Genomic DNA, 55,910 nt, shown 5'->3' on the forward strand with positions numbered 1-55,910 from the left:
CAGACAACAGCCTGACCAGTCCGGGGTATAAAACAATTGGCACTGGCTTTACAAGCACCCTGTTGAGTTCTCAAAGAACAACCACACACCAACCAGAAACCCCGCATCAGCGGAATCCCCGTTTGGGGCAACCTCTCCAACCTACTCGGTCTTGCTTTCGTCGTCAACCTCGTGTTTTAGGTGATCAACTTGGCTCGACCAGACCCACGCTGACGCTCGCCGTTTCCGGCGGTCGTTGCTGTCGTGAGTTTCGGCGGACCGGCCGGCGCCGCTTCCGCGACCACCCGCCCGGCTCCCTGCCGGCTTTCGAACTCTACCCGGTCGGCTTCGCGTTCGCAACTCCGTCTCCCGGAGCTTCGAGCACCGCCCGAATCTCAGTCTGGCTCGGCGTCACCGCCACCAGCCTGGCGCCCGTTCTCGGCCGGTTTGCCCGGCCTCCCGCGTGCAGAGAGAAAGTTACGCGGACGCGCCGCCGAAGGCAAATCAATGATCGTCGTTGGCCGGGACGCGACCGTTTCCGCGATAAGCCGCGGTCGAAGGGGGTCGCCCGGAGCGGTGCCGTGCCAGAGTGGTCGGCATGGATGATCCGTCCCCGGTCCCGGCCGTCGCCGAGGATGCTCTCCTCGGGCTCCTGCTGCCGTTCTGGCAACTGGTGATCGGGGCCGTCGTGCTCGCCGTACTGGTGCTGTCGGTCAGACGCCTGGCCCGGCGCGGCCCCTCCCGGATGACCACCGCCCTGCTGGTCACGGCGGCGGCGATCGCCGGGATCGCCGCCCTGGGTCTGCTCCTGGGCGGCTGACCGGGTCAGAGCCGGCGGTTGGCCAGGCTGGGCAGCTCGCTGCGGATCGTCCGCAGCCGCTCCAGGTCCAACTCGGTGACCGCCAGCCCGGGACCGTCGGCGACCTGGCTCAGGACCGTCCCCCACGGGTCGACCACCATGCTGCGGCCGAAGCAGGTCCGGCCCGGGTCGTGGTCGCCTGTCTGTCCGGCCGCCGCCACGAAGCACTGGTTCTCGATCGCCCGCGCGCGAAGCAGCACCTCCCAGTGGTCCCGCCCGGTGTGCATCATGAACGCCGCCGGCACGACGAGCAGTTCGGCGCCGCCGTCGACGGCAAGCTGGCGGTACAACTCGGGGAACCGCAGGTCGTAACAGATGGACAGGCCCACCCGAAGACCCTCGACGTCGACCACCACGGGCTTCTCGCCGGGCGCGACGGTTGCCGACTCCCGGTAGGAGACGCGACCGGGGATCTCCACGTCGTACAGATGGATCTTCCGGTACGCGGCGGCGAGCGCGCCCTCGCGGTCGAAGACCAGGGAGGTGTTCCAGGTGTGCGCCGGGTCCGGACCGGCCTCGTGGAACGAGCCCGCGATCACCCACATGCCCAGGCGGCGGGCGGCCTCGGCGAAGAACCGCCCCACCGTGCCGTCGACCGGCTCGGCCGGCGGCATCCCGTCGGCGTGACCGAGGTAGTCGACGTACTCCGGAAGGAGGGCGAGATCCGCGCCGGCCGCCGCGGCCCTGACCAGCAGGGCCTCGGCGGCGGCGAGGTTCGCCGCCCGGTCGTCGCGGGCGTTGAGCTGGCAGACGGCGACACGCATGACCCGAGGGTACGGGCGGAAGCAGGCGTACGACAGGGCTCAGACGCTGGACAGCACGAGCGCGGCGGCGGCGAAGCCGAGCCCGGCCAGCTGCACCGGCCGCAGCCGTTCCCGGTCGATGACGAGCGCGAGCAGGACGGTGCTCGCCGGGTAGAGCGAGGCGATGGCGGACACCACGCTCAGATGTCCCCGTCCCGCGGCGGCGAGGAAGAACGCGTTGGCGGCCGCGTCGAGCAGGCCGGCGGCCACTGTCCAGCCGAACACCCACCGCCCCAGGCGCAGGCGCGTGCCGGTTCGGGCGGCGAGCGCGAGGCCGAACGTCACGGAGCTGAAGCGTATGGCGAGCACCGGCCACATGCCGGCGCTCTCGTCGGCCTGGCCGAGCAGCGCGAAGAAGACTCCGAAGAGCAGCCCCGCGGCGAGTGCCATGGTCAGGACGCGGCCGGAGACGCGGCGCGCGGCACCACGCTCCCCCATGCTGACGAGCCCGATGGCGACCACTGCGAGCCCGGCGCCGCTGAGCGCGACAGCGCCCGGGGAGTGGGCGAGGGCCAGGCCGGCGACGATCGGCACGATCGCCGCGGTGATCGCGGTGACCGGCGCGACGACGGCCATGACGCCGGTGGCCAGTGCGCGGTAGAGCAGGATGACGCCGCCCGCGCCGGCAATCCCGGCGAGCAGACCCCACCCCAGGTCGAGCGGGCTCGGGGTGCCGGGCACGACGAGAACGAGCACCACCAGCAGTGGGAGACTGAGGATCTGTGACACGACGGTGACGGCGATCGGGTCGGCGCGTTGGGACGCCTTGCCGCCGCAGAAGTCGGCGGTGCCGAAGGTGACCGCGGACACGGCGGCGAAGACAACGGGAAGCACCCGGAAGTCGTACCACAATAGTGACCATGAAGGACAGTGTGATGACCGACGCTAGCGGACGGGTGGGCTCGGTGACCTCCGCGGTCGCCGGCCAGGTACGTGAGTTGCGAGCGGCCCGCGGCTGGTCCTTCGAGGAACTGGCCGGCCGGTCCGGCGTCAGCAAGGGCATGCTCGTGCAGATCGAGGGCGCCCGCACCAACCCGAGCATCGGCACGCTCTGCCGGGTCGCCGACGCATTCGGCGTGAGCATCGCCCGGCTGCTGGAGCCGGCCGAACAGAGCACCGCACGGGTCAGCGCGGTGGACGAGGCGCCGGTGCTGTGGCGCGGGCCCAACGGCGGAGTCGCCCGCCTGCTCAGTGGTCTCGGCGAGCCCGGCCTGGTCGAGCTCTGGGAGTGGCGGATCGAGCCCGGCGAGGAGCTGCGCTCCCCCGACCACGCCCACGGCACGCGGGAGATCCTGCACGTCCTCGACGGCACCGCGACCGTCACGGTCGACGGCGTCGACCACGAGGTACGCGCCGGCGAGACGGTCGAGTTCCACGCCGACCGGGAGCACGGCTACCGCACGGACGGAGACGAGCCGGTACGCCTGATGATGGTGGTGGTGACCCCGTCGGGCGAGTGGGATCGGCGGGCCCGTTCACGCGGACCGCGCCCGGGCTGACCCGGGCACGGTCACGACGGCGGTCAGGCCGACTTCTCCTCGCGGTCCCGCCGGCGCCGGCCGGTGAACTCGCGGGGCACGATCGTCGGGTTGACGTTCTCCAGGACGACCTCGCGGGTGATCAGCACCCGGGCGGCGTCGGGGTTGCTCGGCACCTCGTACATCACGGAGAGGAGGACCTCTTCCATGATCGCCCGCAGGCCCCGGGCGCCGGTGCCGCGGAGCATGGCCTGGTCGGCGATGGCCTCCAGCGCGGGCGGCTCGAACTCCAGCTCGACGCCGTCCAGCTCGAACAGGCGCTGGTACTGCCGGACCAGCGCGTTGCGCGGCTCGGTGAGGATGCGTACCAGGGCGCTGCGGTCGAGGCTGCGCACGTTGGTGATCACCGGAAGCCGGCCGATGAACTCGGGGATCAGCCCGAACTTCAGCATGTCCTCCGGCATGACCTGGCTGAAGATGTCGTCGGTCGACCGCTCGGAGACCGACCGCAGCCGGGCGCCGAAGCCGGTGCCGCCGGAGCCGGTGCGGGCCTCGATGATCTGATCCAGCCCGGCGAACGCGCCACCGCAGATGAACAGCACGTTCGTGGTGTCGATCTGGATGAACTCCTGGTGCGGATGTTTGCGCCCGCCCTGCGGCGGCACGTTGGCCACAGTGCCTTCGAGCATCTTCAGCAGCGCCTGCTGCACGCCCTCGCCGGAGACGTCCCGGGTGATCGACGGGTTCTCCGACTTGCGGGCGATCTTGTCGACCTCGTCGATGTAGATGATGCCCGTCTCGGCGCGCTTGATGTCGTAGTCGGCGGCCTGGATGAGCTTCAGCAGGATGTTCTCGACGTCCTCACCGACGTAGCCCGCCTCGGTGAGCGCGGTGGCGTCGGCGATCGCGAACGGGACGTTGAGCATCCGGGCGAGCGTCTGCGCCAGGTGGGTCTTGCCGCAGCCGGTCGGGCCGAGCAGCAGGATGTTGGACTTGGCCAGCTCGACACCGTCGGTGCCGGAACCCGGGGCACCCGCGGCCTCCGCCTGGATCCGCTTGTAGTGGTTGTAGACCGCTACGGCGAGCGCCTTCTTGGCCTGCTCCTGACCGACGACGTAGTTGTCGAGGAACTGGCAGATCTCCATCGGCTTGGGAAGCTCTTCCCACTTCACCTCGCCGGACTCGGCCAGCTCCTCTTCGATGATCTCGTTGCAGAGATCGATGCACTCGTCGCAGATGTAGACACCGGGGCCCGCGATGAGCTTCTTGACCTGCTTCTGCGACTTGCCGCAGAAGGAGCACTTCAGTAGGTCGCCGCCGTCACCGATCCGTGCCACCTACGTTCTCCCTGCACTCATCGGCCGGAACGCCGGCCCTGACCTGCGAGCGCCGGAGCGCCCGTCCGTCCTGTCGTCCCACCATGCTGTCGAGTCCACCCGATCCGACCGGCGGAGCGGTACAGACCCGACGTTACCCGGTGGCCGGGTTTTCTCCGACCCCCAAAACGGGTGTGTCAGAGGTCGACCGGGAACGATACCCCGATCGACCTCCGACCACACCTTGATCAGCCTGCGGCGTGCGACGCCAGCAGACCCTTCTTGCGGCTGGTCAGAATCGTGTCGACCAGCCCGTACTCCTTGGACTCCTCGGCCGTCATGATCTTGTCACGGTCGATGTCCTTGCGGACCTGCTCGATCGGGCGATTGCAGTGGCGGGACAGCATGTCCTCCAGCTGCGTCCGCATCCGGAGGATCTCCCGCGCCTGGATCTCGATGTCCGAGCCCTGGCCGTAACCGCCCTCGGTGGCCGGCTGGTGGATGATGATCCGGGAGTTGGGCAGCGCCATCCGCTTACCCGGGGTGCCCGCGGAGAGCAGCACCGCCGCCGCGCTCGCCGCCTGCCCGAGGCAGACGGTCTGGATGTCCGGGCGGACGTACTGCATGGTGTCGTAGATCGCCGTCATGGCGGTGAAGGAGCCGCCGGGCGAGTTGATGTACATGATGATGTCGCGGTCCGGGTCGGTGCCCTCCAGCGTCAGCAGCTGGGCCATCACGTCGTTCGCCGACGCGTCGTCCACCTGGACGCCGAGGAAGATGATCCGGTCCTCGAAGAGCTTGTTGTACGGGTTGGACTCCTTCATCCCGTACGACGTGCGCTCGACGAACGACGGCAGGACGTAGCGGTTGTGCACGGCCGCGAACTGGGGCGGCAGGCTCAGGTCGGTCATCGTCAGCTCCTCGGTCAGCTCAGGGTCCCGGCGCCATCCGGAACCTGCGCGGCCCCGATGATCACCTTGTCGATGAAGCCGTAGTCCATGGCCTCCTGGGCGGTGAACCAACGGTCACGGTCCGAGTCCGCCTCGATCTGCGCCTGGGACTGGCCGGTGTGGAACGCGACCCGCTCCTGGAACATCCGCTTGGTGTAGAGCATCTGCTCGGCCTGGATCGCGATGTCCGACGCGGTGCCGCCGAGGCCGCCCGACGGCTGGTGCATCATGATCCGCGCGTGCGGCAGGGCGTACCGCTTGCCCTTGGTGCCCGCACAGAGCAGGAGCTGGCCCATGGAGGCCGCCATGCCCATCGCCACGGTCGAGACGTCGTTGTCGATGTACTGCATGGTGTCGTAGATCGCCATGCCGGAGTAGACCGAGCCACCCGGCGAGTTGATCCAGAGGAAGATGTCGCGGTCCGGGTCCTCCGCGGCGAGCAGCAGGAGCTGCGCGCAGATGCGGTTGGCCACCTGGTCGTTCACCTCACTGCCCAGGAAGATGATCCGTTCCTTGAGCAACCGGTTGTAGACCGAGTCGTCGAGGTTGCCAATGGAGTCGCCACCGCGGGCCTCGTTCACCCGGAGCGACTTCTTGGGGATGTGCATGTCGGTCATGGCAGCCCTTCGCTCTCCGTACCGTCCTACCCGACACTAACCGCTCAGCCGGGGGGCGTACTCCCGGTCGGGGCACTGTTCGCTCTCAGCGCAGTCACCCGCACGGCGTACCCCGGAAAGGGTTTCGGCCGCCTCCCGGCGCGCAGCGCGGGACGGCGGCCGACACCCCCGATGATCAGTGCTGGTGGTCGTGCTCGGCCTCGTTCTGGGCCCGCAGGGCGTCGAGGGAGACCTCGTTGCCCGCCGAGTCCTTGATCTTGATCTTCTCCATCACCGCGGCGAGCGCCTTGCCCCGGCGGACGTCGCCGAAGACGGCCGCGGCGGCGCCGGAGCGGACCAGCTGGTCGTAGTACTGCTGCGGGGCCATGCCGGCGCGCTGCGCCCGGTGCACGATCTCGTGACCGAACTCGTCGTCGGAGACCTGCACGTCCTCGGCGTCGGCCAGGGTGTCCAGCAGGAGCTGGATCTTGACGCCGTCGGTCGCCGCCTCGGTCAACTCGGTGTCGATCTGCTCCTCGGTCTTCTCCTCCGCCGCGAGGTATTCCTCCAGGGAGGCGCCGATGCGCTCGAGCTGGTCGACCATCGCGGCCTTGCGGCTCTCGACCTCCTCCTTGACGACGCCCTCGGGCGCCGGCACCTCGGCGGCGGCCACCATCTGCTCCAGGGCCTTGTCACGGGCGGCGTAGATCTGCTCGACCTGCTTGCCCCGGGTGACCCGCTCACGCAGGTCGCCGCGCAGCTCGTCGATCGTGTCGAACTCGCTGGCCATCTGCGCGAAGTCGTCGTTGAGCTCGGGGAGCTCCTTCTCCTTGACCGTGCGGACGGTCACCGCCACATCGGCGTCGCGGCCAGCGTAGTCGCCGCCGACGAGCTGCGTGGTGAAGGTGGTGTCGTCGCCTGCGGCCAGGCCGACAAGCGCCTCGTCCAGACCCGGCAGGAGCTGCTTGCTGCCCACCTCGTGCGAGATGTTGCTCGCCGAGCCGCCCGGAACCTCCTCGCCGTCAACGGTGGCGTTCAGGTCGATCTGCACGAAGTCGCCCTCCTGGGCGGCCCGCTCGACGGTCTTCAGCGTGGCGAAGCGCTCGCGCAGGCTGTTGATCTGCTCGTCGATCTCGCTGTCGGCGATCTCGATCTCGTCGACGGTGACCTCGATGGTGGCCGGGTCCGGCAGGGTGATCTCCGGCCGGACGTCCACCTCGGCGGTGAAGTTGAGCGAGTCGCCGTCGTTGAACTCCGTGATGTCGACCTCGGGACGGCCGAGCGTCTTCAGGTCGTGCTCCCGGACCGCGGCGAGGATGTTCTGCGGGATGGCCTCCTGGATCGCCTCGTTGAGGACGGTCCCCCGGCCCACCCGCTGGTCGATCACGGCGGCCGGGATCTTGCCCCGGCGGAAGCCGGGAACCTGGACCTGCTGGCCGATCTCCCGGTACGCCTTCTTGAGGCTCGGCTCGAGCTCGACGAACGGCACCTCGATGGCGAGCCGCACGCGCGTCGGGCTCAGAGTCTCGACGGTGCTCTTCACAGGCGTACTCCTTGACGGATCTGGGTGTTGGTTCTGGGGCGTGATTGCGCGCATCGAGTGTAGGCGAGCCGGCCGACGGCATCGGCAGTGCCCGGGCACCGCGCGGAAAAAACCGGCGGTTCCCGGGACGATCCGGTCGCGAACGACAGTCGGGGTGGCGGGATTTGAACCCACGGCCCCTCGCTCCCAAAGCGAGTGCGCTACCAAGCTGCGCCACACCCCGGTGGCGACGAAGAGTGTATGCCGTCCGGCCGCCCGCGCGGGTGACCGGGTGGCGTCGGGGTGGCGCCGGGGTGGCGTCGGGCGCCACTTCGGGGAAGTGGCTGGGTCCGGGGCGTAGGAAGGCGCCACCTCGCCGAAGTTGTGTGGATCTTGACGGTCGGCGGCGTGCGCGGGGTACGCGCTGCACGGCGGCGGGGGTGATTCGGTACGCTGTCGGCGCGCCCTGCTGTGGTGGGGCGCTCGCGGGCGTAGCTCAATGGCAGAGCTTCAGTCTTCCAAACTGACGGTGCGGGTTCGATTCCCGTCGCCCGCTCCAACAGCCTCCGGCCCCGGTCAGGGGCTGCATCCCCGATCCTGGGCCGGCCGGAAATCCCAGCAGCGCGCCCTTGTCGCCGGTGAAGACCAGGGCGTCGCGCGGCGCGCCACAAGGGCCATCAGCTTCTCCGGACGGTCCACGACTGCCCGACGGGGAGATCCGCCATCTACCCTTGGAGCCGTTGCGCCCAGTACACCTGCCCGTCCGGCCCCATATGAACCAGGGCCAACAGCAGGTCCGAAATGGCAACCGGGGCGGTGGGCACGTGGACCACCGTCCGTAGCGGCCCCTCCACATGCGGAAAGAGCGCGACGAACGTCAGCGGCGAAGCGTTCCCGTCGGACACAGCCAGTCTGGAGCCGTAGGTCCACCAGGTGTTTCCCTCTTTGACATCGCCTGCGCCCCGTAGCCAGGGATAGCGCTCGGGGATCTTGTTCTCGACTCCGGCGCTCCCGAAGCCGACGGCCTCCTGCAGCGGTGACGACGCGCTGAAGCGTCCCGGCTTGAGGTTGGTGCGCTTGTCAATGAGAAAGATCGCGAAGTATCCGCCATCGAGTGGCTTGGGCGGGGTCTGCCAAGAAACCCGCCCGAGCACCAACTGGTCGCGTCCGTTGGACACCGGGGCGTATACCTTCTCGCCGAGCGCGGCCTGAGCCTCCTCGTCGCTGACGAACTGAAGTGAGGACTTGATGACCAGCGCTTCCGGGCCGTACGGCGGGTGGTTGTGCCACCAGCGCCAGCCGACGAAGGCCACCGCCGCCAGGACGACCGCCAACACCAGCCCGGTCCTTCGCCACGTCATGCCCGAAGTGAACCATGCGATCGCCAGACGACCAGCCGTCCGTGACCTTCTTCCAGCCCGAACGCCGGCATGGGCCATCTGCGGGCCGGTAACCGTGGGGTTCGATTCCCGTCGCCCGCTCCACGGCCTCCGGCCCCGATCGTCGGCGGCTCCCCCGCTCGGGCCATCCGTGGCCGTCAGCTGCTCTGGCCGCCGGCGAGGACCCGCCTCACGAACTCGACGGCCGGGCCCCTCAAGCGCCGAAACCAGCAGCTCGTACGTGGCCTGGTCGAAGGCGACCAGGCGGACGTGCTCGACGTTCGTCGGTGTCGCTCTGAGGGTCGAGATTGCGATCTCCGCTGCCTGGTCCCCCGGAAACCCGTAGACACCAGTAGCGATGGCGGGGAAAGCGACGCGGCGAGCGGCGAGCTCATCGGCAACCTCGAGGCTGCGTCGGTAGCAGGACGCCAGGACGTCGGCCTCACCGTAGCCGCCGCCTTCCCACACCGGGCCGACGGTGTGAATGACATGGCGTACCGGTGGGTCCAGATCGAACGCCGGCGTGGCGACCGCATCGCCCGGATCGCACGGTGCCAGCGCGGCACCCGCCCGGGCCAGCCGCGGTCCGGCTGCACGATGAATCGCCCCGTCCACACCGCCGCCACCCAGCAGCGACTCATTCGCCGCGGTAACGACGGCATCGACGTCCTCTCGGGTGATGTCACCGAGGACAACTTCGATCACAGGCACGGATCGATGATGCCACCAGAGCACCTCCGCGGCAGATGATCTCCGCCGCTCTCATCGACCGAGGAACCCCACGACGGCGTCGCGCAGGTGCCGGTCCGGCTCGCGAGGTTCAGGGTCCGGGTCGGAGAACGGGCGACCGGCGACGAGTTCGGCCAGAACGGATCGCAGCCGCTCCCGTTCGGCTCGCAGGCCCGACCACGCCGGCTCGGGGAGCCGCAGCACGTTGGCGAGCAGGTCACCCGGGTAGTAGTCGCCCTCCGCCAACGGATCGCGCAGCAGGACCTGCAACGCGAGAGGCAGCAGAGCAGGAACGCCGATTTCCTGCCCGAGCATGATGCGCAGGTCTTCGACAGTGAACTCAGCCAACGGTTTGCGTCGTAGCTCCACGCAGCGCCTCACGAGAGACGTGGCCTCCGGGCCGGGGTCCGGCCAGACGTCCCGTTCAAGCTGCTCGATCGACGTCACGGCGGTCAGGCTAGCCCGCACCCTGGGATCACGTTCTAGTTCCCAGGGCCGCTTCCGGGCTTCGGCGCAACGCAGCCGTCCGGAGAATGGGCGAGCAACCGAAGGCTCATCGGCACCCGCTGGCGGAGAGCCAGGCCGAGTACAAACCCCGCGGCCACGAACGAGATGGGAGTGGCTGACTTATGACCAGCCCCTGGCATGTCCTGACCGAGGCAGAGCGAGAGCAGTGGACGTACACGCCGTCGGTCAGCGTGGGACCTCTGCGGTTCGGCATGAGCCACGACGAGGCCGTCGAGGCGCTACCCGGGTTCGCTGCATCGGTCTCCGTCGCACAACACGACTTTCACCAGCCGAAGAAGGCGGAGTTCCGCAACGCGTGCGTCCCTGCCCATGCCACGGCGGTCACGGCTTATTTCGGCAGCTCGGAGGGCCTGTTCTGCGTGGTCGTCGATGCGCGGTACGGCCCACAGGTGACGCTGGACGGAATCAGGCTGGTCGGACGTGTGCCGTCCCGGCTGGAGGAGCAGTTCCTGAGCTACGTGCTGGCGCGCGGCATCGCGTCGCAGTACGCCCCGGAAGGCGATCCGGCCTCCGACGAACTGGGGATCGTCGTGCGCGTCCAGCGGGCGGGCGACGTAGTGCTGTCCCGGCCGGTGTTCGCGGTCGTCCGCGAGCGTGCGAACACCCTGTGGGACTGCGTGCCGTACGACGAGTCGGGCGTCCACTGATCAGCCCGCATGACCAGTAGCGACCGGATCGGTGACGGGCACGGCCGGATCCCGTCGCCTCGCGAGGACGATCACGCCGATCAGAAGGAGCACGAGCCAGAGCGGCACCAGCACGGGAGCGAGCCCGCGCCAGACGGGCCACACCGGCTCGGCGAGCCGATTCGCGGCCAGGTCCGTCCAGGTGAGGGCGGCCCCCGGGAACAGGGCGACGGTCACCAGGGTGCCGACCAGCAGGGGTACGGGCCGACGACTCCGCGCCACCACCCGGAACAGCACCGCACCGGCGACGGCGCCGAGCAGGGTGCCGGTGATCGTGGCGGCTCGGAACCCTGCGGGGGCGGACTGTGTGATGCTCAGCCTCGACCCGTGCGCCGGATGGGTGAGCGTGACCGTCATCCCGTCTCGCTCGGCCCGCCAGCCGTCGCACGAGGCGCCCGGCACCCGACGGATTTCCCGCCATCCGCGCCTCTCGGCGGCCCGCCGCATCAGCTCGGACAGCGCGCAGTCGGCGCCGTCGCCGTACTGGAACTCGATCCGGCTCCCGCCGACGTCGTCGGCGGCCAGCCAGACGCCGTACCGGTAGCCCTGCACTGTCGTCGCGCCGCTCGGCTCGACACCGGGAAGCAGTTCGCCGGGCGCGCTCCGAGTTGCCTCGGCGCTCAGCGGCTCGGTGCCCCGGCCGCCGTACCAGGACCCGAGGGCCAGGCCGGCCGTACCGAACAGCAGCGCGCCGAGCAGCGCCATCGCGACGTACCCCGGCCGACGCCCCACCGGCCCACCCCCTGTCACCGTGCGGCACAGCGTAGGCGTCGCACACCGTCCGCGGTGCCCGCGCGAAGGCGATCTCGGCGCTCAGGCGGAGAAGCGCCGATGTGCCTAGTAGTGGTTCTCGATCGGCCGGCGTGCCTCGTCGAACAGCGCCGGCCCGTCGTACCGCACCGGACGCGGCGCCGAAGTCGAAGGCTTGACCTGCTCGAACTGTTCGGTGGACAACGCGTACACGACCCGGCCGAGGCCGGACGCGTTGATCGCCACGGTGCACATCGGGCAGGGCTGGCAGCTGGTGTACATGGTGGTGGCGACCGCCGCCTCGGGGGCGAGCTGTCGGGCGGCCCAGCGGGCCAGTTTCAGCTCCGGATGGGCGGTGACGTCCCGGTCGGAGACCACCGTGTTGTGGTCCTCGATCAGGACGGTGCCGTCCGCGCCGACGAGCAGCGACGCGAACGGCCGCTCGCCGGACGCGCCGGCCCGGTCGGCGAGTTCCACGGCGCGGCGCAGGAACGCTTCGTCGTCGGGTGTCATCGGCCCTCCACGTGTTCAGTCGGCGGCGATCTGCTCGACGGATCGGGCGGCGACGGCGAGCAGGGCCGGGTCGGCGCTGCGGGCGTACGCATCGCTCACGGTGTCGACGAATTTGATCGCGTGCGCGTCCCCGGTGTCCAGCGCCCGCGCCACGGCCTCGTCGAGTTCCGGCCCGGCGGCCGGCGGGAGGGAACGGGCCTCGGCCGGGGCGTAGGCCGCGGTGACGGCGGCGGTCGCCGCCCAGGCGGCGGCCAGGCTCGGGGGCCACACCGCCGGTGGCAGGGCCGGCAGGGTACGCAGGACGGCGTTCGGCGCGGTGGCGGCGTGCACGAGCATCACGGGACTGGCGTACCCGTGCGTGCCGTGCCGGACCACCGCGGCGTCGACGACAGCGGCGAGCCGGGTGGGCACGTCGTCGGCGGCGTCGCCGGGCACGGCCGCCGCGGCGGCCGGCCACCGGTCCAGGTCGGCCAGCTGCGCCAGGCGGGACCGGATGCCGAACCGCTGATCGGGTACGCGCGGCACGGCGTCGAGCGCGGACCGGGCGTCGGTTCCGGGGTACGGCCCGCCGCCGGGCGGGGCGAGCGGCTGCCAGCGGGCGGCCCAGTAGGCGAGCCCCTGGCCGAGTTCGGCCACGCGCGGTGCGGTCTCGGCGTCGAGCAGCGCGCGCACGGCGTGGCCGACGCGGATGACGCCGTGGGTGGCGCCGGCGGCGATGCCCGGCAGCAGGCGCGGCCACCACCGGGCCAGCACGTCGCGCCACGGCTCGCCGGCCAGCTCGCGGTCGAAGAGGTCGAGCCAGTCGCCGGTACGCACCGGGTCGCCGAGCGGGTCGCGCCACTCGTCGGCGGCGATGCGCCGGATCCCGCGCGGGCGTTCCTCCAGCCGGTCGGCGTACGCGTCGATCCAGCGATGCACGGCCCGCCCGTGGCCGTGGCGCACCAGGGCCTCCGCCGCCATCGGCACGTGGTTGGACAGCCACCCGTCGCGCTCGGGACCGGTGTGGCGTACACGCTCGTACGCCTCGTCGAGTACGGAGTTCAGCACGCCCGCAAGCGTCCGACCTGAAGTCCGGTTGACGTCAAGCGGGCGCGGAACCGACTGGTGTCCGGCGGCGTCGAAGCGGCCATGAGACTTCGTGCCCTGCTCGTCGTCGCCCTGGCCGCGCTCGGCCTGGTCGTGGTCATGTCACCCGCCGAACCCGCGTGGGCCTGCTCGTGCGCCCTGTCCACGACCGAGCGGGACGAGCGGGCGGACAGCATCGTCGTCGGCACCGTCTCGGAGGTGACCGACCGCGGGGTCCGGATCACCGTCGACTCCGTCGAGAAGGGCGGCGCCGGGGTCGGCAACACGCTCGGCCTGAAGGTGTCGCGCAGCGAGGAGAGTTGCGGCTACGGCTTCCGCGTCGGCGCGCGGTACCGAGTGAACTCGTCCGCCGGTGCCACCGGGCTGTGCGCCGGGATCCGCGAGATCTCGGCCCCGGCGCTCGCCGCCACCCCGTCCGCCGCCTCGGCGGAGCGGACGCAGGTCGCGGCACGGCACGTCCCCGGCCCCTGGTGGATCGTCGGCGGCGCGACAGTGGCGGTACTCGCCGCCGGGCTGGTGGTGGCGGCCAGGCGGCGGGCCGGAGGCGGACGCCCCTGACCGTCCCCCGGTCAGGACAGGCGGCGGCGGAGCTGCGCCATGTCCTCCGCGGGCAGCGCGTCGGCCACCAGCAGCCGGGGCAGCAGCTCCGGCTCCAGCATCGTGGCCCGGAACACCAGCGCCACAGTCACGTCGTGGTCGGGCCGGTGCACGATCTCGACCGGGTCCCCGGCGCCGACGCTGCCCGGCGTGATCACCCGCAGGTACGCCCCGGGCCGTACCTCCTGGGTGAACCGCTTGATCCAGCCGCGTTCGCCCAGCCACCCCTGGAACGTGCCACAGGGGATGCGCGGGCAGGAGACCTCCAGCACCAGGTCCGGCCCGATCCGCCACCGCTCGCCGATCCGCGCGCCGTTGACGTCCAGCCCGGTGGTGGTCAGGTTCTCCCCGAAGCTGCCGTCGGCGAGCGGGCGGCCCAGCTCGGCCTCCCAGTGGTCGAGGTCCTCCCGCGCGTACGCGTAGACCGCCTGGTCGGTGCCGCCGTGGTGGGCGACGTCGTAGACCCGGTCACCGGCGAGCCCGACGTCGCCGGTGCCCTTGGGGCCGGGCGCGGTGACGGCGACGCGACCGTCCACGGGCCGCTTGTCGATGCCGGTGGCCCCGATCCCCTTCCACGGGTTCGGTTGCGGTCGGCCCACGTTGACGGAGATCACCTTCATGACGGTGACGGTATGCGGCCGGGCGTCGTACCGGCCAGTCCATTCCCGGGCCGGGTGGGCGGCGCGGCGGCGCGGCCTGCGTACGATGCGGGCCGGACATCCTCGTCGGGTGGTGGAGGTAGCCGCGGATGGCAGGCCAGCAGGACGGTTTCGCCCTCGGCGTGGACCTCGGCACCTCGAACACCGTGGCGGTGCTGCGCTGGCCGGACGGGCGGACCCGGCCGGTGCTCGTCGACGGCCACCCGATCCTGCCGTCCGGCGTCCACGCCGACGCGGACGGTCACCTGCACGTCGGGCGGGACGCGCAGCGCCTGGCCCAGGCCGACCCGGCCGGCTACGAGCCGAACCCGAAGCGCCGGGTCGACGAGGAGACGGTGGAGCTGGGCGGGCGGGCGTACCGGCCGGCGGAGCTGCTGGCCGCGACGCTGCGCGCGGTCGCGGACGCGGCGGTGGCGGCGGTCGGGATGCTGCCCCCGGCGGTGGTCACCCACCCGGCGGCCTGGACTCCGGCCCGCCGTCAGGTGCTGCACGACGCGCTGGAACTCGCCGGCTGGCCGGCCGCGGCCGAGCACACGCTGGCCGGGCCGATCGCGCCCGGCACCCGCCTGCTGCGCGAGCCGGTGGCCGCCGCGCGCTACTTCACGCAGGTGCTGCGCCGGCCGGTGCCGGTGGGCGGCTCGGTGGCGGTGTTCGACTTCGGCGGCGGCACGCTCGACGTGGCGGTGCTGCGCAACGAGGGCGCCGACCCGTGGGGCGACTCCGGTTTCCAGCTGGTCGCCACCGGCGGGATCCCCGACCTCGGCGGTCTCGACCTGGACGCGGCCCTGCTCGGACGGCTCGGCGAGCTGGTCGGCCCGGTCCACCCGCGCGAGTGGGCCCGGCTGACCGCTCCGGCGAGCACCGCCGAGCGGCGGGACCGCCAGCAACTCTGGGACAACGTGCGCGGCGCCAAGGAGATGCTTTCCCGGGCCATGGTGGCGCCGGTCGCCGTACCGGGGGTGGAGGCGGCGGTCCCGCTGTCCCGGGAGGACTTCGAACGCCTGGCCGCGCCGCTGCTGGCCCGGGCGGTGACGGAGACCCGGGAGGTGACCGCCGCCGCCGGGCTGCGCCCCGAGCAACTGTCCGGCCTGTTCCTGGTCGGCGGGTCGACGCGGGTGCCGCTCGTGGCCCGGCTGCTGCACGCCGAGCTGGGCATCGCGCCGACGGTGCTGGAACAGCCGGAGATGCCGGTCGCCGAGGGCGCGCTCACCGACCTGCCGCTGCCCCGGCGGTCCGGCCGTCCCGCCCACCCGGCGTCGGCACCACCCGCGCCGACCCGGCCCGAGCCGGCCGAACCCGCGCCCACCTCGCCCGGTTCGGCTGCGGACGCCACCGCGGCGACGGTCCCCGGCGGTGCGACGAGGCCGAACCCGACCGCGCCGTTCGGCGGAGCGGACGCGGCGCCCGCCGGTCCGCACGGCACGCTGGTCGCCGACGGACCCGTCCCACCGACGTCCCCCACGAGGTACGACGGCACGCCGCTCGCCGGGGGTCCGGTCCCGCACCCGAGGTACGACGGCACTCCGGGCGCCCCCGGTTTCGTGCCGGGGGCAGCGCCCGCCGCGCACCACGCCGGACCCGGCGTACCCGGGATGCCGCCGCCCCCGCCCGGTGGAGGATGGCCGCCGGCGGGGCCCGGTCCCGGCGTACCCGGGGCGCCCTTCTCCCCCGCCCCGGGCGGTGTCCGGCCCGGCGGCGGCCGGCCACGGCGCGGCCGGTGGGTCGCGCTGGGCGCGGGTCTCGTGGTCGTCGCCGTGGCGGCGGCGGTGCTGCTCTGGGTGTTCCGGGACCGGCACCCGGCGCTTGACTTCCACACCGCCGAGCTGGTGAGGACGGTGTCCGTTGGTGACGCGCGGCCGGACCAGATGTTCACCGCGACGCTCGGGGAACGCGCCTACCTGGTCCGTTCGCTGCCCGACGACCACCTGCACGTGACGGCCGTCGAGGCGGCCACCGGGAAGACGGTCTGGGAGAAGCGGACCGACGCGGCCGCGCAGCGGTGGGCGGGGATCCGGCCGCTGCCCGACGGGCTGCTCGTCCTCGGCGACGCCACCGGCAGCGGCACCCCGCGCGTGCTCGCGGTGCTCGACGGCGACTCCGGCAAGCAGCGCTGGCAGACCGATGTCGGCCGCGACGACACCCTGTACCTCGGGCCCGACACGATCGTCCGGCTGGATCGCACCGGCGAACGCCTGGTCGGGCTGCGGCTGGACGACGGCCGCCAGCGGTGGGAGCGGCGCAACCCGCGCACCGAGTACGGCGACGCGCGCACGAAGGTCGTCCCGGTACGCACCGGCGCGGCACTGGACGGCCCCGCCGACGCCGAGGGCGCGCCGCTCGCGCCGTGGGCGGGGAAGGCGGACCGGCTCGTGCAGGTCGGCGCGGACCGCTCGGTCCGGGTCCTGGACATGCGCAGCGGGAAGATCCTCAAGGAGCGGGGCAACATGGCCGGCCTCGACGATCCGATGGCCGCCCGCGACGACCGGCTGTACGTGGCGGAGAACGATCGTGGCCTGCGGCTGCTCGCGTACGACCTGGGCGGTCTCGGCACGCCCAGCGTGCTGTACGAGGCGCCGGAGCAGGGCGGCCGGGTGAAGGATCTCGTCACCTGCGGGGAACGTCGCGTGTGCCTGCTGGAGACTCCCGGCAGCGGCGCCGACGACACCCGGGTGGTGGCGGCGACCGAGAGTGAGGGCACCCGGCAGTGGCCGGCGCCGCGCGCCGAGTCGCTGGTGCCGGTCGGTGAGCACGTGCTGGCCGGGCGGACCTCGCCGGACGCGGTGACGCTGTTCGCGCCGGACGGCACCGCAGTGCGGGAACGGGACGGGTCGGCGGTCCGGCTGGACGCCGGCAACGTGCTGATCTTCTCCAAGGCCCCGAGCAGTTTCGAGGACGACCGGGTCCTCGCCGGCATGGCGGTGGACGGCAAGCCGGTCGAGATGGGGCAGCTGAAGCAGATCCGCAGCGCGTCCTGCTCGTGGAACACCGAGATGCTGGTGTGCGGCGCGGAGAAGGGGTTCCAGCTGTACCGGTTCGCCGGCTGACCGGAAGTGAGCTTGACAGCGATCGATGCCTCGGCTGGTGTGAACGGCAGAGAGATCGACGTTCGTCAGGAGGCCCCGTGTTCGTCCGACGACGGTGGACCGCACTCGCCACCACCAGCATCCTGATCGCCGCGGCGCTGGCCCATCCCGGGCCGGGCGCCGCCGCACCGCCCTCCCCCGCGATCACGCTCGCCCCCACCGAGACCGCTCTGGTCCGCGTGCGGCTCGCCGACCGGGCGCAGCTCGACCGCCTGGTAGCGGGCGGCGCCGACCTGGCCAACCGTCCCCGCTCCCGCGACGGCGCGTGGATCGCCGACCTGGTCCTCACCGGACGGCAGCTCGCCGACCTCACCCGGCAGGGGGCCACCGCCGTGCAGGTGGTGCAGCGCGCCGACGACGGTGCCCGGCACCTGGCCGAGAGCCGCCGCGCCGCGCAGGACCGCACCCGCGCCGGGCTGCGTACGAGCGGCGCCGCCGCCGTCGACACGCTCCAGTTCCTCCAGGCGTACTGGTGGACCACCGGCGGCCGGACGTTCCTCCAGGCCCAGGTCGCCACCACCGCCACCGACGACCCGGACGTCGAGATCACTGTCACCTGGCGGACGGCCGACGGCGCCACCGGCTCGTTCCCGCTGTACCGCTTCGAGGACTCGGGCGAGTACCAGTACCACTACGCGCTGCCGCAGCCGGTGCCGAGCCGCCCGGTGCAGCTCACCGCCACCTCCACGCTGGGCGGCACGAGCCGGCCGGTGACACCGTCGCTGTGGCCGGACGCGACCCCGCCGCCGCAGCCGGCCGGCTACCAGAAGGACTTCATCGACGCGTACCTGACGCCCGTGGACATCAAGGCGCGCATCGCCCGGCTCGGCCGCCAGTACCGCGACCTGGTCGACGTCATCGACCTGCCGAACAAGACCCAGGGATACCGCCGCAACGCCGCCGCCTACCTGGGCGACCCGGCGGCCGCCGCCGTCGTGGTCGAGTCGGTCCGCTTCGGCGACCAGGGCATGAACGGAGTGCGGGTACGCACCGTCGACCCTGGCCGGCCGAACCGGCCGCTGAGCATGCGCTACCGGGACCGGGTGCTCACCATCTCGCTGGCCACCGACGGCGCCGGCAAGGTCACGAGCACCACCGACGACGTCGCCGCCCTGATCAACGCCCCGCGGGGCGCCCGCTTCCGGGCCACTGTGGAGGACGGCTCGGCCGGCCTGCCGATGCCGGTGACCGGGCCGGTACGCCTCGACGACGGCTTGCAGGGCACCGAGGTGCCGGCCCGGCCGTGGACGGTGCAGGCGCTGCGGATCGGCAAGCACCGCGACGGCTCCCGGATCGGCGTGCTGGCGTACTCGCAGGAGCACGCCCGCGAGTGGGCGACCCCGCTCGTGACGCTGGAGTTCGCCGAGCGGCTGCTGGCGAACGCGCGTACCGACGCGGCGACCCGCAAGCTGCTGGAGCAGGTGGACGTGTTCGTCGTCCCGACCGTCAACCCGGACGGCGCGAACTACTCGTTCCACGACTACAACTTCCAGCGCAAGAACCTGGTAAACCACTGCACCGGCGAGGCTCGGGACCCGAAGTACCGCACCATGTGGGGCGTCGACGTCAACCGCAACTACACGGTCGGCTCCCTGTTCGACGGGTACGTGGGCGCGAGCACCAACTGCCTCGCCGGCAACTACGCGGGCACCGCCGAGCTGTCCGAACCGGAGAGCCGCAACGTGATCGACCTGGCCAAGGCCCACCCGAACATCAGGTTCGCGATGAACGTGCACTCCTACGGTGGCTACTTCATGTGGCCGCCCGGGGCGTACAAGGCCGACGGGCGGGTGACGCTGCCGCGCCCGTCGATCGACGAGTCGACCCTCTTCCTGGGCAGCGCGCGGCGCATCGTCGGCGCCATCGCGGCCGAGCGCGGCACCGTCACCTGGCCGTCGCAGACCGGCCCGGTCGCCGACGTGCTCTACTCGGCGGCCGGCAACTCCGCCGACCAGCTCTACTACGAGCTGGGCATCTTCGCCTGGGACTTCGAGGTCGGGAACGACAGGTGGAACGAGGCCACCGGCCAGTGGGAGGGCGTCGGCTTCCAGCCGCCGTTCGACGAGGCGCACGCCGAGGCGCAGGAGTACGCGGGCGGCCTGATCGAACTGGTCCGGGTGGCCCGCGACTACGCCGCCCGCAACCCGGTCCGGCGCTGACCGCAGGCGGTCCCCGGCCGGCCGATCCGGCCGGCCGGGGACCGCGTCAGCCCCGCACAGTTCAGTCTGCGGTGCCGAGGTCGCGGAAGACGGCGAGCGCACCCGGGTCGTCGATGGTCGCCGGCACCGGCTCGTCGCGCCCCTCCACCAGGCCCCGCATGGTGCGCCGCAGGATCTTCCCGGAGCGGGTCTTCGGCAGCGCCGGCACCACACTCACCCGGCGGAACGCGGCCACCGGGCCGATCCGCTGCCGGACCAGCGCGACCAGCTCGGCGGCGAGCGCGTCCGGGTCCACGTCGGCGCCGGCCTTGAGCACCACGTACCCGCTGGGCACCTGCCCCTTGAGCGCGTCGGCCACGCCGATCACCGCGCACTCGGCCACCGCCGGGTGCGTCGCCAGGACCTCCTCCATCGCGCCGGTGGACAGGCGGTGCCCGGCCACGTTTATGACGTCATCGGTGCGGCCCATCACGTACAGGTAGCCGTCCTCGTCGAACCGGCCGCCGTCGCCGGTCAGGTAGGTGCCGGGGAACGTGGACAGGTAGGAGCGGACGAACCGCTCGTCGTCGCCCCAGAGCGTGGGCAGGCAGCCGGGCGGCAGCGGCAGCCGGATCACTATCGAGCCGTCAGTGCCCGGCGGCACGTCGCGGCCCGCGCCGTCGACCACGCGCACGTCGTAGCCGGGCACCGGCACCGACGGCGACCCGGGCTTGATCGGCAGCGGCTCCAGGCCGCGCGGGTTGGCCGCCACCGGCCAGCCGGTCTCCGTCTGCCACCAGTTGTCGACGACGGGTACGCCGAGCCGCTCCCCCGCCCAGGCCCAGGTGTCCGGGTCCAGCCGCTCACCGGCGAGGAAGAGGGTACGCAGCGCACTCAGGTCGTACCGGGAGATGTGCTCGCCCTCCGGGTCCTGGCGGCGGATCGCCCGGATCGCTGTGGGCGCGGTGAACAGGGCGGCCACCCGGTGCTCGGCGGCGACGCGCCAGAACGCCCCGGCGTCGGGGGTGCCGACCGGCTTGCCCTCGTAGAGCACCGTGGTCGCGCCGGTGAGCAGCGGCGCGTACACGATGTAGGAGTGGCCGACCACCCAGCCCACGTCGGAGGCGGCCCAGAAGACCTCGCCCGGCTCGATGCCGTAGACGTTGCGCATCGACCAGCGCAGCGCCACCGCGTGCCCGCCGTTGTCCCGCACCACGCCCTTGGGCCGGCCGGTGGTGCCCGAGGTGTAGAGGATGTAGAGCGGGTCGGTGCCGGCCACCGGCTCGCACGGCGCCGGTTCCGCGTCCGCCATCACCTCGTCCCAGGTCAGGTCGCGGCCGGGCACCAGCGGGGCCGGGTCCTGCGGGCGCTGCACCACCACGCATCGCTCCGGCGCGTGCGTGGCCTCGTCCAGCGCGGCGGCCAGGATCGGGTGGTACGGCACCACCCTGTCCACCTCGATGCCGCAGGAGGTGGCGACCACCACCTTCGGCCGCGCGTCGTCGATCCGGACGGCCAGTTCGTGCGCGGCGAAGCCGCCGAAGACCACCGAGTGCACCGCGCCGATCCGGGCGCAGGCCAGCATGGCGACCACCGCCTCCGGAACCATCGCCAGGTAGAGCAGGACCCGGTCGCCCCGGCCGACGCCGAGGCGGCGCAGCGCACCGGCGAACCGGGCGGTCTCGGCGAGCAGTTCGGCGTACGTGAGGGTCCTGACGGTGCCGGTGACCGGGCTGTCGTGGATCAGCGCGGGCTGGTCGCCCCGGCCGGCGGCGACATGCCGGTCCAGCGCGTTGTGGCAGGTGTTCAGCACCCCGTCGGGAAACCAGCGGTACAGCGGCGCCGCCGAGTCGTCGAGGACGCGGTCCGGTGGGATGACCCAGTCGATGTCGGCCGCCGCGTCCCGCCAGAAACCGGCCGGGTCGGTGATGCTCCGCTCGTACGCTGATCGATACGCGCCCATGCCGTCATGCTGCTCCGCGACACCGCGCCGGCACGACGGCCGACCGGGTCCGGTGCGCCGGAAGCACGCCCCGGCTCGCCGAACGGCCCCTCACGGCGGTGGGTGGTGGCCGGCCCCGGCCGTTTCCGGCGGGCCGGGCCGGGGTAGGGCGGGCACATGGAGACGAACACGAAGGCGTACCTGGTCGGCGGTCCCCGCGACGGCAGCAGCCAGGACGCGGACGGCAAGGCCCTGGTGGAGATCGAGATCGACGGGATGATCCACCGCTACATCCGGACCACCAAGCAGCACGGCGACGACGGCGTGGTCTACAACTACGACGGCATGGTGGCGCCCGGTGGCGGCGAGCCGGGCGTCGAGGACCCGGCGGCCCGGGTCGCGTCGCCGAAGGCCGACGAGCAGCGGTGACCGCTCAGCCCAACGGGCGACGGATGAAGCCCGTGGGGCGGGGTAAGGCAGAACGGTCCTGGTGGAGCGACGACCGGCGTCGCGGCGTACCGCGGCCGGACGCGGGCGGGCGGCACGAATGCCGCCCGCCCGCGCATTCCGCGGACCGGCCCCGGCAAACCGAGTTTGATCAATGACGGGCATCGACTAGCGTGCCCAGGCGTGAAAACGAACCGGATCATCCCGATCCTCTTTGCCTGTGCCGTGCTGGGCCTCGCCGCGTGCGGCGACGAGAAGCCAGCGACCACGGCCGGGCCGGCGGCCACCTCGGCCTCCGCCGTACCCTCCACGGCGGCCCCCTCGCCCTCGGCGGCCGCGATGAGTGACAAGGACCTCTGCACCGCCGCAGAAAAGATCAACAAGGACATGCGGGCGAAGCTCATGACCGCCGTGCAGTCGGGTGGCGACCTGACGAAGCAGACCGGCGAGATCCTGACCGAACTCGGTGACCGGGTGGCCAAGCTGGCCGGGACCGCCGGGGACGGCAAGGCGGCCACCGCCCTGAAGGAGTTCGCCGCGGAGGCCGGCAAGGCGGGCTCGGCCGCCGACCCGGGAACCGCCGCCGACAACCCGGCCATGGAGAAGGCCAGCAAGGACATCAACGCCGCCTGCAAGACCGCCGGCGCCCCGACCACCTTCTGACACCCCGGGTCGTCCGTCCGGCGCGTGCCGGACGGACGACCTGCCGGCTCAGCTGCCGGTCACCCAGTTCCAGGCGGAGACCACCCACTCGGTCTGCTGGAGGTACGCCACACCCACGCCGGCCAGGAACAACGCGGTGACCAGGTGGGCGCCCTTGGCGCTGCGGCGCACCCGGCCGAACTGCCGCTCCAGGATCAGCCGGCCGAGCAGCCGGGCCAGCGCGAACAGGCCGACCGCGGTGAGCAGGCTGAGCACGAACGTGAGCAGCGGGGCCACGAGGTTGCCCCGGCCGGAGATCGCCCAGATGCCCCAGCACACGAACGCGAACAGAGCGCCGGCGGCGCTCAGCTCGCCGCCCTTGCGCGCCTGGGCCAGGTGCCAGCTCATCGGCCGGCGCGGCGCCGGCTCGGCCGCCCAGTCGCCGTGCTCGACGGTGGGGAACTGCTCGGTTCGGGGCGTACGCGACGGGCGCGGCTGACCGACCGCCGCCACCCCGCGCTGGAACGCGTCCCGCTGCGGGGGCACCACGCCCGGCTGGGGCGGCACCTCCACGGTGCGCTCGGCCCACGGCTGTGTCTGGTCCGCCATCTTCCGTCCTCCCCCTCGACCGGTTCCGGCCTCGGTTCCGAGGGTAGCCAGCCCGCAAATAGGGTGCCGACCCCCATCACGGTGCGATACACACGTGCCGTGACTGACGTGCTGGTATCCCGGGCCGAGGACTTCGACGACATCGCGGCGCTGCTGGCGCTGGCCTTCCACGGCGATCTCGACCCCGACGTACAGGCGCTGGAACGCCCGATCTTCGAGCCGGACCGGTCGCTGCTGGTCCGTGACGGCGGCACGGCCGTGGCGCACGCCGCCGCGTTCAGCCGCGACCTCGCGGTCCCCGGCGCGGACGTGCCGGCCGCGCACGTGACGATGGTCGCGGTGGCGCCGACGCACCGGCGGCGCGGCCTGCTCACCACGCTGATGCGCCGCCAGCTGCGGGACGTCCGCGACGCCGGCCGGGAACCGGTCGCGGTGCTCTGGGCCAGCGAGGGACGCATCTACCCCCGGTTCGGCTACGGGTCGGCAGCGCCGCGCTACGTGCTGTCCGCAGACACCACCGGGCTGCGCCTGCCCGCCCCGGCGTCCGCCGAGGGCACGCTGCGACTGGACCGTCCGGACGCGCACCGCGACGAACTGGCCCGGCTGTACGAGCGGGTCCGCGCCGGGCGTCCCGGCTGGTCCCGGCGCGACGAGCGCTGGTGGTCGTACCTGCTGGCGGACCTCAAGGCGCACCGGGGCGGCGCCACCGAGCGCCGGGTGCTGCTGCACGAGGGCGCCGGCGGCCCCGACGGTTACGCGCTCTACCGGACCAGGGACAGCTCGACGGCCACCGGACCGCAGGCCGAGGTGCAGGTCGGTGAGGTGGTGGCGGCGACGCCGGAGGCGTACACGGCGCTCTGGCGGCTGCTGCTCTCGGTCGACCTGACCCGCCGGCTGTCGTTCCCGATCGCGGCCCTGGACGAGCCGCTGCTGCGACTGGTGGACGAGCCCCGCCAGCTCTCGCCGCAGCTCGCCGACGCGCTCTGGGTACGCGTGGTGGACGTGCCGGCCGCGCTGGCCGCCCGGCGCTACGCCACCGATGTCGACGTGGTGATCGAGGTCACCGACGATCTGCTGAAGGAGAACACGGGCCGCTGGCGGCTGGTCGGTGGACGCGACGGCGCGCAGTGCACGCCCACCACCGCCCCGGCGGGGCTGGCGTGTGACGTACGCACGCTCGGCGAGATGTACCTCGGCGGCGCGAACCCGTACGCGCTGGCCGCCGCCGGCCGAGCGAAGGAGCTGATCCCGGGCACCCTGACCGCCCTGAACCCCGCCTTCACCTGGCACCGCGCCCCCTCCCCCATGGAGGTCTTCTAGCCGTCCCCAGCGGCCCGCGCGCCCGCCCACCCGGCCCACCCCGGCCCGCGCGCCCGGCCCACCCCGGCGATCATGAAGTTAGCGGCGCGAAGCGTCCGTTTTATCCAGGCCAACTTCATGATCGTGCGGGCGGGTGCCCCGTCGACCTTAGAGTTGTGGCACCTCACATACCTCGCTTACGGGGCACTCCGGGCGCCACAACTCCATGATCGACGGAGGCTGGCTGGATCGGGTGTGTCGGGGAGCGTGTGTGGGCCGCGCGGGGTGCGAGCGGCGCGCGGGCGGGCTCGGGGGCGGTACGGTCGGGGGATGGGTGAGGCGGAACGACGGCGACGACGGCTACGGCATCACGGCGACGCCGTCCCGCCGACGGAGACCGCCGGAACCGGTGCCGGCGGCACGGGTGCCGACGGCAGCACCGCCAGCACCGCACCCGTACACGACGACGTGACGCCCCGGTCCCCGCGCGCCGGCCGGCCGGGCGAGCCGGAGCTCCGGGGCCGGCGCTCCCCCGCGCCCGCCGAGGAGGGCGAGCGCGGGCTACGCGGGCTGGTCGGCTCCGGCTCGTCGCAGGTGAGCGTGACGGCCGCGCTGCGGGCACGGGACGCCGCCCGCCCGACCGAGGACGACCTCGCCGAAGCCGAACAGCGGGTGGTGCTCATCCGCCGCAACTGGGTGCCGCGCGAGGACCTGCCCCGCAACGGGCGCTGAGCCCGCGGAGGCCGGTACGGCGGCTCCGGCCCGGGCCCGGTGACCGGCTCGCCGAGAAGGGTGTCCGGTCAGGCGGGCAGCTCGGGCAGGCGGCGGCTCTGCTCGTAGGCGGCCACCTGCTCGATGCGCCGGCTGTGCCGGGGGTTGCCGGAGAACGGCGTGGTCAGGAACGCCTCGACCAGCGCGGTCGCCTCGTCGAGCGTGTGCTGCCGGGCGCCGATCGCGACGACGTTGGCGTCGTTGTGCTCGCGGGCGAGCTGTGCGGTGTCGACGTTCCAGGCGAGCGCGGCCCGGACGCCCGCCACCTTGTTCGAGGCGATCTGCTCGCCGTTGCCGGAGCCGCCGATCACCACGCCGAGGCTGCCCGGGTCACCGACCACCCGGTCGCCGGTGTGCAGGCAGAACGCCGGGTAGTCGTCGTCCGGGTCGAAGACGTGGGGGCCCACGTCGACCACCTCGTAGCCCTGCTTGGCCAGGTGGTTGGCGAGGTGCACCTTCAACTCGAAACCGGCGTGGTCGGATCCCAGGTAGACGCGCATACCGCGCAGTCTGACAGGCCCGCCTCCAGGCCGGCGCGCGGGCGGCGACCCGGAGGCGGTTTCGTCACACGGTCAGTGCGGCAGCTCGGCCACGACCAAGCCGGCCCGCGCCTTCGGGGTGAACCAGGTGCTCTTTCGCGGCATCTTCTCCCGGGCCAGGTTCACCGCGACGAAGTCGTCGACGGTCACCGGCGCGACGAGCACCGCCAGCTCGGCCCGGCCGGCGTCGACCTCACCGACGAGCCAGCTCGCCGGGTAGTCGCCGCCCACGTACGTGATCCGCTTGTCGCCCGGGTCGAGACCCAGGGCGTCGCGCAGCAGCAGGCGCTCGACGAGCGCGTGGTCGAGGTTCTCCAGCCGGCCGGCGCCGACGTGCGGCAGCGTCACCGCGTACCCCCGGCCGCCGAGGTAGAGGTGCACGACGCCGCCGGTGGCCGGCACGTCGACCGGCCCGGCCGCCGGGGTGACCTCCGCGCCCGCCGCGCGCAGCCGGTCGAGCAGCTCGTCCGGCGTGGTGGTCAGCTCGCTGACCAGCCGGTTGTAGGGCTGGATGGCGACCGACGCGGGCGTGGTGATCACCGAGAGGAAGCGCGGGAAACCACCGGTCTGCGCGGCCAGGCTGCGGTGGTTGCCGTCCGCGACCACCAGGTCCCCGCCGCCGGCGAGCGCGGTCAGCTCGTCCTGCGCCGCACCCGGGCCCAGCAGCCAGATCGCGTGCGTGCGACCGGACTGGTCGACGTCGGTCGCGGCGGGCGCGCCGGCCGCGTCGGTCGCCGCCGCGAGCGCGGCGTGCAGCTCGTCGCCCTTGCCGGTCTGCAGCAGGAGTACGGGCGAGAGCAGGTGACCGAGCGCCTCGGCCAGGGCGACGCGCTCGCGCACCTTGGCGATGAACACGTCCTCGTTGCGGATGACCAGGCCCGGCTCGTCGGCGCGGGTGGAGATCTGGTCGGTGTCGACCATGGCCCACAGCCCGTACGCGCTCTCCTCGCCCGGCGCGCTGATCCGGTAGAGCACCACCACCTGCTCGGCCGGCGTGTAGCTGCCGTCCGCCTTCGCCTCGGCCAGGCGCGCCACCGCGTCGGGCAGCGCGTCGAGGAACGACTTCCCGAGGCTGCCGGGCGCCCGGTGGGGCATCTCGATGCCCAGGGCGCTGTGCGGATTCGCCTCGACGATGGAGGTGATCTCCGCGTCGTCGGCGAACTCGTCGTAGTTCTGCGCGCCGGTGCCGCCAGTGGTGATCCAGGCCCGGGCGATCGGATGCACGACCGTCATGTCAGCTGACGCTACCCGGGCCCCGATCGCCGCCGCCGCCCGACTCACCCGCTTACCACCAGGTGAAAGGAAGGGCCCCCGGTTAACGCCTCCGGTAGAGGAAGGGCCCCTTCTTAACACCGGGAAGGGCGACTCAGGCGGTGGCGTTGCGGTGCCGGCCGGGAGTCGGACGGCGGGCCGGCGCGGCGGGGCGGGAGCCGGCGTTGAGGCGTACCGTCGTCGCACCCGCGGCGGCCGGGTGGGCGGCGGCGCCGGACCGCGACGGCGCGCGGGCGGGCCGGCCGGGCTCATCCGGCGGTGTCATCCGCGAGGTGGCCACCACCCGGGCCACGCCGACCACGATCGGCGGGGCCAGCAGGTCGGCCACCTCGGCCGGGCCGACCGGCCAGTCGCTCTCGGTCACCGACCAGTACGTCGCACCGGAGTCCTCGGTCGCCTGCTGCGGCGCGTCGTCGGACATGCGGCGGTGCTTGGCCATGGGAACGCCTCCAGGAACTGCCGTGCCGCGGCCCCGCGGGCCGTCGGCTGGGACACCCGGTGAAACGAGCCCCGCACCGGCCCGGTGACGGGCGGGTGCGGGGCTCGGGGCGCGCTGCGGGTGTTAAAAAGGGGCCCTTCCTCTACCGGAGGCGTTAATAGGGGGCCCTTCCTTTCACCTCAGTCGAAGATCGGGCCCTGCTCGCGGGTGCGCTTCAGCTCGTAGAAACCGGGGGTGGCGGAGACCAGCAGCACGCCGTCCCAGAGCCGGCCGGCCGCCTCGCCCTTCGGCGCCGGGGTGATCACCGGGCCGAAGAAGGCGACCTGACCGCCGTCCGGACCCGGCGCGTGGATCACCGGAGTGCCCACGTCGGTGCCGACCGGCCGCATGCCCGCCTCGTGACTGGCCCGCAGCGCGTCGTCGTACTGCGTGGAATCGGCCGCGTCGGCGAGCGCCGGGTCCAGGCCGACGTCGGTGAGCGCGCCCACGATCATCTCCCGGCCCAGCTCCTCCTGGCGGAGGTGGATCCGGGTACCCATCGCGGTGTAGAGCTTCGCCAGCGCCTCGGCACCGTGCGCCTGCTCGACGGCGATGCACACCCGCACCGGGCCCCAGCCCTTGACCATCAGGTCCTGGTACTCCTCCGGCAGTTCCCGGCCGTCGTTGAGCACGGACAGGCTCATCACGTGGAACCGGATGTCCACGTCCCGGACCTGCTCGACCTCCAGCAGCCAACGGGAGGTGATCCACGCCCACGGGCACAGCGGGTCGAACCACATGTCCGCGGTGACACGTTCGGTCACTGTGTCTTCCCTTCACGCCATCGTCGCGCCGGGGACCCGGCGCGGTCACCTTCGATCCTCACCCCGCACCGCATAGACCGGTACCGGAATGAGAGCGTGACCTCGACCACCGAGGGCGGTCCGTACATGGAAGACTCGGTTCGCAGCGGGCCGTCACGAGCGGCCGGGCGAGAACCGGCGCCGCGGGGCGCGGCGAGACGAGCGGGATGGAGACGAACAGTGCCGGGAGTGCGCAACCTGACCCAGGTCGAGGCTACCGAGCGGGCCCGCCTGCTCGAGGTGACCGGGTACGACATCAGCCTTGACCTGTCGACCGCGGTGCAGTCCACCGGTCGCACGTTCCGCTCGGTGACCGAGGTCCGGTTCCGCTGCGCCGAGCCGGGAGCGACCACCTTCATCGAGACCGCTGCCGAATCGGTGCGCTCGGCCACGCTCAACGGCGAGCCGGTCGACCTGTCCGGCTGGTCCGCCGAGAAGGGGCTCACCCTCAGCGGCCTGGCCGCCGAGAACGTACTGGTGGTCGACGCCGACTTCGGCTACTCCAACAGCGGGCAGGGCCTGCACCGCACCGTCGACCCGGTGGACGGCGAGACCTACCTCTACAGCCAGTTCGAGACCGCTGACGCGCAGAAGGTCTACGCCTGCTTCGACCAGCCCGACCTGAAGAGCGTCTACACCTGGCACGCCACCGTCCCGGAGCACTGGCGGGTCGTGTCGAACATGCCGGTGGCGCGCGAGGAGGCCGCCGGTGAGGGCCTGAAGACGGTGCACTTCACCGTGTCGGAGCGGATGAGCACCTACATCACCGCGCTCTGCGCCGGGCCGTACCACGAGGTACGCCGCACCCACGACGGCATCGACATGGGCTACTTCTGCCGGGCCAGCATGGCTCAGCACATGGACGCCGACGACCTGCACCTGATCACCACGCAGGGCTTCGACTTCTTCCAGGAGAAGTTCGGCGTGCGCTACCCGCTGCCCAAGTACGACCAGCTCTGGGTGCCGGACTTCAACGCCGGCGCGATGGAGAACTTCGGCTGCGTCACGCACGCCGAGTCGCACTACATCTTCCGCTCGCAGGTCACCGACTTCGAGTACGAGCAGCGCGCCAACACGATCCTGCACGAGCTGGCGCACATGTGGTTCGGTGACCTGGTCACCATGCGCTGGTGGAACGACCTGTGGCTGAACGAGTCGTTCGCCGAGTGGGCCAGCCACTGGTGCAACACGAACGCCACCCGGTTCAACGACGCGTGGACCACGTTCCTGTCGATCCGCAAGAACTGGGGTTACCGGCAGGACCAGCTCTCCTCCACCCACCCGGTCTACTGCGAGATGCCGGACCTGGAGGCCGTCGAGGTCAACTTCGACGGCATCACGTACGCCAAGGGCGCGAGCGTGCTCAAGCAGCTCGTCGCGTACGTGGGCGAGGAGCCGTTCCTGGCCGGCCTGCGCGCCTACTTCGGCAAGTACGCCTGGGGCAACGCCACCTTCGACGACCTGCTGTCCGAGTTGGAGGCGGCCTCCGGCCGGGAGCTGCGCAAGTTCGCCGCCCAGTGGCTGGAGACCGCGCAGGTGAACACGCTGCGCCCGGAGGTGACCATCGGCGCCGACGGCACGTACGAGCGGGTGGTGGTCCAGCAGGAGGCGCCGTCGGGCTACCCGACGCTGCGTACCCACCGCATCGGCGTCGGCCTGTACGACCTGACCGACGGCCGGCTGGTGCGCCGGGAGCTGATCGAGACGGACGTGACCGGCGAGTTGACCGAGCTGTCCGAGCTGCACGGCAAGCCCGCCGCGGACGTGCTGCTGCTCAACGACGAGGACCTCACCTACGCGAAGCTGCGGCTGGACGAGCGGTCCATGGCCACCGTGGTGCAGCACATCGCCGGCTTCGACTCGTCGCTGGCCCGGGCGCTGTGCTGGACCGCCGCCTGGGACATGACCCGCGACGCCGAGCTGTCGGCCCGCGACTACGTGGCGCTGGTGCTGGCCGGGCTGACCGCCGAGACGGACATCAACCTCATCACCGCCACGCTGCGGCAGGCGACCACCGCGCTCACCTTCTACGCCGACCCGGCCTGGGCGCCGACCGGCTGGGCCGAGCTGGCCCGTACCGCGCGGACCGGGCTCGCGGCGGCCGAGCCGGGCAGCGGCTTCCAGCTCGCCTGGGCTCGCGCGTACGCCTCCTCGGCCCGCTCCGGTGAGGACCTGGCCACGCTGCGCGGCTGGCTGGACGGCAACGGGGTGCCGGAGGGGTTGACCGTCGACACGGAGCTGCGCTGGACGGTGCTCCAGTCGCTGGTCGCCAACGGCGCGGCGGGCGCCGCCGACGTGGACGCGGAGCTGGCCGCCGACCGTACCGCCAGTGGCGAGCGGGAGGCAGCGTACGCGCACGCGCTGGTGCCGACCGTGGAGAACAAGGCGGCGGTGTGGGCACTGCTCACCGGCCCGGACGCGCTGCCCAACTGGCGCAACCGGGCGCTGCTGCAGGGCTTCACCCACCCGGCGCAGGTCGAGCTGACCGCGCCCTACCGGGAGCGGTACTTCGCCACGGTGGACCAGGTGTGGGCGCAGCGCGACAGCGAGCCGGCGCAGGAGTTCGTGCAGCTCGCCTACCCGGCGTACCTGGTCGACGAGGACACGGTCGCGGCCACCGACGCGTGGCTGGCCCAGGACGGGCAGCCGGCGTCGCTGCGGCGGCTGGTGGCCGAGGGCCGCGACGGTGTGGTCCGCGCGCTGAAGGCCCGCGAGCGGGACGCGCGCACCGCCTGAGTGAGGCATGCCGGCCGGGGCCGGCGCGGGTGGCAGCCCGCGCCGGCCCCGGCTGGGACCACGAGAAAGCCCGGCCCACGCGTACGCGGGCCGGGCTTCGTCGTGTGTGCGTGCGGGCGGATCAGCCCTTGCCGGCGTGGCTGGCGAGCTGGTCGAGGCCCTGGATGATGCCGCCGGCCAGGTCGCCGCCGCCGAAGGCGGCCACCATGGAGAGCGCGGCCAGCTTGGCGTACGTGTCCGGGATGCGCTTGCGCGCGTACTTGCCGGTGACGATCTCCAGCTGCCGCTGGTTGGGCGACACCGCGATCAGCACCGAGCGGTCCGGCTCGCCGAGCTGCCGGTGCAGCCGCTCGGCGTGTTCCCGGATCGGCTCGTCGAGGCCGCCGACGAACACCGAGAAGACCAGGCCGGTGCCCTGGTCGGCGAGGCGCAGCGCCTCGTCGATGCGGAGCAGCTGACGGGTCGAGAACGGTCCGTCCAGCACCGCGGGCGGGGTGCCCGTCCCCGTTGTGGGCCGCGCTTCACCAACGGTCACTTGCGCCTCCGGTTCCAGCGGCCGGTGCCTCCCGGCCGGCCTGCTCCTGCTTGCGGCTGGTCAACGCCGGCGCCTGCGCCCCGGCCGCGAGGGCCGTGCCGGCCGAGTCGGCCAGTTGCTCCGGACGGCTCAGGAACCAGACCGGAGTGAAGTCGAAGGGCCGGCCCGGCCGGTAGCGCTTGGCGCCGCCACCGTTGCCACGGCTGCCGGCGGCCGCCAGGGCGGCGATCAGCAGCACCGCGGCGACCGGGATGCCGACGAAGACCACCAACGTCTCGGTAACAGACAATCCCAACGCCCCCAGGCGGAAAGAGAGACCAGGAATGGCGGGTCGGTTGGCCGGTCAGGACCGGTCGCGCCCCACCTCACTTGTGATGTTCACGTTAGCGGAGTCGGCGGCCCGCCAGATTGCGGGGTGCTGATCCCATCCGTCACTCCAGTGCTCCAGCTGCGCGGCAGTGGCGAGCAGTGTCGCGTCGTCGCCGTAGCGACCGGTGAGCAGCACCCCCACCGGAAGCCCGTCGGCGGTCCGCCCGACCGGCAGGGAAACGGACGGATCGCCCGTGACGTTGAAGACCGCGCAGTATGGCGAGAAACGCCGCTGCCTGTCGAAGTCCTCTGCCGGTTCGAGGGCGGCGAACGCCCCCACCGGCGCCTGCGGGGCCGCGAGCGTCGGGCACAGCAGCAGGTCGCAGCCGGCGGTACGGCGTACGCCACGGCGTACCTGCGCCTGGAGTTCGCCGAGCGCGGCGATCAGCCGGGCCGCGCCGAGCGCCTCGCCGCGTTCGCGCAGGAACCGGGTCAGCGGCAGCAGGTCGCCCTCCCGCCCGGCCGGGACGGGGGTGACAGCCAGCGCGTACCAGACGGTCTCGAACAGCGGCCACGCCTCGGGGCCGAGCGGCGCGGGGACGTCGACCACCTCGTGGCCGGCGTCGGCGAGCAGCGCGGAGGTCCGGTCGACGGCGGCTGCGCAGTCCGGGTGGACCGGTTCGTCGGCGAGCATCGGCGTGGTGAAGCGGCCGACGCGCAGCCGGCCGGGGCCGGCGGAGCGGGCGGCGCGGGTGACGCCGAGGTACCCGCCGGCGGGCGCGGCCGGCGGCAGGTACGGCTCGCCGGGCACCGGCCGCGCGAGCACGTCGAGCAGCGCGGCCACGTCGGCGACGGTACGGCCGATCGGCCCGTTCACCGGCAGCCCGAAGCCGCCGAAGCCGAGCGGCCCGCCGGAGACCATGCCCCGGCTCGGTTTGTAGCCGACCAGTCCGCAGAGCGCGGCCGGGATGCGCAGTGAGCCCCCGCCGTCGGAGCCCTGCGCCACCGGGACCAGCCCGGCGGCGACAGCTGCCGCCGCGCCGCCGCTGGATCCGCCGGCCGTGTACGCGAGGTCCCACGGGTTGCGGGCCGGTGGCGCCACCAGTCCCTCGGAGTAGAGCGAGCAGCCGAGTTCGGAGGTGGTGGTCTTGCCGAGGCTGACCAGGCCGGCGTCGGCCAGGAGGCGGACCACGTCGGCGTCGACGGGTGGGACGAAGTCGGCGAAGGCGGCCGAGCCGAAGGTGGTGCGTACCCCGGCGGTGAGCGTCAGGTCCTTGATCGCGGTCGGCACCCCGTGCAGGGGGCCGCGTTCCTCCGCCGCCACCGCGTCGGCGGCGCGGGCGGCGGTCCGGGCCCGCTCGGCGGTGACGGTGACGAACGCGCCGACAGTGTCGCCGAGCGCCTCGACCCGGCGCAGGTGGTGCTCGACCAGTTCCAGGCTGGACAGCTCGCCCCGGCGGATCGCGGCGGCCTGTTCCAGCGCGGTCAGGTCGTGCGGCTCGGCCATGCCGCCCATCCTGCCGGTCCGGCGGCCGGACGACCGGGCGACACGTCCGACCGGCGGTGGCCGGTCCGTATCCGGGTGATCCGACCGGCGGCAGCCGGTCCATATCCGGGTGACATGACCGGTTCGGGATGGTCCGCCGGGCGGGTGGGGCGCGCAGGATGTGCAGATCGACGTAATTCGATTGAAGGCTGCCCCGACCACCCCGAGGAGCACCCCGTGCACCACGCACCCGGCACACCGGCCCGCCCGTCCCGGCTCCCGCGCGCCCTGCGCCCCCTGCTCGCCCTCGCCCTGACCGCCGCCGGCCTCGCCGCCCTGCCGGTGGCACCGGCCGGAGCCCGCGACGGCGGGCCGGCCGCGGCGCTCGCCGCGAACCCCTACGAGCGCGGTCCCGCGCCCACCACCGCGTCGATCGAGGCCACCCGCGGCCCGTTCGCGATCGCCCAGACCACCGTCTCCGCGTCGAGCGTCAGCGGCTTCCGCGGCGGCACCATCTACTACCCGACAAGCACCGCCGAGGGCACCTTCGGCGCGGTCGCCGTCTCCCCCGGCTTCACCGCCAGCCAGTCGGCGGTGTCCTGGCTCGGGCCCCGGCTGGCCTCACAGGGCTTCGTGGTCATCACCATCGACACCCTCTCCGTCTACGACCAGCCGGCCAGCCGCGGCACCCAACTCCTGGCCGCCCTGGACTACCTGACGAACACCAGCGCGGTGCGTACCCGGATCGACCGCAACCGGCTGGCGGTGATGGGGCACTCGATGGGCGGTGGCGGCAGCCTGTCGGCGGCGAACGCCCGGCCCGCGCTCCAGGCGGCGATCCCGCTGACCGGCTGGCACTCCACGAAGAACTGGTCGTCGGTACGCGTGCCGACGCTCGTCATCGGCGCGGAGAACGACACGGTGGCACCGGTGTCGTCGCACTCGGAGCCGTTCTACACCAGCCTGCCGGCCACGCTGGACAAGGCGTACCTGGAGTTGAACGCGGCGAGCCACTCGGCGCCGACCTCGCCGAACGTGACTGTCGCGAAGTACAGCATCTCCTGGCTCAAGCGGTTCGTCGACGACGACACCCGCTACGAGCAGTTCCTCTGCCCGGCACCCCGGGGCACGGCCATCGAGGAGTACCGGGACACCTGCCCGCACTCCTGAGCAGCGCCGGGTGCGTCCGTCGACTCTAGGGCGACGACGGACGCACCCGCGCCGGTCTTCAGCGGCCGAGGAACCGCAGCGCGTTGCCGCCGAGCAGCGCGGCCCGCTGCGCGTCGGTGAGGAAGTCCGCCCGGTGCACCACCTGGCCGACCGGCCGCTCCCCCAGCGGGTACGGGTAGTCGCTGCCGAGCAGCACCCGCTCGGCGCCCATGGTGTCCACCAGCAGCCGCAGCGCGGCCGGTTCGAAGACCACCGAGTCGACGTGGAACCTGTCGACGTAGGAGCTGGGCGGTGCGCTCGACGCGCCGCGTACCAGGTCACCCCGGCGGTGCCAGGCGTTGTCGGCGCGGCCCAGCCAGAACGGGAAGCTGCCGCCGCCGTGCGCGAAGCAGATCCGCAGCGTCTCCGGCACCCGGTCGAACACGCCGCCGAGGATCAGTGCCAGCACCGACAGGTGCGTCTCGGCCGGCATCCCGGTCAGCCAGCGCGCCATCCACCGGTCCAGCCGGGGGCCGCCGGGCATGTCCCACGGGTGCACGAACACCGGCGCGCCCACCTCGGCGCAGTGGGTCAGGAACTGCACGATGCCCGCGTCGTCCAGGTCCCGGTCGCCGACGTGGTTACCGATCTCCACCCCGGCGTGCCCGGCCGCCAGGCAGCGGTCCAGCTCGGCGCAGGCCGCGTCCGCGTCCTGCAACGGCACCTGGCAGAACGGCACCAGCCGGTCGCCGCCGGCGGCGGTGACCTCCAGCGTGAGGTCGTTGAAGATCCGGGCCACCTTGACCGCCTGGTCGGCCGGGCGGTCGTAGCTGAAGAAGACCGGGGTGGGCGAGACGACCTGCACGTCCACGCCGTCGGCGTCCATGTCGGCGAGCCGGGTCGGCGCGTCCCAGCACTGCCCGCCGATCGGGCGGAACTCCGTCTCCCCCACCATGATCATGGCGGCGCGCTCGGAGTCCACCCGCAACCAGGGCCACCCGGACCCGCCGCACGCCGCGGCGAGGTCCGGCCACCCCTTCGGTACGACGTGCGTGTGCACGTCCACGACCGGCACGCGTCAGCCCTTGCCCGGGTGCAGCGCGCCGCAGTTGTCGCAGGTGCGGGCCTTCTCGTCGGCGTAGAACGCGGCGAAGACCGGGGGCAGGTCGGCGGCGATGTCGCGGACCTGCAACTCCACCTCGTGCACCTTGTGGTGGCACTCGCCGCAGTACCACTGGAACTTCTCCAGCGTGCCCTCCTCGCGGACCCGCTCGATCACCATGCCGATCGAGCCGGCCTCGGGGCGCTGCGGCGAGTGCGGGGTGTTGCGCGGCAGCATCCACATCTGCCCCTCGCGCACGTGCACCGTACGCGGGCCCTCGGGCAGCATCAGGTTGATGTGCATGTTGCCCTTGACCTGGTAGAAGAACTCCTCGTACGGGTCGACGTGGAAGTCCGTGCGCTGGTTCGGGCCGCCGACCACCATGACGATGAAGTCGTCGCTGCCGGGCAGCATCTCCTTGTTGCCCACCGGGGGCTTGAGCAGGTGCTGGTTCTCGCCGATCCAGCCGGAGAAGCTGAACGGCTCGGCGATCTCACTCATGGGAACCTCCCGACGGAAGTAGGGCGACTGCCTGCATCTCGATCAGCAGATGCGGATGCGGAAGCTGGTGCACGGCGACTGTGGTCCGGGTCGGGCCGGTGGCGTCGAAGAACTCCGCCCACACCTCGTTGTAGCCGCCGAAGTCGTTCATGTTGACCAGGTAGCTGGTGACCTGCACCAGGTCGCTCAGGTCGGCGCCGACCGAGCGGAGCAGGTCACGGATGTTCTCCACCACGGCCCGGGTCTGCTCCCGGATGTCCAGGTCGGTGGTGCCGAACTCGTCCACCGACACCCCGGCGAACGTGTTGTCCGGCCGGCGCGACGACGTGCCGGACACGTAGACGAACCCACCGCCCACCTTGACGTGCGGGAACGCGCCCCGCGGCACGGCCTTCCCGGCCACCACGCGGGCCGTCACGGCAGAGCCTTCAGGGAGGCGGAACCGAGCTTCTCCACAGTGGCGCGCACGTGTGCGCCCGGTCGCAACGGCACCGCTGCGGTGGCCGCGCCGGCCAGGAACACCCAGCCCTTGCGCAGCCGGACGCCGTGCCGGCCGGCCAGCCGCAGGCCCTCGTCCAGGGCGCGGCGCGGGTCGCCGAGGATGGCGGCGGTCGAGCCGACCTGTGCCACCCGCCCGTCGATCTCCAGCAGCACGCCGAGGTTGTCCAGCCCGTCCGGCACCGGCGACCACGGCCCGACCACGAACGCGGCGGCCGAGGTGTTGTCGGCCACCACGTCCGGCAGCGAGAAGGTGAAGTTCGCGTACCGGGAGTCGATCAGCTCGATCGCCGGGGCGACCGCGCGTACCGCCCGGGTGAACGAGCCGACCGGTTCGCCCGGGTCGGGCAGCCGGTCCAGCAGGAACGCCACCTCCGGCTCGACGCGCGGGTGGATGAAGTCGCCGACGTCGACGGCGCCGCCGTCGGGCACCCGCATCACGTCGGTCAGCCGGCCCCAGATCACCTCGTCCACGCCGACCTGGGCCATCTTGGCCTTGCTGGTGAGGCCCATCTTCAGGCCGACCAGCCGCTCACCCCGGTCGAGGCGGCGCTTCACCAGCGCGGTCTGCACCGCGTACGCGGCGTCGACGTCGAGGCCGGTCTCGGCGGCGAGCTGCGGGATCGCGGTGGCGTCGTCAGCCGCCGCGCCCAGCTTCTCCGCGATGCCCGCGATGTCCGGCCCGATCATGGGTTCTCCTTGCTCGCCAGGTCCAGTGCCACGTCCACGATCATGTCCTCCTGGCCGCCGACCATCCGGCGGCGGCCCAGCTCGACCAGGATCGAGCGGACGTCCACGCCGTACTTGGCCGAGGCACGCTCGGCGTGACGCAGGAAGCTTGAGTAGACGCCCGCGTACCCCAGGGAGAGCGTCTCCCGGTCCACCTGGACCGGCCGGTCCTGCAAAGGGCGGACGAGGTCGTCGGCGGCGTCCATCAGCGCGAACACGTCGCAGCCGTGCTTCCAGCCGTGCAGCTCGGCGACCGCGACGAAGACCTCCAGCGGCGCGTTGCCCGCGCCCGCGCCCATACCGGCGAGCGACGCGTCCACCCGGACGGTCCGCCCGGAGGGCGAACCGAGCGGGCCGTCGCCGAGGATCCGGCCGTGCTCGACCGCCAGCACGCTGTTCGCCACACCCAGGGACAGGTTGTGGTGCGCGTGGATGCCGATCTGCGTCTCCGGTTCCAGCACCTGCCGGTACGCGTCGACGCGCTGCGCCACGTCCGACATCAGCAGCCGCCCGCCGGAGTCGGTGACGTAGACGCAGTGCGCGCCGTACGACTCCATGAGCTTCGCCTGCGCGGCCAGCCCGGCCGGGTCGTTGAGGTGCGACATCATCAGGAACCCGGAGACGTCCATGTCGTTCTCCCGGGCCCAGGCGATGTGCTGGGCCGAGATGTCCGCCTCGGTGCAGTGCGTGGCGATCCGTACGCTCGTCACGCCGAGCGCCTTCGCCGCCTTCAGGTCGGCGATGGTGCCGATGCCCGGCAGCAGCAGCGTGGTGAGCCGCGCGGTGGTGAGCACCTCGGCGGCGGCGGCGATCCAGTCCGCGTCGGCGGCGGCGCCGTGCCCGTAGTTGACGCTGGAACCGGCCAGGCCGTCGCCGTGGGCCACCTCGACCGCCGCCACGCCGGCCGCGTCGAGCGCGGCGGCGATGGTACGCACCTGGTCGACCGTGTAGCGGTGGCCGATGGCGTGCATGCCGTCGCGCAGCGTCACGTCCTGGATGTAGAGGTCGGTCATCGCGCACTCACCTCCGTCGCGCGCAGCGCCACCAGCCGCTCCGCGGTACGCAGCGCGGCCGACGTCATGATGTCCAGGTTCCCGGCGTACGCGGGCAGGTAGTGCCCGGCGCCGGAGACCTCCAGGAACACCGACACCTGCAGGCCGGTGAAGTGCCGGCCGAGCACCGGCGCGTACGTGTCGACAGGGTCGAACTGCACGTCCTGCTTGAGCCGGTAGCCGGGCACGTACTCCTGCACGGCCTTCACCATGTCGGCCACCGAGGCGGCGATCGCGCCCCGGTCGGCGTCGGCGTCCGGGCACAGGCAGTAGACCGTGTCGCGCATGAGCAGCGGCGGGTCGGCCGGGTTCAGCACGATGATGGCCTTGCCGCGTTCGGCGCCGCCGACCACCTCGATGGCGCGGGCGGTGGTCTCGGTGAACTCGTCGATGTTGGCCCGGGTGCCCGGACCGGCCGACTTCGAGGCGATCGAGGCGACGATCTCGCCGTACGCGACAGGGGTGATCCGGCCGACCGCGTGCACGATCGGCACCGTCGCCTGCCCGCCGCAGGTCACCATGTTGACGTTCGGCTCGCCCAGGTGCTCGTCGAGGTTCACCGGCGGCACCACGTACGGGCCGATCGCGGCCGGGGTCAGGTCGACCACCGTGCGGCCGTGTGCCCGCAGCACCTCGTCGTGCCGCTTGTGCGCGCCAGCCGAGGTGGCGTCGAAGACCAGTTGGACGTCGGCGAACTCGGGCAGCGCGACGAGGCCGTCGACGCCCTCGGCGGTGGTGGTCACGCCGAGCCGGCGGGCCCGGGCCAGACCGTCCGAGGCCGGGTCGATGCCGGCCATCGCCACCATGCGCAGGCTCTCACTGAGCCGCAGCACCTTGATCATCAGGTCGGTGCCGATGTTGCCCGACCCGAGCACCGCCACTCCGACGCTCATGCCGGCCCTCCGCTGCGCTGCGTGCCGCCATGAGGCTCGACGGCCCTGTATCGATGATTCGCTCGCTGGCGCTCGCTCATGAGCTGGTCTCCTTGGAGAAACAGGTACGCACCGAACCGAGCCCGGAGATGCGCGCCTCGTACGCGGCGCCGGGCGTGACCGGCACCATCGGGCCGAGCGCGCCGGAGAGCACCACGTCACCGGCCTTGAGCGGGTCGCCCGCCCGGGCCATGGTCGCGGCCAGCCACTGCAACGCGTGCAGCGGATTGCCCAGGCAGGCCGCGCCCGCGCCGACCGAGACCGGCTCACCGGCGTGCTCCAGCACCATGCCGCACAGCCGCAGGTCCACGTCGGCGAGTCGCCGGGGCGCGGTGCCGAGCACGAACAGCCCGCTGGAGGCGTTGTCCGCCACCGTGTCCACGATGGAGATGTCCCAGTCGGCGATCCGCGAGTCGACGATCTCGATGGCCGGCAGCACGTGGTCCACCGACCGGATCAGGTCGACAGTGGTGACCCGCTCGTCCGGCAGGTCCGCGCCGAGCACGAAGGCGATCTCCGCCTCCACCCGCGGCTGGAGCAGCCGCCCGATCGGCACCTCGACGCCGTCACCGACGGCCATGTCGTCGAAGAGCACCCCGAAGTCGGGCTGGAAGACGCCGAAGCTCTCCTGCACGGTCCGCGACGTCAGGCCGATCTTCGCGCCGACGCGGCGGTGCCCCTTGCCCAGCCGCTGCCGGGTGTAGACCTGCTGCACCTGGTACGCGGCCTCGATGTCGCCCTCGGGCAGCAGCCGGCCGCGCAGCGGCGGGCAGGGCTTCCCCTCCTGCCGGGCCACCGCGAGTTCCCGGTTGGCGGCCTCGATGTCCACGGTCATGGCGGCTCCTCGCTTACGTCGCTGCGGATTCCGGCCATTCTGCCCACCACGCGCGCCCGCGCCAGTCCGCGCGCTCATGCTGGGCCACCCTTCGTTCGCGACTGCGGGGCTCGCAACACCGGCTCACTCCTCGCGCTCACGTCAAATCCACGCAGACATTCGTCAGTTCGGAGTAGAAGTCGAGCGAGTGCACGCCGCCCTCGCGGCCGACACCCGACGCCTTCATCCCGCCGAACGGGGTGCGCAGGTCGCGCAGGAACCAGGTGTTCACCCAGACGATGCCGGCGTCGAGCCGGGCACCGGCCCGGTGCGCCCGGCCCACGTCCCGCGTCCACACCGTCGCCGCCAGGCCGTAGGCGGTGCCGTTTGCGAGCGCGAACGCCTCGTCCTCGTCGTCGAACGGCGCGACGTGCACCACCGGGCCGAAGATCTCCTCCTGGTTGGTGCGGGCGTCCGGGCCGAGCCCGGTGAGCACCGTCGGCTGCACGTACGCCCCGCCGTCGCGGGCGTCGCCGAAGCGCGGCACGCCGCCCCCGGCGCGCACCTCGGCGCCCTCGGTACGGGCCAGCGCGTAGTGGCCGAGCACCTTGTCCCGGTGACCGTGCGAGATGAGCGGCATGTTCGCCGTCGCCTCGTCGTCCGGCCAGCCGTACGCCAGCTCGTCGGCGCGCTTGGACAGGCGGGCGGTGAACTCCTCGAACACCGGCCGCTGCACGTAGACGCGCTCGGTGCAGAGACAGACCTGGCCGCCGTTCGTGAAACTGGACCGCACCGAACCGGCGACCGCCGCGTCCAGGTCGGCGTCGGCGAAGACCAGGCCGGCGTTCTTGCCGCCCAGCTCGAAGCTGACCGCCTTCACCCCGTCGGCGGCGGCGCGCATGATCGCGCTGCCGGTCGCCGACTCGCCGGTGAACGTGATCGCGTCCACGCCCGCGTGCCGGGTCAGGTGCTCACCGGCCGAGCCGGGCCCGAAGCCGTGCACCAGGTTGAACACGCCCTCCGGCACGCCCGCCGCGGCCATCACCTCGGCCAGCAGCGTGGCCGAGGCGGGGGTCTCCTCGCTGGGCTTGACCACCACGGCGTTGCCGCAGGCCAGGGCCGGGGCGACCTTCCAGGTGAGCAGCAGCAGCGGCAGGTTCCACGGCACGATGACCGCCACCACGCCGACCGGCTTACGGACCGCGTAGTTGAGCGCCCGCCCACCGGTCGGTGTGACGGTGGTGAACGACTCGGTGGGCGCGGTCGCCACGATCTCCGCGAACGCCCGGAAGTTGGCAGCGCCGCGCGGGATGTCGAGCGTACGGGCCTGCGAGATGGACTTGCCGGTGTCCGCCACCTCGGCGGCGACCAGGTCGTCGAAGCGCCGTTCCAGCTCGTCGGCGACCCGGCGGAGCACCTCGGCGCGCTCCCGCTCGCCCATCCGGCCCCACGGGCCGCGCAGCGCCGCCCGTGCCGCGGCGACAGCGTCGTCCACAGTCGACTGCGACGCCTCGACCACCTCGAACACCGGCTCGCCGGTGACCGGGCTGCGCTTGGTGAACCGGGAGCCGGCGTCGACGAACTCGCCGCCGACGAAGTTGCGCAGCAGGCCGGGGCCGTCCGGCGCGTGCCCGGTCATCAGCCGGGGATCCCAGAGCGTCATCGCCGCCGCCCCAGCGCCGCGCGGACACCACCGGCCAGCAGCGCCAGCGCGCCGGCCGCCACCGCGCCGACCACCGCGTACTGCGCGCGCACCCGGCGGCGCACCTGCGCGTACGGGGTGGTGGAGAAGGAGACCAGCTCGTACTGGGAGACGTAGCGGCCGGGCAACGCCCGCTCCAGGGCGTGCTCGACCTGCTTGCGGGTGCGGAACACCGGCGAGGCGACCTTGTCCCGCATCTCCACGAAGTTCGCCAGCGCCATCCGGGCGATCGCCTCCGCGTTGTCCTGGCGGCGGTGCTGGAACAGCGGCAGCGCGGCGGTCCACTCGTCGTCGCACTCGTCCAGGCAGCGGTCCAGCTCGACCACGTCCTCGAACGCGCAGTTCGCGCCCTGGCCGTAGAACGGCACGATGGCGTGCGCGGCGTCGCCGATCAGGCCGACCTTGCCGGCTACCTGCCACGGCGTGCAGCGCACCGTGCCGAGCACACCGACCGGGTTGTGCTGGTAGTCGTCGACCAGGTTCGGCGCGAGCGGGACCAGGTCCGGGTAGTGGGTGGCGAAGAACTGCTCGATCGCGGCCGGGCTGCTCAGCGACGCGAAGCTGCGGGTGCCGTGGGTGGGCCAGAACAGCGTGCAGGTGAAGGAGCGGTCCGGGTTCGGCAGCGCGATCATCATCGAGGTGCCGCGCGGCCAGATGTGCAGCGCGCCCGGGTCGAGCGCGAACTCCCCGCCCAGCGGCGGGATGGTCAGCTCCTTGTAGCCGTAGTCGAGGAAGTCGAGGCTCTCGGTCAGGCCGCCGTACGCGAGCAGCTGCCCGCGCACCGCGGAGCCGGCGCCGTCGGCGCCGAGGACGACCGAGGCGGTGGCGGTGACCTTGCCCTGCGGCGTCTCGAACGTCATCTCGCCGCCGAGCGGGTCGAGGCCGACCAGCCGGTGGTCGAACGCGACGCGCACGTTCGGCAGCGCGGCGGCGGCGTCGAGCAGCGCGTTGTTCAGCGCGCCCCGGCTGATCGAGTTGATCGCCCGGTCCCCGGAGCCGCTGTACGACTGGAACTCCGGCTCGCCCTCGACCGGGTGGATCATGCGGCCGCGCATCGGCAGCGCGTCCGCCATCACCTCGTCCTCCAGGCCGATGCGGCGCAGCGCGTCCAGGCCGCGCTCGGACAGCGCCAGGTTGATCGACCGGCCCCGCTCGACCGTGCCGGTACGCGGGTCGGGCCGCCGCTCGTAGAGGGCCACCGGATAGCCGCGCCGGGCCAGGTAGCAGGCCAGCAGGCAGCCGGCCAGTCCGGCGCCGACCACAGCGATCTCGTCGCGCTCTCTCACGAGCCCTCCTTCTCGAACGTTGCCGCCAGCGCCTCGGCGACCCGCCAGCAGTCGTGGTACGTGGAGTACAGCGGCACCGGCGCGAACCGGACGATGTCCGGCTCCCGGGCGTCGGCGACCACGCCGTGCTCGTGCCGCAGCCGCTTGGTCAGCTCGTTGGCGCTACCGACGCCGATCCGCACCGAGAGCTGGCAACCGCGCCGGGCCGGGTCGCGCGGGGTGACCACGGTGAGCGGCCGGCCGGGCGTCACCTCGTCGAGCAGCTGCTCCAGCCAGGCGGTCAGCCGCAGGCTGCGCTCACGCAGCGCCGGCATGCCGACGGAGTCGAACAGCTCCAGCGAGGTACGCACCGGGCCCATCGCGAAGATCGGCGGGTTGGAGATCTGCCACGCCTCGACGGTGGCCGGGGGCCGGGACACCGGGGTCATCTCGAACCGGGTGGCCGCCTCGGTGCTCCACCAGCCCTCGAAGCGCTGGATGGACGGATCGCCGAGGTGCCGCTCGTGGACGAAGACGCCACCGAGCGCGCCCGGCCCGGAGTTGAGGTACTTGTACGAGCACCAGGCGGCGAAGTCGACGTCCCAGTCGTGCAGCGCCAGCGGCACGTTGCCGGCGGCGTGCGCCAGGTCCCAGCCGACCACCGCGCCCGCCGCGCGGCCGGCGGCGGTGATGGTGGGGATGTCCATCAGCTCGCCGGTCAGGTAGTTCACGCCGCCGAGCATCAGCAGCGCCACCGTGTGGCCCTCGCGGGCCAGGAAGTCCAGCACGTCCTCGGTGTCGAGCGTGTCGGAGCCGGGGCGCGGCTTGAGGCGTACGACAGTGGTGTCCGGGTCCAGGCCGTGGAAGCGGGCCTGGCTGCGCACCGCGTAGCTGTCCGAGGGGAACGCGCTGTCCTCGATGACGATGCGGGTGCGCTCGCCGGCCGGCCGGTAGAAGCTCACCATCAGCAGGTGCAGGTTGACGGTGAGGGAGTTCATCACCACGGTCTCGGCGGGCAGCGCGCCGACCAGGCGGGCGGCCGGCGCGGTCAGCAGCTCGTGGTACGGCAGCCAGGGCCGCTCCGACTCCAGGTGCCCCTCCACGCCCAGGCGCTGCCAGGCGTCCAGGTCGGCGAGCAGCTCGTCCCGGGTGGCCCGGGGCTGAAGGCCGAGCGAGTTGCCGGCGAGGTACGCCGTGTCGGGGTAGCGCCCGCCGTCGGCGGGCGGGATGTGGAACAGGTGCCGGTGGCCGGGGTCGGCGGCGTCGCGGCGGAGGGCTTCGTTCTCGGGGGTGTGCATGCTGTTCTCTCTCGTCACATCGCGGTGCGGGCCGACCACAGCTCCGGGAAGACCACCCGGGCCATGCTGCGCTGCAACCATGCCAGTCCGGCGGAGCCGCCGCTGCCGACCTTGGCGCCCATGGTGCGCTGCACGGCCTTGACGTGGTTCCAGCGCCAGTCGCCGAACTCCTCGGCGATCTCGGTCAGCGCGTCGCCGAGCAGGCGCAGGTGGTTGTCCGGGCCGTTGTCGCCGTAGATGCGGACCCAGGCCGCCTCGATCGCCGGGTGCGCCTCGTGCTCGGCGTTCACGTCCCGCGACAGCAGTTCGGCCGGTACGTCGAAGCCCTTGCGGGCCAGCAGCGCCACCACCTCGTCCCAGAGGCTCGGCGTGGCCAGCGCGGCGGTCAGCTCGTCGTACACCTCGGTGTGCCGGCGGAACGGGCGGATCAGCGCCCGGTCGCGCAGGCCGAGCAGGAACTCCAGTTGCCGGTACATCGCGGACTGGAAGCCGGAGCCCTCGCCGAGCCGGTCGCGGAAGCGGTTGAAGTCGGCCGGGCTCATCCAGCGCAGGCCGTGCCAGGCGGCGTTGAGGCCCTCCAGGTGCAGAGCGGCGCGGCGCAGCGGGGGCAGCGCCTCCCAGATCCGGTCCTCGCGCAGCTCGCGCTTGGCGTGCCGCAGCTCGTGGCAGGTCAGGCCGAAGTACAGCTCCATGATCTGGCTGACCATCAGGAAGGACATCTCGCCCGGGTCGTCGCTGAGCGGCTCCTGGAGCCGGTGCAGCGTGCTGGCCCGTACGTACGCGTCGTACGGCACGCGGTCGGCGAACTCCAGGGTCGGCTCGCCGCCGTTGCGCGCCGCCCGAGCCGCCCGTTCCTGCGGGGTTACCGGGCGCACCGCCGTCGTCTGTTCCACAGTCATTCTCCGTCCGTGCGCGGGGTAGACGTCATGATCCCGCTGGTGGGCGGCCGAATGGAATGCCTGTTCAACGGCGGTATGGTGGTCTCACTTGGCGAACCGAAACCATCTCGCGTCGCCCTCTTTACGGAAGGAAGGTCCGCGCGTGGACGACATGGACTGGGCGCTGCTGCGCGAGCTCCAGGCCGACGCCCGGCTGTCGTACAGCGAGTTGTCCCGCCGGGTCCACCTGTCCCCGCCCGCGGTCGCCGAGCGGGTGCGGCGGCTGGAGGAATCCGGCGTGATCACCGGCTACCACGCCCACGTCGACCTCACCCGGGCCGGGCGCACGGTGCTCGCGCTGATCCGGATGTCCTGCTACGGCGCGCGCTGCATCCTCAACGACCCCGACGTCGCGGGCTGGCCGGAGATCATGGAGATCCACCGGATCACCGGGGACGCGTGCAGCATGCTCAAGGTCGCCGCGACGAACATGGGCGAGTTCGAAGAGGTCATCGACCGCCTCGCGCCGTACGGGCAGCCGTCCAGCACGATGGTGCTCTCCACGCCGCTGGCCTGGCACCCGGTGGTCAAGGCGCCTCGTTAGCTTCCCCCACCTCCCGGGAACACAGCCGCCGCTGCCCGTCAGTGGTCCGGCGCACCGTCGCGCCGGGAGGGGGGAACCATGCGAGGGCTCGTGTCACATCGTGCGTTGTCGTCCCTGCTGGGCCTACTCGGCCTGGTCGCGGCGTTCGTCCTGACCACCGCGCCGCCGGCCCGGGCCGGGGAGAGCGTGTTCATCGAGGTGACGCCGAACAGCGTCCAGGCCGGTTCCCGGGTCAACCTGCGGGCCGGCTGCGACAACAGCAACAACCGCCAGGCGCAGGTCACCTCGGACGCCTTCGGGCGGGTGACGCTGCGGCCGGACAACGGCTTCCTCACCGGCTCGGTCACAGTGCCAGGGAACAAGGCGCCCGGCGACTACCCGGTGAACCTGGACTGCTCCAACGGCAACACCGCCTCGACCATGCTCACCGTGCTCAACATGGCGCAGCCGAGCAAGGGGCCGGCGACCGGCGGCGGTGGCACCGCGGGCAGCCGGGGCACGGGCTCGCTGCTGCTGGTCGGCGGTCTGGTAGCGGTGGCAGTGGTGGCCGGTGTGAGCGCCCGCCGCAAGACCGGCGGCCGCGTCTGACGGGGTGCCGCGATGGCCCGCTCATCACGCCGCCGGGACCGTACCGGCCCGGCGGCGGACCGCACCGGCCGCCGCGCCGCCGCCCGCCGGTCGCGGGGGCGTACCGGACGGCTCCGGGCCGCGCTGCGGCTGACCGCCGGGGCCGCGCGCCGGTTCGCCCACATCGCCGGGCACGCGTTCTCGGCCAGCGTCGCCACGGCGGATCCGCAGTCCCGGCCGGTTCCGGCCCGCGCCGCCCGGACCACCACCCGCCGGTACGCCCCGAGCCGGCACCCGGGTGTCCCGGTGCTCGTGGTGGCGAGCGTGATGGCGCTGATCGTGGCCATGCTCGGCGTGGAACGGGTGACCGGGGTCAGCGTGCTGCCCGACCGGATCGTCGCCGGTCTGCGCCCGCCGCCGAAGAAGTTCCCGGTGCTGCCGGCCAGTCCGCCGACGGACCTGAGCATCGGGAAGCTGGACCTGCGCGCGCCGGTGCACCGGGTCGGCATCGCGCCGGACGGCAGCATCGCGGTGCCGGACGTGGAACGGGCCGGTGAGGTCGGCTGGTACGACCAGGGCCCCACCCCCGGCCAGTACGGCCCGGCGGTGCTCGTCGGCCACGTCGACACCACCACCGGGCCGGCCGTCTTCCACGGGCTGCGGGAACTCGACGACGGCGACCGGATCGAGGTGACCCGCCAGGACCGCTCGGTGGCGGTGTTCGAGGTGACCTCGATCGAGCGGTACGGCAAGGAGAAGCTGCCGGTGGAGGACGTCTACGGCGACTTCAGCCGGCCCGGCCTGCGGCTGATCACCTGCGGCGGGCGCTGGGTCGGCGGCGAGACCGGGTACGCGGACAACCTGGTGGTCTACGCCTCGCTGGTCAAGGCGCGCTGAGCGCCGGTCAGGCCGCCTCGGGCTCGGGCTCGCGCAGGTCGAGCCAGTCCGCCCAGCGCGGGTCGGGGGCGCGGTGCCCGAGCACCCGCCAGGCGGTCCCCTTGGGCGCGGCCGGCAGGTGGTGCAGCCGCCAGCCCAGCTCGGCCGGCGTCTTGTCGCCCTTCGTGTGGTTGCACCGGGCGCAGGCGGCGACCACGTTCTCCCAGGCGTGCCGGCCGCCCCGGCTGCGCGGGAACACGTGGTCGATGGTCTCGGCCGGCCCCCGGCAGTACGCGCACCGCCACCCGTCGCGGGCGAACACGGCCCGCCGGGACAACCCGACGTGGGTGCGGTACGGCACCCGGACGTAGCGGGTCAGGCGTACCACAGAGGGCACCGGTAACGCGTTGCGCGCACTGTGCAGGATGCCCTCGCCGTCGGCGACGCAGACCGCCTTGGCGGAGAGGACGAGGATCGCGGCACGACGCACCGACACGACGCACAGGGGCTCGTAGGTGGCGTTGAGAACGAGTGCACCGGAGCCCGCCGTGGGTCGTATGTCAGGCATCGCGCTCACCCTCCCGGTCCAGCCGCTCCCGCCGCCCGCGCGCCGGAACCGCCCGCGAACAGCGCGGAACAGCTCCGACGCCGGCTGGATCACCGACGTCCGTTGCGCCAATAGTCCCTGATCGCGCCCTCGATTGCACGTACTAATCCCGGCTTCCCCCGGGCAGCGGCACTTCGCCGTGGTGGCGATGTCCGCCGCCGCCCGCCCGTGCGGTACGAAAGCACTGTGAACGTCTCCGACCTGATCTCCGCCGTGGTGTCCGCCCTCTCCGACCGGCGCCCGGACTGCCAGGGCAGCAGCTCCTGCGAGTTCCTGTACCGGCTCACCGGCTCCGCCTGGTTCGCCGAGAGCAGCTACTGGATCCTGCTGAAACCGCTGCGGGTCGCGTTGATCCTGATGATCGCGGTGGCCGCCCGGTGGGCGCTGCACCGGACCATCAACCGGCTGGTGCGGACCACCACCGACGGCGCGGTGCCGACCATGCTCCGCCCGCTGCGCGAGCGGATCCCCAGCGCCACGCTGGACCCGAACCAGTTCGTGCCGGAGCGGCGGCGGCAGCGGGCCGAGGCGATCGGGTCGGTGCTGCGCAGCATGGTCACCGCGTTCGTCTTCGGCATCGCGCTGCTGATGGTGCTCAAGGAGTTCAGCTTCGACCTGGCCCCGCTGCTGGCCAGCGCGGGCATCGCCGGCGTGGCGCTCGGCTTCGGCGCGCAGAGCCTGGTCAAGGACCTCATCGCCGGCCTGTTCATGCTGATCGAGGACCAGTACGGCGTCGGCGACACGGTCGACCTGGGCGAGGCGACGGGCGTGGTCGAGGCGGTGGGGTTGCGGGTCACCACCGTCCGGGACGGCCGCGGCGTGCTCTGGTACATCCGCAACGGCGAGATCATCCGGGTCGGGAACAAGAGCCAGGGCTGGGCGCTGGTGGTGGTCGACCTGCCGATCGGGTTCGCCTCCACCGAGGAGGCCACCGCTGTGCTGCGTACCGCGGCGGCGTCGGTGGCGCTGGACCCGGAGCTGGCGCCGAAGATCGTCGAGGAGCCGGAGGTGCTCGGCGTCGAGCAGATCACCGTCGACGGCGCGGTGATCCGTACCGTCGTCAAGACCACCGCGGACGGCCAGTTCGCGGTCGGCCGCGAGCTGCGCCGCCGGCTCGCGGAGGCGCTGGAGAACTCGGGGATCGTCGCGCAGATCGCGGCCGCCCGGCTGTTCCCGGGCCTGCCGGTCCAGCCGCCGGCGCCGCCCGCCACCGAGGGCACGGGGACCGGCGGACCCACCTGAGTCGCCGGACGAGCCGGACAATTTCCGGGGGTCGCGCGCCGCGCGGCCCCTCGGGTATCGTCCGTTCGGTTCAGTCGGAGATGCGACGATCAATCCGTTCGCCCTAGCCAGTTGTCAGACGATCGGGCAGAATCCGGTGCACACGCTCCACCGGGGAGCGTGCTCGTGTCCTCGCTGATCGGTTGATCTGACGACGGTTCCCGGTCGGGCCATCACAAGTGGTCGACCAGGAACGATGGAGGCGACGGTGTCCGACGCGCGACCCGCCCAGGAGAGCCCGGCCACCTTTCGGGACGTCTTCGGCCAGTCGGAGTTCCGCGTCATCTTCGCCGCCAACACCCTCTCCTGGGTGGGTGACTACCTGGCCCGCGCCGCGGTCGCCGTGCTCGTGTTGCGCGAGACCGACTCGGTAGCGCTCTCCGCCGCCGCGTTCGCCGCCAGCTACCTTCCCTGGCTGGTCGGCGGCCCACTGCTCTCCGCGCTCGCCGAGCGGCACCACTACCGGCGGGTCATGGTGGTCTGCGACGTCCTCCGGATGGCGCTGATGGCGCTCGTCGCGATGCCCCGGATGCCGACCTGGTCGATCTTCGCGCTGATCTTCCTGGCCACGCTCGCGAACCCGCCCAGCCAGGCGGCGCGGTCGGCGCTGATGCCGCACATCCTGACCGGGGACCGGCTGGTCGTGGGCCTGTCCGCGTTGACCAGCGCCGGCCAGGCCGCCCAGGTCGTCGGCTACCTGATCGGCGCCACAGTGGCGGCGCTCAACCCGAACATCGCGCTGCTCGTCAACGCCGTCACCTTCGCCGTGTCGGCCGCGCTGGTCCGCTTCGGCATCCGCGAGCGGCCACCGGCGATGGCCGAGGTGCACCGCAGCCACCTGCTGCGGGAGACCGTCCAGGGCTTCCAGATCGTCTTCGACCGGCCGGTGCTGCGCGCCATCGCGGTGCTGGTGTTCAGCGCGATGCTCTTCTCGATCGTCCCCGAGGGGCTGGCCGCGGGCTGGGCCGCCGACCGCGCCGACGGCCGGATGAACACCGGCACCGCCCAAGGGCTGATCATGGCCGCCGTGCCGGTCGGCTACATCCTCGGCGGGCTGACCATCAGCCGGCTCGTCGGCCCGGCCCGGCGGCTGACGCTGATGCGACCGTTGATGATCATCGCGCCGGCGACGCTCGTACCCGCGCTGTTCAACCCGCCACCGACGGTGGTGGCGCTGCTCGCGGCCGGGTGCGGCTTCGCCGTCGCCGGGCTCGTCCCGATCGCCAACGGCCTGTTCGTGCAGGCGCTGCCGGACGGGTTCCGGGCCCGGGCGTTCGGCGTGATGGCCAGCGGCACACAGATCATCCAGGGTGCCGCGGTGCTGGCCACCGGCGCGCTCGCCGAGCGGTTCTCGGTTCCGGCGGTGGTCGGTGCCTGGAGCGCGGCCGGGGTGCTGATCATGACCGGGGCGGCGCTCGCCTGGCCCCGGCCACAGGTGATCAACGAGGCCATCGAGACCGCCCGCGCCGAGTCCTCGGCCGCCACCGGGGTCGCGCACGCGCACCCGCCCGGCCCGGCGCCGGGTGACCGCAACCGCGAACCCGGCCGGCACCGGCACGCGGTGACGTGATCCGCGCCGCCCGGCGGGCGGGCGCGGGTGCCGGGGCGCACCTGGCAGGATGGAAGCGTGACTTCCCCAGGCGAGTCGATGACCCTCTTCGAGGCGATCGGCGGCGAACCGGCCTTCCGCAAGCTGGTGGACGAGTTCTACGCCGGCGTCGCCGACGACCCGCTGCTGCGGCCGATGTACCCGGAGGAGGACCTCGGCCCGGCGGCGGACCGGCTGACCCTGTTCCTCATGCAGTACTGGGGCGGCCCGCACACCTACTCGGAGCAGCGCGGCCACCCGCGGCTGCGGATGCGCCACGCACCGTTCCGGATCGGCGCGGCCGAGCGGGACGCCTGGCTGCACCACATGCGCCGGGCGGTGGACACGCTCGACCTGCCGCCGCAGCTCGCCGCCGCGCTCTGGGACTACCTGGAGCGGGCCGCCTATTTCATGGTGAACGTGATGGAGGACCCGGCCGCGGGCTGAGCCCGGCTCAGAGCAGGGCACCCTCGTCGTGCAGCCAGTCGACGAACGTCACGGCGACCGCGGCGCCGCAGTCGAGCATCTCGACCAGCAGGGCGTCGTGTGCGCCGGCGCCGAGCGGGACCTGCAACTCGGCGTAGATCGGGAGCTGACCGCGTTCGGTCGGGTCGCCGATGTACGCCTTGCAGAAGCGCCGGGTGTGGTTCCACTCGTTCACCACGCGGTAGGCCCGGTCGGCCCAGTCCGGTGGGACCGTCGCGTGCGGGCGGGCCCGCATCACCAGGATCTCGTCCTCCGGACCCTCCAGCGCGACCAGCACCGCGTGCCGCTCCCACATGGCCAGCAGGTTGCCGTCCCCGTCGGCCAGATAGCGCACGTCGAGCAGGTCGAGCGCGTCGCAGACCCGGCTCAGGGTGACCGGCGCGACGGTGGCCGGCATGTCCGCGAGGGCCGGCCGCTCGGGTGGCGCCACGTCGTCGCCCGGAGGGCGGGGGGCCGGCGGCCCGACCCGGATGGTGTCATCCACTGTGGTCCCGCTTCGAGTCTCCGGCTCCCCGCCAACGGCGGGACCAGGGCGCCATGACCACCACGGCATCGCTCGCGCACCTCACTCCCCAGCGGATCCGGACGCCTACGGTGCGTTGGATCCGAGGATGGACGGTACCCGGACAGGCGGCGTGAGGCATCCCCCCAACGACCGCCCCAGGCCGGAAGGACGACGTGGGGTCATCCTTTCGGATGACCTACCGTCGGCCTGAGTGCAAGATCGGCAACGGTCCGCGACCAGACCGCCCCGAACGGACCGACGAGCCCGACCCATCGGCCCGCACTACGCACCTGAACGTCGTCCTCGCCGGTGCCGAGGAAACCCATCCGGACCAGGCCCTGCACCAGCCGCTGCGACACCTCCACCGGGGCGCGTGGCGCCTCGTCCGGGGTCACCACCACGGCGACGTGGTCCAGCAGCGCATCCCGGAGCACCCGCTGCCCGACCGCGCGGCCCGCCACGCCGTGCACGGCGGCCTCGCGCAGCGTCCCGGCCGCCGCCTCCGCGATCCGGCGCACCTCGGCGCCGGGCAGCGCCTCCACGGCCCGGCTCGCGGCCGGTGGGAGCTGCCACCGCCAGCCGTCGTCCCGGCGTACCGGAAGAGACGTCCCCCCGGCGGAGAGTTCGGCAAGCAGCTCCCCCGCCGCCACAGTGACGTCGGCGGGGGCAGTGCCGGGCACGGTACGGACCACGAGCACCCCCCACGGCAGACGCGCCCAGAGGGCGGTACGGCCCGTGTCCGGCACCGGCCGCAGCCGGACCACTGTGGCCGGGTCGAACCGGACCAGCCGGGCCAGGAAGGCCCCGGCGTCGGCCGTCCCGGTCAACCCGTGCCCGGTCATCCGGTCAGCCCCGGCGCGTAGCGGAGCAGGAACGCCCGCTCCTCCGGCGAGATCCGGCGCGGGCGCTGCGTCGTCAGGTCGAACGGCACCAGCAGCGACCGGGCGCTGCCGGCCAGCGTGTCGCCGTCGTACAGCTCGTACGCGACCGAGAAGGAGGCGGCCCGGATCTGGTCCACCCACAGCTCGATCCGCACCGCCGGCGCGGCCTCCGCGCTGGCCCGGCCGAGCGCGTAGTCGACCGGGCGCAGGTAGTCGACCTCGTGCCGGCGGATGACCACACCGTCGGCGAACGAGCCCACCCCCCACGCCCGGCCGCCGGCGAACATCATCGCCACCCGGGCCTCCTCATAGAGCGTGAGGAAGCGGGCGTTGTTGACGTGGCCGTACGCGTCCAGGTCGGACCAGCGCAACGCGCAGTGGTAGACGAAGCGGTCAGTCACGGGTGAGCTTGCGGTAGGTCACCCGGTGCGGCCGGGCCGCCTCGGCGCCGAGCCGGTCGACCTTGTTCTTCTCGTACGCCTCGAAGTTGCCCTCGAACCAGAACCACTTGGCCGGGTTCTGGTCGTCGCCCTCCCAGGCCAGGATGTGCGTGGCGACCCGGTCCAGGAACATCCGGTCGTGGGAGATCACCACGGCGCAGCCGGGGAACTCCAGCAGCGCGTTCTCCAGGCTGGACAGCGTCTCCACGTCCAGGTCGTTCGTCGGCTCGTCGAGCAGGATCACGTTGCCGCCGATCTTGAGCGTCAGCGCCAGGTTGAGCCGGTTGCGCTCGCCGCCGGAGAGCACCTTCGTCGGCTTCTGCTGATCCGGGCCCTTGAAGCCGAACGCGGCGATGTACGCCCGGGACGGCATCTCGACCTTGCCCACCATGAGGTGGTCCAGCCCGTCGGAGACGACCTCCCAGACGGTCTTGTCGCCGTCCAGGCCCTGCCGGTTCTGGTCGACGTACGACAGCGAGACCGTCTCGCCGACCCGGACCGAGCCGCTTGTCGGCTGCTCCAGCCCGACGATGGTCTTGAACAGCGTGGTCTTGCCGACGCCGTTCGGGCCGATGATGCCGACGATGCCGTTGCGGGGCAGCGAGAACGACAGGTTGTCGATCAGCACCCGGTCACCGAACGCCTTGGTCAGGTTCTGCGCCTCGATGACCGTGTTGCCCAGGCGCGGGCCCGGCGGGATCTGGATCTCCTCGAAGTCCAGCTTCCGGGTCTTCTCCGCCTCGGCGGCCATCTCGTCGTAGCGGTCCAGACGGGCCTTGGACTTGGTCTGCCGCGCCTTGGCGTTCGAGCGGACCCACTCCAGTTCCTCGGAGAGGCGCTTCTTCATCTTGGCGTCGCGGCGGCCCTCGACGGAGAGCCGGGCGGCCTTCTTCTCCAGGTAGGTGGAGTAGTTGCCCTCGTACGGGTAGGCCCGGCCGCGGTCCAGCTCCAGGATCCAGTTGGCCACGTTGTCCAGGAAGTACCGGTCGTGGGTGATCGCCAGGACGGTGCCGGCGTACTTGGCCAGGTGCTGCTCCAGCCACTGCACGCTCTCCGCGTCCAGGTGGTTGGTGGGCTCGTCGAGCAGCAGCAGGTCCGGCGCCTCCAGCAGCAGCTTGCACAGCGCGACCCGGCGGCGCTCACCACCGGAGAGCTGGGTGACGTCGGCGTCCGGCGGCGGGCAGCGCAGCGCGTCCATGGCGAGTTCGAGCTTGGAGTCGATGTCCCACGCGTCGGCGGCGTCCAGCTCCTCCTGGAGCTTGCCCATCTCCTCCATCAGCTCGTCGGAGTAGTCGGTGGCCATCTGCTCGGCGATGGCGTTGAACCGCTCCAGCTTGGCCTTGGTCTCGGCGACCGCCTCCTCGACGTTGCCGAGGACCGTCTTCTCCTCGTTGAGCGGCGGCTCCTGGGCGAGCATGCCGACGGAGTAGCCGGGCATGAGCCGGGCCTCGCCGTTGCTCGGCCGGTCCAGCCCTGCCATGATCTTGAGGAGGCTGGACTTACCGGCGCCGTTCGGACCGACCACCCCGATCTTGACACCCGGCAGGAAGTTCAGCGTCACGTTGTCGAGCACGACCTTGTCGCCGTGCGCCTTGCGCGCCTTGTCCAGGACGTAGATGAACTGGGCCACGGTGCGGGCTACCTCCGTCGGTTGCGATCGCGGGCTTGTCGGGTGCGGGGCGCGGCGCCGATCTGCGCCAGCCGCCGCCGGCCGGGAGCCGGCCGCACGCCGCCGTCAATCCTGACAGGTACGGACCGCCACGCCCACATCACCCCACCCCAGGGGTACGGCGGCGTGCCTCGTTGCAGCCCTCGGTACTACTCATTACCGTCGACAGTATGACCAAGAAGATCGCCATCAGCGTCCCCGACGACGTGGCCGAACGACTGGCCCAGGAGCAGAACGTCTCCGCATTCGTCACCGAGAGCGTGCGGCAGCGGATGGCGGGAGAGCGCACCCGGCGCGCGCTCCGGCAGGTCGGCTTCCGGCTGTCCGACGGCGGGCTCGCCGACGCGGGCCACGCGCTCGACGAGGCCCAGGCGAAGATCACCCCAGAACTGCGCGCCCGGGCGGCCGAGTTGCTGAGCGAGTCGTCGCGTGGACGGCTGACCCGTGACTGACCCCGGGCTGGTGCTCGACACCGCCTGCCTGCTGGCCTACTCGGACGGCACCGAGGCGGTCGGGGAGCAGATCGCGTCGGTCGCGGACCGGGGACAGACGGTGATCGTGCCGGCGCTGTGTCTTGCCGAGGCGTACCGGCAGGTGGCCGTGGACGGCTGGCGCCTGCTGGACATCCTCGGCGATCTCGACCACGTGGTCGTCACCCCTGTTGCGCACGACATGTGCATGTTCCTCGGCGGCTGGTCACGCACGCTCCTCAGCATGGACCTCGCCCAGGTGGCGCTGGAGGCCGCGCGGGCCGCCACGCCAATCATGAGCGACCGGCGGGAACTGCTCGGTGAGGTGCTGCCCAAGGAGTGGCCGATCATCGACCTCTGAACCGCCGGTGTCGACAAGATCACGCGATGGATTCGGCGGTTCTGGGACGGGTAGGTAACTCCGGCACGGGGGATCAGAAGCCGCGGCTACGCTCAGTACGCTCATCGCGGTGGACCCGTCAGTACCCGGAGGTAGC

Annotated in this window: 56 protein-coding genes, 2 tRNA genes and 1 pseudogene; 21 read left to right on the forward strand and 38 right to left on the reverse strand. The window is 72.5% G+C overall.

The window, feature by feature from the left end; all coding sequences use genetic code 11:
* Nucleotides 1-577 precede the first annotated feature (577 nt).
* Nucleotides 578-799 (forward strand): hypothetical protein, encoded by a 222-nt coding sequence (locus AB0B20_RS22660; RefSeq protein WP_357386367.1) that lies wholly within the window; start codon nt 578-580, stop codon nt 797-799.
* A gap of 5 nt (nt 800-804) precedes the next feature.
* Here the strand turns inward: AB0B20_RS22660 and AB0B20_RS22665 are convergent, their stop codons facing one another.
* The gene (locus AB0B20_RS22665; protein WP_357473174.1) at nt 805-1,602 is read right to left on the reverse strand and encodes a carbon-nitrogen hydrolase family protein; all 798 of its coding nucleotides are present in this window, start codon (nt 1,600-1,602) and stop codon (nt 805-807) included.
* A 39-nt stretch (nt 1,603-1,641) separates the two neighbouring features.
* A complete protein-coding gene (locus AB0B20_RS22670) occupies nt 1,642-2,475 on the reverse strand; it encodes an EamA family transporter (RefSeq protein ID WP_357473177.1) in 834 nt (277 codons plus the stop codon).
* A gap of 41 nt (nt 2,476-2,516) precedes the next feature.
* Here AB0B20_RS22670 and AB0B20_RS22675 point away from each other — a divergent pair, with 41 nt between their 5' ends.
* Nucleotides 2,517-3,140, forward strand: coding sequence for an XRE family transcriptional regulator (locus AB0B20_RS22675; RefSeq protein ID WP_357473180.1), 624 nt, complete (start codon nt 2,517-2,519; stop codon nt 3,138-3,140).
* A 23-nt stretch (nt 3,141-3,163) separates the two neighbouring features.
* On the opposite strand, the gene clpX is transcribed toward AB0B20_RS22675, so the two are convergent.
* The 5 genes from clpX to AB0B20_RS22700 all read right to left on the reverse strand — a co-directional run bounded on the left by clpX (nt 3,164) and on the right by AB0B20_RS22700 (nt 7,747).
* Complete coding sequence (gene clpX / locus AB0B20_RS22680; protein ID WP_091423211.1) at nt 3,164-4,456, reverse strand: ATP-dependent Clp protease ATP-binding subunit ClpX; 1,293 nt, start codon at nt 4,454-4,456, stop codon at nt 3,164-3,166.
* Between the two features lie 227 nt (nt 4,457-4,683).
* Complete coding sequence (locus AB0B20_RS22685; protein ID WP_013288034.1) at nt 4,684-5,346, reverse strand: ATP-dependent Clp protease proteolytic subunit; 663 nt, start codon at nt 5,344-5,346, stop codon at nt 4,684-4,686.
* A gap of 14 nt (nt 5,347-5,360) precedes the next feature.
* Nucleotides 5,361-6,002, reverse strand: coding sequence for an ATP-dependent Clp protease proteolytic subunit (locus AB0B20_RS22690; protein ID WP_013288035.1), 642 nt, complete (start codon nt 6,000-6,002; stop codon nt 5,361-5,363).
* Nucleotides 6,003-6,177: 175 nt separating this feature from the next.
* Complete coding sequence (tig, locus tag AB0B20_RS22695) at nt 6,178-7,524, reverse strand: trigger factor (RefSeq protein ID WP_357386358.1); 1,347 nt, start codon at nt 7,522-7,524, stop codon at nt 6,178-6,180.
* A 149-nt stretch (nt 7,525-7,673) separates the two neighbouring features.
* A tRNA-Pro gene (locus AB0B20_RS22700) sits at nt 7,674-7,747 on the reverse strand.
* 241 nt (nt 7,748-7,988) lie between these two features.
* Between AB0B20_RS22700 and AB0B20_RS22705 the strand changes: the two genes are divergently transcribed.
* Nucleotides 7,989-8,062: transfer RNA gene (locus AB0B20_RS22705), tRNA-Gly, on the forward strand.
* A gap of 1,069 nt (nt 8,063-9,131) precedes the next feature.
* Here AB0B20_RS22705 and AB0B20_RS22710 read toward each other — a convergent pair.
* Nucleotides 9,132-9,587: pseudogene (locus AB0B20_RS22710) on the reverse strand (macro domain-containing protein); the annotation flags it as partial.
* A 57-nt stretch (nt 9,588-9,644) separates the two neighbouring features.
* Nucleotides 9,645-10,058, reverse strand: coding sequence for a contact-dependent growth inhibition system immunity protein (locus AB0B20_RS22715; protein ID WP_357473184.1), 414 nt, complete (start codon nt 10,056-10,058; stop codon nt 9,645-9,647).
* Nucleotides 10,059-10,330: 272 nt separating this feature from the next.
* Here AB0B20_RS22715 and AB0B20_RS22720 point away from each other — a divergent pair, with 272 nt between their 5' ends.
* Entirely contained in the window at nt 10,331-10,786 is a 456-nt protein-coding gene (locus AB0B20_RS22720; RefSeq protein WP_357473187.1) for a hypothetical protein, read from the forward strand.
* Here AB0B20_RS22720 and AB0B20_RS22725 read toward each other — a convergent pair whose 3' ends face one another.
* The 3 genes from AB0B20_RS22725 to AB0B20_RS22735 form a co-directional block, all read right to left on the reverse strand.
* Entirely contained in the window at nt 10,787-11,557 is a 771-nt protein-coding gene (locus AB0B20_RS22725; protein WP_357473190.1) for a hypothetical protein, read from the reverse strand.
* 105 nt (nt 11,558-11,662) lie between these two features.
* Nucleotides 11,663-12,088, reverse strand: a complete 426-nt coding sequence (locus AB0B20_RS22730) for a nucleoside deaminase (protein ID WP_357473193.1) — start codon at nt 12,086-12,088, stop codon at nt 11,663-11,665.
* Nucleotides 12,089-12,103: 15 nt separating this feature from the next.
* Nucleotides 12,104-13,135 (reverse strand): hypothetical protein, encoded by a 1,032-nt coding sequence (locus tag AB0B20_RS22735; RefSeq protein ID WP_357473196.1) that lies wholly within the window; start codon nt 13,133-13,135, stop codon nt 12,104-12,106.
* An 81-nt stretch (nt 13,136-13,216) separates the two neighbouring features.
* Here AB0B20_RS22735 and AB0B20_RS22740 point away from each other — a divergent pair, with 81 nt between their 5' ends.
* On the forward strand, nt 13,217-13,732 hold the full coding sequence (locus AB0B20_RS22740) for a hypothetical protein (RefSeq protein WP_357473199.1): 516 nt from the start codon (nt 13,217-13,219) through the stop codon (nt 13,730-13,732).
* 11 nt (nt 13,733-13,743) lie between these two features.
* On the opposite strand, the gene AB0B20_RS22745 is transcribed toward AB0B20_RS22740, so the two are convergent.
* Nucleotides 13,744-14,391, reverse strand: a complete 648-nt coding sequence (locus AB0B20_RS22745) for an MOSC domain-containing protein (protein WP_357473202.1) — start codon at nt 14,389-14,391, stop codon at nt 13,744-13,746.
* 128 nt (nt 14,392-14,519) lie between these two features.
* Between AB0B20_RS22745 and AB0B20_RS22750 the strand changes: the two genes are divergently transcribed.
* Complete coding sequence (locus tag AB0B20_RS22750) at nt 14,520-17,474, forward strand: Hsp70 family protein (protein ID WP_357473206.1); 2,955 nt, start codon at nt 14,520-14,522, stop codon at nt 17,472-17,474.
* Between the two features lie 77 nt (nt 17,475-17,551).
* Entirely contained in the window at nt 17,552-19,672 is a 2,121-nt protein-coding gene (locus tag AB0B20_RS22755) for a M14 family zinc carboxypeptidase (protein ID WP_357473209.1), read from the forward strand.
* Nucleotides 19,673-19,733: 61 nt separating this feature from the next.
* Here AB0B20_RS22755 and AB0B20_RS22760 read toward each other — a convergent pair whose 3' ends face one another.
* Nucleotides 19,734-21,614, reverse strand: coding sequence for a propionyl-CoA synthetase (locus AB0B20_RS22760; protein WP_357473212.1), 1,881 nt, complete (start codon nt 21,612-21,614; stop codon nt 19,734-19,736).
* Between the two features lie 156 nt (nt 21,615-21,770).
* Here AB0B20_RS22760 and AB0B20_RS22765 point away from each other — a divergent pair, with 156 nt between their 5' ends.
* Nucleotides 21,771-22,022: a hypothetical protein gene (locus AB0B20_RS22765; RefSeq protein WP_269704528.1), complete on the forward strand. Its 252-nt coding sequence runs from the start codon at nt 21,771-21,773 to the stop codon at nt 22,020-22,022.
* Between the two features lie 201 nt (nt 22,023-22,223).
* Nucleotides 22,224-22,703 (forward strand): hypothetical protein, encoded by a 480-nt coding sequence (locus AB0B20_RS22770; RefSeq protein ID WP_357473216.1) that lies wholly within the window; start codon nt 22,224-22,226, stop codon nt 22,701-22,703.
* Between the two features lie 48 nt (nt 22,704-22,751).
* Here the strand turns inward: AB0B20_RS22770 and AB0B20_RS22775 are convergent, their stop codons facing one another.
* On the reverse strand, nt 22,752-23,291 hold the full coding sequence (locus AB0B20_RS22775) for a hypothetical protein (protein WP_357473218.1): 540 nt from the start codon (nt 23,289-23,291) through the stop codon (nt 22,752-22,754).
* A gap of 99 nt (nt 23,292-23,390) precedes the next feature.
* Between AB0B20_RS22775 and AB0B20_RS22780 the strand changes: the two genes are divergently transcribed.
* Complete coding sequence (locus tag AB0B20_RS22780) at nt 23,391-24,611, forward strand: GNAT family N-acetyltransferase (protein ID WP_357473221.1); 1,221 nt, start codon at nt 23,391-23,393, stop codon at nt 24,609-24,611.
* Nucleotides 24,612-24,920: 309 nt separating this feature from the next.
* Complete coding sequence (locus tag AB0B20_RS22785) at nt 24,921-25,322, forward strand: hypothetical protein (protein ID WP_357473224.1); 402 nt, start codon at nt 24,921-24,923, stop codon at nt 25,320-25,322.
* Between the two features lie 68 nt (nt 25,323-25,390).
* Here AB0B20_RS22785 and AB0B20_RS22790 read toward each other — a convergent pair whose 3' ends face one another.
* The 4 genes from AB0B20_RS22790 to AB0B20_RS22805 form a co-directional block, all read right to left on the reverse strand.
* Nucleotides 25,391-25,861 carry a ribose-5-phosphate isomerase gene (locus tag AB0B20_RS22790; RefSeq protein ID WP_013288048.1) on the reverse strand — a complete coding sequence of 157 codons (471 nt, stop codon included), beginning with the start codon at nt 25,859-25,861 and terminating at the stop codon, nt 25,391-25,393.
* Between the two features lie 72 nt (nt 25,862-25,933).
* A complete protein-coding gene (locus AB0B20_RS22795) occupies nt 25,934-27,133 on the reverse strand; it encodes a DUF1015 family protein (RefSeq protein WP_357386332.1) in 1,200 nt (399 codons plus the stop codon).
* Nucleotides 27,134-27,266: 133 nt separating this feature from the next.
* Nucleotides 27,267-27,593, reverse strand: coding sequence for a hypothetical protein (locus AB0B20_RS22800; RefSeq protein ID WP_357473227.1), 327 nt, complete (start codon nt 27,591-27,593; stop codon nt 27,267-27,269).
* Nucleotides 27,594-27,790: 197 nt separating this feature from the next.
* Nucleotides 27,791-28,414, reverse strand: a complete 624-nt coding sequence (locus AB0B20_RS22805) for a disulfide bond formation protein DsbA (protein WP_357386328.1) — start codon at nt 28,412-28,414, stop codon at nt 27,791-27,793.
* Nucleotides 28,415-28,642: 228 nt separating this feature from the next.
* Between AB0B20_RS22805 and pepN the strand changes: the two genes are divergently transcribed.
* Nucleotides 28,643-31,189, forward strand: a complete 2,547-nt coding sequence (gene pepN / locus AB0B20_RS22810) for an aminopeptidase N (RefSeq protein WP_357473230.1) — start codon at nt 28,643-28,645, stop codon at nt 31,187-31,189.
* A 121-nt stretch (nt 31,190-31,310) separates the two neighbouring features.
* Here pepN and AB0B20_RS22815 read toward each other — a convergent pair whose 3' ends face one another.
* From AB0B20_RS22815 to AB0B20_RS22825, 3 genes are all read right to left on the reverse strand, one after another.
* On the reverse strand, nt 31,311-31,724 hold the full coding sequence (locus tag AB0B20_RS22815) for a DUF5130 family protein (RefSeq protein ID WP_357386324.1): 414 nt from the start codon (nt 31,722-31,724) through the stop codon (nt 31,311-31,313).
* The gene (locus AB0B20_RS22820) at nt 31,711-31,995 is read right to left on the reverse strand and encodes a hypothetical protein (RefSeq protein WP_357386386.1); all 285 of its coding nucleotides are present in this window, start codon (nt 31,993-31,995) and stop codon (nt 31,711-31,713) included. Before AB0B20_RS22820 ends, AB0B20_RS22815 begins: the two co-directional genes overlap by 14 nt.
* A gap of 72 nt (nt 31,996-32,067) precedes the next feature.
* Nucleotides 32,068-33,540: an amidase gene (locus AB0B20_RS22825; protein WP_357473233.1), complete on the reverse strand. Its 1,473-nt coding sequence runs from the start codon at nt 33,538-33,540 to the stop codon at nt 32,068-32,070.
* Between the two features lie 216 nt (nt 33,541-33,756).
* On the opposite strand from AB0B20_RS22825, the gene AB0B20_RS22830 reads away from it, so the two are divergent.
* On the forward strand, nt 33,757-34,689 hold the full coding sequence (locus AB0B20_RS22830; protein WP_357473236.1) for an alpha/beta hydrolase: 933 nt from the start codon (nt 33,757-33,759) through the stop codon (nt 34,687-34,689).
* 58 nt (nt 34,690-34,747) lie between these two features.
* On the opposite strand, the gene AB0B20_RS22835 is transcribed toward AB0B20_RS22830, so the two are convergent.
* From AB0B20_RS22835 to AB0B20_RS22885, 11 genes are all read right to left on the reverse strand, one after another.
* Nucleotides 34,748-35,743, reverse strand: coding sequence for an amidohydrolase family protein (locus AB0B20_RS22835; RefSeq protein WP_357473239.1), 996 nt, complete (start codon nt 35,741-35,743; stop codon nt 34,748-34,750).
* A gap of 3 nt (nt 35,744-35,746) precedes the next feature.
* The gene (locus AB0B20_RS22840) at nt 35,747-36,271 is read right to left on the reverse strand and encodes a 3-hydroxyanthranilate 3,4-dioxygenase (RefSeq protein WP_013288058.1); all 525 of its coding nucleotides are present in this window, start codon (nt 36,269-36,271) and stop codon (nt 35,747-35,749) included.
* The gene (locus tag AB0B20_RS22845; protein WP_357473244.1) at nt 36,264-36,689 is read right to left on the reverse strand and encodes a RidA family protein; all 426 of its coding nucleotides are present in this window, start codon (nt 36,687-36,689) and stop codon (nt 36,264-36,266) included. The genes AB0B20_RS22840 and AB0B20_RS22845 overlap by 8 nt, the downstream gene beginning before the upstream one ends.
* Nucleotides 36,686-37,459, reverse strand: a complete 774-nt coding sequence (locus AB0B20_RS22850) for a 4-oxalocrotonate decarboxylase (RefSeq protein WP_357473247.1) — start codon at nt 37,457-37,459, stop codon at nt 36,686-36,688. The genes AB0B20_RS22845 and AB0B20_RS22850 overlap by 4 nt, the downstream gene beginning before the upstream one ends.
* Nucleotides 37,456-38,511, reverse strand: coding sequence for a 4-hydroxy-2-oxovalerate aldolase (gene dmpG, locus AB0B20_RS22855; RefSeq protein WP_357473250.1), 1,056 nt, complete (start codon nt 38,509-38,511; stop codon nt 37,456-37,458). Before dmpG ends, AB0B20_RS22850 begins: the two co-directional genes overlap by 4 nt.
* Nucleotides 38,508-39,443 carry an acetaldehyde dehydrogenase (acetylating) gene (locus AB0B20_RS22860; protein ID WP_357473254.1) on the reverse strand — a complete coding sequence of 312 codons (936 nt, stop codon included), beginning with the start codon at nt 39,441-39,443 and terminating at the stop codon, nt 38,508-38,510. Before AB0B20_RS22860 ends, dmpG begins: the two co-directional genes overlap by 4 nt.
* A 76-nt stretch (nt 39,444-39,519) precedes the next feature.
* On the reverse strand, nt 39,520-40,317 hold the full coding sequence (locus AB0B20_RS22865; protein ID WP_357386309.1) for a fumarylacetoacetate hydrolase family protein: 798 nt from the start codon (nt 40,315-40,317) through the stop codon (nt 39,520-39,522).
* A 136-nt stretch (nt 40,318-40,453) separates the two neighbouring features.
* A complete protein-coding gene (locus AB0B20_RS22870; RefSeq protein ID WP_357473345.1) occupies nt 40,454-41,935 on the reverse strand; it encodes a 2-hydroxymuconic semialdehyde dehydrogenase in 1,482 nt (493 codons plus the stop codon).
* Nucleotides 41,936-41,955: 20 nt separating this feature from the next.
* Entirely contained in the window at nt 41,956-43,284 is a 1,329-nt protein-coding gene (locus AB0B20_RS22875; protein ID WP_357473258.1) for an NAD(P)/FAD-dependent oxidoreductase, read from the reverse strand.
* Nucleotides 43,281-44,561 (reverse strand): kynureninase, encoded by a 1,281-nt coding sequence (kynU, locus tag AB0B20_RS22880; RefSeq protein ID WP_357473261.1) that lies wholly within the window; start codon nt 44,559-44,561, stop codon nt 43,281-43,283. The genes AB0B20_RS22875 and kynU overlap by 4 nt, the downstream gene beginning before the upstream one ends.
* 14 nt (nt 44,562-44,575) lie before the next feature.
* The gene (locus AB0B20_RS22885) at nt 44,576-45,460 is read right to left on the reverse strand and encodes a tryptophan 2,3-dioxygenase family protein (RefSeq protein ID WP_357386303.1); all 885 of its coding nucleotides are present in this window, start codon (nt 45,458-45,460) and stop codon (nt 44,576-44,578) included.
* A gap of 142 nt (nt 45,461-45,602) precedes the next feature.
* On the opposite strand from AB0B20_RS22885, the gene AB0B20_RS22890 reads away from it, so the two are divergent.
* The 3 genes from AB0B20_RS22890 to AB0B20_RS22900 all read left to right on the forward strand — a co-directional run bounded on the left by AB0B20_RS22890 (nt 45,603) and on the right by AB0B20_RS22900 (nt 47,507).
* A complete protein-coding gene (locus AB0B20_RS22890) occupies nt 45,603-46,043 on the forward strand; it encodes an Lrp/AsnC family transcriptional regulator (protein WP_091423095.1) in 441 nt (146 codons plus the stop codon).
* 78 nt (nt 46,044-46,121) lie between these two features.
* The gene (locus tag AB0B20_RS22895; RefSeq protein ID WP_357386301.1) at nt 46,122-46,631 is read left to right on the forward strand and encodes a hypothetical protein; all 510 of its coding nucleotides are present in this window, start codon (nt 46,122-46,124) and stop codon (nt 46,629-46,631) included.
* 12 nt (nt 46,632-46,643) lie between these two features.
* The gene (locus tag AB0B20_RS22900; protein WP_357386300.1) at nt 46,644-47,507 is read left to right on the forward strand and encodes a class F sortase; all 864 of its coding nucleotides are present in this window, start codon (nt 46,644-46,646) and stop codon (nt 47,505-47,507) included.
* A 7-nt stretch (nt 47,508-47,514) separates the two neighbouring features.
* On the opposite strand, the gene AB0B20_RS22905 is transcribed toward AB0B20_RS22900, so the two are convergent.
* Nucleotides 47,515-48,054 carry an HNH endonuclease gene (locus tag AB0B20_RS22905; protein WP_357386298.1) on the reverse strand — a complete coding sequence of 180 codons (540 nt, stop codon included), beginning with the start codon at nt 48,052-48,054 and terminating at the stop codon, nt 47,515-47,517.
* Between the two features lie 207 nt (nt 48,055-48,261).
* On the opposite strand from AB0B20_RS22905, the gene AB0B20_RS22910 reads away from it, so the two are divergent.
* The 3 genes from AB0B20_RS22910 to AB0B20_RS22920 all read left to right on the forward strand — a co-directional run bounded on the left by AB0B20_RS22910 (nt 48,262) and on the right by AB0B20_RS22920 (nt 51,409).
* Entirely contained in the window at nt 48,262-49,335 is a 1,074-nt protein-coding gene (locus tag AB0B20_RS22910) for a mechanosensitive ion channel family protein (protein ID WP_357386296.1), read from the forward strand.
* Nucleotides 49,336-49,570: 235 nt separating this feature from the next.
* A complete protein-coding gene (locus AB0B20_RS22915; protein WP_357386294.1) occupies nt 49,571-50,944 on the forward strand; it encodes an MFS transporter in 1,374 nt (457 codons plus the stop codon).
* A 78-nt stretch (nt 50,945-51,022) separates the two neighbouring features.
* Nucleotides 51,023-51,409 (forward strand): globin, encoded by a 387-nt coding sequence (locus AB0B20_RS22920; protein ID WP_357386382.1) that lies wholly within the window; start codon nt 51,023-51,025, stop codon nt 51,407-51,409.
* A 7-nt stretch (nt 51,410-51,416) separates the two neighbouring features.
* On the opposite strand, the gene AB0B20_RS22925 is transcribed toward AB0B20_RS22920, so the two are convergent.
* From AB0B20_RS22925 to ettA, 4 genes are all read right to left on the reverse strand, one after another.
* Entirely contained in the window at nt 51,417-52,001 is a 585-nt protein-coding gene (locus AB0B20_RS22925) for a YbjN domain-containing protein (protein ID WP_357386292.1), read from the reverse strand.
* A 131-nt stretch (nt 52,002-52,132) separates the two neighbouring features.
* Nucleotides 52,133-52,795: a hypothetical protein gene (locus AB0B20_RS22930; protein ID WP_357473266.1), complete on the reverse strand. Its 663-nt coding sequence runs from the start codon at nt 52,793-52,795 to the stop codon at nt 52,133-52,135.
* The gene (locus AB0B20_RS22935) at nt 52,792-53,235 is read right to left on the reverse strand and encodes a thioesterase family protein (RefSeq protein WP_357473269.1); all 444 of its coding nucleotides are present in this window, start codon (nt 53,233-53,235) and stop codon (nt 52,792-52,794) included. Before AB0B20_RS22935 ends, AB0B20_RS22930 begins: the two co-directional genes overlap by 4 nt.
* A complete protein-coding gene (ettA, locus tag AB0B20_RS22940) occupies nt 53,228-54,904 on the reverse strand; it encodes an energy-dependent translational throttle protein EttA (RefSeq protein WP_357386286.1) in 1,677 nt (558 codons plus the stop codon). Before ettA ends, AB0B20_RS22935 begins: the two co-directional genes overlap by 8 nt.
* 209 nt (nt 54,905-55,113) lie before the next feature.
* Here ettA and AB0B20_RS22945 point away from each other — a divergent pair, with 209 nt between their 5' ends.
* Both AB0B20_RS22945 and AB0B20_RS22950 read left to right on the forward strand, forming a co-directional pair.
* Nucleotides 55,114-55,395: a hypothetical protein gene (locus AB0B20_RS22945; RefSeq protein ID WP_052165697.1), complete on the forward strand. Its 282-nt coding sequence runs from the start codon at nt 55,114-55,116 to the stop codon at nt 55,393-55,395.
* A complete protein-coding gene (locus AB0B20_RS22950) occupies nt 55,388-55,774 on the forward strand; it encodes a hypothetical protein (RefSeq protein ID WP_357386284.1) in 387 nt (128 codons plus the stop codon). The genes AB0B20_RS22945 and AB0B20_RS22950 overlap by 8 nt, the downstream gene beginning before the upstream one ends.
* The last annotated feature ends 136 nt before the right edge of the window (nt 55,775-55,910 follow it).

The organism is Micromonospora sp. NPDC049151, from assembly GCF_040648395.1.
In the GTDB taxonomy this organism is placed as follows: Bacteria; Actinomycetota; Actinomycetes; order Mycobacteriales; family Micromonosporaceae; genus Micromonospora.

Coding starts and splice junctions, on each gene's coding strand:
- AB0B20_RS22660 (WP_357386367.1), top strand. CDS start 578: ATGGATGATCCGTCCCCGGTCCCGGCCGTCGCCGAGGATGCTCTCCTC.
- AB0B20_RS22665 (WP_357473174.1), bottom strand. CDS start 1,602: ATGCGTGTCGCCGTCTGCCAGCTCAACGCCCGCGACGACCGGGCGGCG.
- AB0B20_RS22675 (WP_357473180.1), top strand. CDS start 2,517: ATGACCGACGCTAGCGGACGGGTGGGCTCGGTGACCTCCGCGGTCGCC.
- AB0B20_RS22685 (WP_013288034.1), bottom strand. CDS start 5,346: ATGACCGACCTGAGCCTGCCGCCCCAGTTCGCGGCCGTGCACAACCGC.
- AB0B20_RS22690 (WP_013288035.1), bottom strand. CDS start 6,002: ATGACCGACATGCACATCCCCAAGAAGTCGCTCCGGGTGAACGAGGCC.
- AB0B20_RS22720 (WP_357473187.1), top strand. CDS start 10,331: ATGAGCCACGACGAGGCCGTCGAGGCGCTACCCGGGTTCGCTGCATCG.
- AB0B20_RS22730 (WP_357473193.1), bottom strand. CDS start 12,088: ATGACACCCGACGACGAAGCGTTCCTGCGCCGCGCCGTGGAACTCGCC.
- AB0B20_RS22740 (WP_357473199.1), top strand. CDS start 13,217: ATGAGACTTCGTGCCCTGCTCGTCGTCGCCCTGGCCGCGCTCGGCCTG.
- AB0B20_RS22745 (WP_357473202.1), bottom strand. CDS start 14,391: ATGAAGGTGATCTCCGTCAACGTGGGCCGACCGCAACCGAACCCGTGG.
- AB0B20_RS22750 (WP_357473206.1), top strand. CDS start 14,520: ATGGCAGGCCAGCAGGACGGTTTCGCCCTCGGCGTGGACCTCGGCACC.
- AB0B20_RS22760 (WP_357473212.1), bottom strand. CDS start 21,614: ATGGGCGCGTATCGATCAGCGTACGAGCGGAGCATCACCGACCCGGCC.
- AB0B20_RS22765 (WP_269704528.1), top strand. CDS start 21,771: ATGGAGACGAACACGAAGGCGTACCTGGTCGGCGGTCCCCGCGACGGC.
- AB0B20_RS22775 (WP_357473218.1), bottom strand. CDS start 23,291: ATGGCGGACCAGACACAGCCGTGGGCCGAGCGCACCGTGGAGGTGCCG.
- AB0B20_RS22785 (WP_357473224.1), top strand. CDS start 24,921: ATGGGTGAGGCGGAACGACGGCGACGACGGCTACGGCATCACGGCGAC.
- AB0B20_RS22790 (WP_013288048.1), bottom strand. CDS start 25,861: ATGCGCGTCTACCTGGGATCCGACCACGCCGGTTTCGAGTTGAAGGTG.
- AB0B20_RS22795 (WP_357386332.1), bottom strand. CDS start 27,133: ATGACGGTCGTGCATCCGATCGCCCGGGCCTGGATCACCACTGGCGGC.
- AB0B20_RS22800 (WP_357473227.1), bottom strand. CDS start 27,593: ATGTCCGACGACGCGCCGCAGCAGGCGACCGAGGACTCCGGTGCGACG.
- AB0B20_RS22825 (WP_357473233.1), bottom strand. CDS start 33,540: ATGGCCGAGCCGCACGACCTGACCGCGCTGGAACAGGCCGCCGCGATC.
- AB0B20_RS22840 (WP_013288058.1), bottom strand. CDS start 36,271: ATGAGTGAGATCGCCGAGCCGTTCAGCTTCTCCGGCTGGATCGGCGAG.
- AB0B20_RS22850 (WP_357473247.1), bottom strand. CDS start 37,459: ATGATCGGGCCGGACATCGCGGGCATCGCGGAGAAGCTGGGCGCGGCG.
- dmpG (WP_357473250.1), bottom strand. CDS start 38,511: ATGACCGACCTCTACATCCAGGACGTGACGCTGCGCGACGGCATGCAC.
- AB0B20_RS22860 (WP_357473254.1), bottom strand. CDS start 39,443: ATGAGCGTCGGAGTGGCGGTGCTCGGGTCGGGCAACATCGGCACCGAC.
- AB0B20_RS22865 (WP_357386309.1), bottom strand. CDS start 40,317: ATGACCGTGGACATCGAGGCCGCCAACCGGGAACTCGCGGTGGCCCGG.
- AB0B20_RS22870 (WP_357473345.1), bottom strand. CDS start 41,935: ATGACCGGGCACGCGCCGGACGGCCCCGGCCTGCTGCGCAACTTCGTC.
- kynU (WP_357473261.1), bottom strand. CDS start 44,561: ATGCACACCCCCGAGAACGAAGCCCTCCGCCGCGACGCCGCCGACCCC.
- AB0B20_RS22885 (WP_357386303.1), bottom strand. CDS start 45,460: ATGACTGTGGAACAGACGACGGCGGTGCGCCCGGTAACCCCGCAGGAA.
- AB0B20_RS22895 (WP_357386301.1), top strand. CDS start 46,122: ATGCGAGGGCTCGTGTCACATCGTGCGTTGTCGTCCCTGCTGGGCCTA.
- AB0B20_RS22900 (WP_357386300.1), top strand. CDS start 46,644: ATGGCCCGCTCATCACGCCGCCGGGACCGTACCGGCCCGGCGGCGGAC.
- AB0B20_RS22905 (WP_357386298.1), bottom strand. CDS start 48,054: ATGCCTGACATACGACCCACGGCGGGCTCCGGTGCACTCGTTCTCAAC.
- AB0B20_RS22915 (WP_357386294.1), top strand. CDS start 49,571: ATGGAGGCGACGGTGTCCGACGCGCGACCCGCCCAGGAGAGCCCGGCC.
- AB0B20_RS22920 (WP_357386382.1), top strand. CDS start 51,023: ATGACCCTCTTCGAGGCGATCGGCGGCGAACCGGCCTTCCGCAAGCTG.
- AB0B20_RS22925 (WP_357386292.1), bottom strand. CDS start 52,001: ATGCCGTGGTGGTCATGGCGCCCTGGTCCCGCCGTTGGCGGGGAGCCG.
- AB0B20_RS22930 (WP_357473266.1), bottom strand. CDS start 52,795: ATGACCGGGCACGGGTTGACCGGGACGGCCGACGCCGGGGCCTTCCTG.
- AB0B20_RS22945 (WP_052165697.1), top strand. CDS start 55,114: ATGACCAAGAAGATCGCCATCAGCGTCCCCGACGACGTGGCCGAACGA.